This is a genomic window from Mesoplasma photuris ATCC 49581 (assembly GCF_000702725.1).
Lineage (GTDB): Bacteria > Bacillota_I > Bacilli_A > Mycoplasmatales > Mycoplasmataceae > Tullyiplasma > Tullyiplasma photuris.
On the sequence record NZ_JNJI01000003.1, the window covers coordinates 1 to 57671 of the forward strand.

50 protein-coding genes, 1 pseudogene and 1 riboswitch (1 of these 52 running past the window's edge) are annotated in these 57671 nt (G+C 27.0%); of the genes and pseudogenes, 48 read left to right on the forward strand and 3 right to left on the reverse strand.

From position 1 onward, the window contains the following. Positions 1-225 precede the first annotated feature (225 nt). The 26 genes and pseudogenes from T347_RS0101725 to T347_RS0101850 all read left to right on the forward strand — a co-directional run bounded on the left by T347_RS0101725 (position 226) and on the right by T347_RS0101850 (position 32456). Positions 226-1209, forward strand: coding sequence for a Pr6Pr family membrane protein (locus tag T347_RS0101725; protein ID WP_031542663.1), 984 nt, complete (start codon positions 226-228; stop codon positions 1207-1209). Continuing rightward, a complete protein-coding gene (locus tag T347_RS0101730; RefSeq protein WP_031542665.1) occupies positions 1202-1705 on the forward strand; it encodes a hypothetical protein in 504 nt (167 codons plus the stop codon). The genes T347_RS0101725 and T347_RS0101730 overlap by 8 nt, the downstream gene beginning before the upstream one ends. Before the next feature lie 212 nt (positions 1706-1917). Continuing rightward, positions 1918-2700 (forward strand): MurR/RpiR family transcriptional regulator, encoded by a 783-nt coding sequence (locus tag T347_RS0101735; protein WP_031542666.1) that lies wholly within the window; start codon positions 1918-1920, stop codon positions 2698-2700. Positions 2701-2937: 237 nt separating this feature from the next. Continuing rightward, a complete protein-coding gene (locus T347_RS0101740; RefSeq protein ID WP_031542668.1) occupies positions 2938-4134 on the forward strand; it encodes a MalY/PatB family protein in 1197 nt (398 codons plus the stop codon). After that, the gene (locus T347_RS0101745) at positions 4124-4504 is read left to right on the forward strand and encodes a Rid family detoxifying hydrolase (RefSeq protein WP_031542670.1); all 381 of its coding nucleotides are present in this window, start codon (positions 4124-4126) and stop codon (positions 4502-4504) included. Before T347_RS0101740 ends, T347_RS0101745 begins: the two co-directional genes overlap by 11 nt. Before the next feature lie 2 nt (positions 4505-4506). Further along, entirely contained in the window at positions 4507-5853 is a 1347-nt protein-coding gene (locus T347_RS0101750; protein ID WP_031542672.1) for a CoA-disulfide reductase, read from the forward strand. Between the two features lie 51 nt (positions 5854-5904). After that, positions 5905-7521: pseudogene (locus T347_RS0101755) on the forward strand (dicarboxylate/amino acid:cation symporter); the annotation flags it as partial. Positions 7522-8123: 602 nt separating this feature from the next. Continuing rightward, positions 8124-9671 carry a PTS transporter subunit EIIC gene (locus T347_RS0101760; RefSeq protein ID WP_051636022.1) on the forward strand — a complete coding sequence of 516 codons (1548 nt, stop codon included), beginning with the start codon at positions 8124-8126 and terminating at the stop codon, positions 9669-9671. After that, positions 9664-10104, forward strand: a complete 441-nt coding sequence (locus T347_RS0101765) for a PTS mannitol transporter subunit IIA (RefSeq protein ID WP_051636023.1) — start codon at positions 9664-9666, stop codon at positions 10102-10104. Before T347_RS0101760 ends, T347_RS0101765 begins: the two co-directional genes overlap by 8 nt. Further along, the gene (locus T347_RS0101770; RefSeq protein WP_031542679.1) at positions 10097-11227 is read left to right on the forward strand and encodes a mannitol dehydrogenase family protein; all 1131 of its coding nucleotides are present in this window, start codon (positions 10097-10099) and stop codon (positions 11225-11227) included. The genes T347_RS0101765 and T347_RS0101770 overlap by 8 nt, the downstream gene beginning before the upstream one ends. A 31-nt stretch (positions 11228-11258) precedes the next feature. Next, positions 11259-12683: a hypothetical protein gene (locus T347_RS0101775; RefSeq protein WP_031542682.1), complete on the forward strand. Its 1425-nt coding sequence runs from the start codon at positions 11259-11261 to the stop codon at positions 12681-12683. Between the two features lie 162 nt (positions 12684-12845). Further along, positions 12846-12935: riboswitch (TPP riboswitch) on the forward strand. 18 nt (positions 12936-12953) lie between these two features. Next, a complete protein-coding gene (locus T347_RS0101780; protein ID WP_031542684.1) occupies positions 12954-13832 on the forward strand; it encodes an energy-coupled thiamine transporter ThiT in 879 nt (292 codons plus the stop codon). Between the two features lie 69 nt (positions 13833-13901). Continuing rightward, complete coding sequence (locus T347_RS0101785) at positions 13902-14954, forward strand: DNA cytosine methyltransferase (RefSeq protein WP_031542686.1); 1053 nt, start codon at positions 13902-13904, stop codon at positions 14952-14954. Further along, a complete protein-coding gene (locus tag T347_RS0101790; protein WP_031542688.1) occupies positions 14947-16092 on the forward strand; it encodes an HNH endonuclease in 1146 nt (381 codons plus the stop codon). Before T347_RS0101785 ends, T347_RS0101790 begins: the two co-directional genes overlap by 8 nt. Before the next feature lie 102 nt (positions 16093-16194). Beyond that, positions 16195-18129 (forward strand): DNA topoisomerase IV subunit B, encoded by a 1935-nt coding sequence (gene parE, locus T347_RS0101795; RefSeq protein ID WP_031542690.1) that lies wholly within the window; start codon positions 16195-16197, stop codon positions 18127-18129. A 13-nt stretch (positions 18130-18142) separates the two neighbouring features. Beyond that, positions 18143-20116 (forward strand): DUF262 domain-containing protein, encoded by a 1974-nt coding sequence (locus T347_RS0101800; protein WP_031542692.1) that lies wholly within the window; start codon positions 18143-18145, stop codon positions 20114-20116. A gap of 12 nt (positions 20117-20128) precedes the next feature. After that, positions 20129-22861: a DNA topoisomerase IV subunit A gene (gene parC, locus T347_RS0101805; protein WP_051636024.1), complete on the forward strand. Its 2733-nt coding sequence runs from the start codon at positions 20129-20131 to the stop codon at positions 22859-22861. A 66-nt stretch (positions 22862-22927) separates the two neighbouring features. After that, positions 22928-24367, forward strand: a complete 1440-nt coding sequence (locus T347_RS0101810) for an Eco57I restriction-modification methylase domain-containing protein (RefSeq protein ID WP_031542696.1) — start codon at positions 22928-22930, stop codon at positions 24365-24367. 11 nt (positions 24368-24378) lie between these two features. Further along, positions 24379-25185 (forward strand): hypothetical protein, encoded by an 807-nt coding sequence (locus tag T347_RS0101815; protein ID WP_031542698.1) that lies wholly within the window; start codon positions 24379-24381, stop codon positions 25183-25185. Beyond that, positions 25157-27037: an AIPR family protein gene (locus T347_RS0101820; protein ID WP_031542701.1), complete on the forward strand. Its 1881-nt coding sequence runs from the start codon at positions 25157-25159 to the stop codon at positions 27035-27037. Before T347_RS0101815 ends, T347_RS0101820 begins: the two co-directional genes overlap by 29 nt. Before the next feature lie 50 nt (positions 27038-27087). Then, positions 27088-27336, forward strand: a complete 249-nt coding sequence (locus tag T347_RS0101825; RefSeq protein WP_031542702.1) for a KTSC domain-containing protein — start codon at positions 27088-27090, stop codon at positions 27334-27336. A gap of 104 nt (positions 27337-27440) precedes the next feature. Continuing rightward, positions 27441-28184, forward strand: coding sequence for a MurR/RpiR family transcriptional regulator (locus T347_RS0101830; protein WP_031542704.1), 744 nt, complete (start codon positions 27441-27443; stop codon positions 28182-28184). A gap of 117 nt (positions 28185-28301) precedes the next feature. Beyond that, on the forward strand, positions 28302-30401 hold the full coding sequence (locus T347_RS0101835; RefSeq protein WP_051636025.1) for a fructose-specific PTS transporter subunit EIIC: 2100 nt from the start codon (positions 28302-28304) through the stop codon (positions 30399-30401). A 16-nt stretch (positions 30402-30417) separates the two neighbouring features. After that, positions 30418-31593: an aminotransferase class I/II-fold pyridoxal phosphate-dependent enzyme gene (locus tag T347_RS0101840; protein ID WP_031542709.1), complete on the forward strand. Its 1176-nt coding sequence runs from the start codon at positions 30418-30420 to the stop codon at positions 31591-31593. A gap of 10 nt (positions 31594-31603) precedes the next feature. Continuing rightward, the gene (locus T347_RS0101845) at positions 31604-31981 is read left to right on the forward strand and encodes a RidA family protein (protein ID WP_031542711.1); all 378 of its coding nucleotides are present in this window, start codon (positions 31604-31606) and stop codon (positions 31979-31981) included. 100 nt (positions 31982-32081) lie between these two features. After that, entirely contained in the window at positions 32082-32456 is a 375-nt protein-coding gene (locus T347_RS0101850; RefSeq protein WP_031542713.1) for a Rid family detoxifying hydrolase, read from the forward strand. A 21-nt stretch (positions 32457-32477) separates the two neighbouring features. On the opposite strand, the gene T347_RS0101855 is transcribed toward T347_RS0101850, so the two are convergent. Beyond that, positions 32478-33335, reverse strand: a complete 858-nt coding sequence (locus T347_RS0101855) for a MurR/RpiR family transcriptional regulator (protein ID WP_031542715.1) — start codon at positions 33333-33335, stop codon at positions 32478-32480. Between the two features lie 110 nt (positions 33336-33445). On the opposite strand from T347_RS0101855, the gene T347_RS0101860 reads away from it, so the two are divergent. From T347_RS0101860 to T347_RS0101940, 17 genes are all read left to right on the forward strand, one after another. Then, on the forward strand, positions 33446-34612 hold the full coding sequence (locus tag T347_RS0101860; RefSeq protein ID WP_031542716.1) for an aminotransferase class I/II-fold pyridoxal phosphate-dependent enzyme: 1167 nt from the start codon (positions 33446-33448) through the stop codon (positions 34610-34612). A gap of 8 nt (positions 34613-34620) precedes the next feature. Beyond that, the gene (locus tag T347_RS0101865) at positions 34621-36219 is read left to right on the forward strand and encodes a PTS sugar transporter subunit IIC (RefSeq protein ID WP_031542719.1); all 1599 of its coding nucleotides are present in this window, start codon (positions 34621-34623) and stop codon (positions 36217-36219) included. Further along, positions 36219-36533 carry a PTS lactose/cellobiose transporter subunit IIA gene (locus tag T347_RS0101870; RefSeq protein ID WP_031542721.1) on the forward strand — a complete coding sequence of 105 codons (315 nt, stop codon included), beginning with the start codon at positions 36219-36221 and terminating at the stop codon, positions 36531-36533. The genes T347_RS0101865 and T347_RS0101870 overlap by 1 nt, the downstream gene beginning before the upstream one ends. Beyond that, positions 36533-36850 carry a PTS sugar transporter subunit IIB gene (locus T347_RS0101875; protein ID WP_031542723.1) on the forward strand — a complete coding sequence of 106 codons (318 nt, stop codon included), beginning with the start codon at positions 36533-36535 and terminating at the stop codon, positions 36848-36850. Before T347_RS0101870 ends, T347_RS0101875 begins: the two co-directional genes overlap by 1 nt. 7 nt (positions 36851-36857) lie before the next feature. After that, entirely contained in the window at positions 36858-37367 is a 510-nt protein-coding gene (locus T347_RS0101880; RefSeq protein ID WP_031542725.1) for a hypothetical protein, read from the forward strand. Between the two features lie 57 nt (positions 37368-37424). After that, a complete protein-coding gene (locus tag T347_RS03885; RefSeq protein WP_169734477.1) occupies positions 37425-37679 on the forward strand; it encodes a hypothetical protein in 255 nt (84 codons plus the stop codon). A 204-nt stretch (positions 37680-37883) separates the two neighbouring features. Beyond that, on the forward strand, positions 37884-38627 hold the full coding sequence (locus T347_RS0101890; protein WP_031542729.1) for a MurR/RpiR family transcriptional regulator: 744 nt from the start codon (positions 37884-37886) through the stop codon (positions 38625-38627). Between the two features lie 68 nt (positions 38628-38695). After that, complete coding sequence (locus T347_RS0101895) at positions 38696-40177, forward strand: sulfatase (protein WP_031542731.1); 1482 nt, start codon at positions 38696-38698, stop codon at positions 40175-40177. A gap of 5 nt (positions 40178-40182) precedes the next feature. Continuing rightward, complete coding sequence (locus T347_RS0101900) at positions 40183-41037, forward strand: formylglycine-generating enzyme family protein (protein WP_031542734.1); 855 nt, start codon at positions 40183-40185, stop codon at positions 41035-41037. Positions 41038-41054: 17 nt separating this feature from the next. Beyond that, positions 41055-43595: a PTS sugar transporter subunit IIABC gene (locus tag T347_RS0101905; RefSeq protein WP_169734478.1), complete on the forward strand. Its 2541-nt coding sequence runs from the start codon at positions 41055-41057 to the stop codon at positions 43593-43595. Positions 43596-43649: 54 nt separating this feature from the next. After that, positions 43650-44471: a TSUP family transporter gene (locus T347_RS0101910; protein WP_031542738.1), complete on the forward strand. Its 822-nt coding sequence runs from the start codon at positions 43650-43652 to the stop codon at positions 44469-44471. A 316-nt stretch (positions 44472-44787) separates the two neighbouring features. After that, a complete protein-coding gene (locus T347_RS0101915) occupies positions 44788-45219 on the forward strand; it encodes a hypothetical protein (protein ID WP_031542741.1) in 432 nt (143 codons plus the stop codon). Positions 45220-45293: 74 nt separating this feature from the next. After that, positions 45294-47570 carry an ATP-dependent DNA helicase gene (locus tag T347_RS0101920; protein WP_031542743.1) on the forward strand — a complete coding sequence of 759 codons (2277 nt, stop codon included), beginning with the start codon at positions 45294-45296 and terminating at the stop codon, positions 47568-47570. Positions 47571-47590: 20 nt separating this feature from the next. Then, positions 47591-48247: a hypothetical protein gene (locus T347_RS0101925; RefSeq protein ID WP_031542745.1), complete on the forward strand. Its 657-nt coding sequence runs from the start codon at positions 47591-47593 to the stop codon at positions 48245-48247. Between the two features lie 27 nt (positions 48248-48274). Next, complete coding sequence (locus T347_RS0101930; RefSeq protein WP_031542747.1) at positions 48275-48892, forward strand: CatB-related O-acetyltransferase; 618 nt, start codon at positions 48275-48277, stop codon at positions 48890-48892. A 48-nt stretch (positions 48893-48940) separates the two neighbouring features. Then, complete coding sequence (locus T347_RS0101935) at positions 48941-49282, forward strand: immunoglobulin domain-containing protein (RefSeq protein ID WP_031542749.1); 342 nt, start codon at positions 48941-48943, stop codon at positions 49280-49282. Between the two features lie 90 nt (positions 49283-49372). Next, positions 49373-50032, forward strand: coding sequence for a hypothetical protein (locus tag T347_RS0101940; RefSeq protein WP_031542750.1), 660 nt, complete (start codon positions 49373-49375; stop codon positions 50030-50032). Between the two features lie 45 nt (positions 50033-50077). On the opposite strand, the gene T347_RS0101945 is transcribed toward T347_RS0101940, so the two are convergent. Next, positions 50078-51532 (reverse strand): glycoside hydrolase family 1 protein, encoded by a 1455-nt coding sequence (locus T347_RS0101945; protein WP_031542752.1) that lies wholly within the window; start codon positions 51530-51532, stop codon positions 50078-50080. A gap of 211 nt (positions 51533-51743) precedes the next feature. Here T347_RS0101945 and T347_RS0101950 point away from each other — a divergent pair, with 211 nt between their 5' ends. Both T347_RS0101950 and T347_RS0101955 read left to right on the forward strand, forming a co-directional pair. Continuing rightward, entirely contained in the window at positions 51744-52505 is a 762-nt protein-coding gene (locus T347_RS0101950; protein WP_031542755.1) for a MurR/RpiR family transcriptional regulator, read from the forward strand. Between the two features lie 93 nt (positions 52506-52598). Further along, on the forward strand, positions 52599-55295 hold the full coding sequence (locus tag T347_RS0101955) for a PTS glucose transporter subunit IIABC (RefSeq protein WP_031542757.1): 2697 nt from the start codon (positions 52599-52601) through the stop codon (positions 55293-55295). A gap of 42 nt (positions 55296-55337) precedes the next feature. Here T347_RS0101955 and T347_RS0101960 read toward each other — a convergent pair whose 3' ends face one another. Then, the gene (locus T347_RS0101960; protein WP_031542759.1) at positions 55338-55886 is read right to left on the reverse strand and encodes an RBBP9/YdeN family alpha/beta hydrolase; all 549 of its coding nucleotides are present in this window, start codon (positions 55884-55886) and stop codon (positions 55338-55340) included. 114 nt (positions 55887-56000) lie between these two features. On the opposite strand from T347_RS0101960, the gene T347_RS0101965 reads away from it, so the two are divergent. The 3 genes from T347_RS0101965 to ruvA all read left to right on the forward strand — a co-directional run. After that, positions 56001-57194: a hypothetical protein gene (locus T347_RS0101965; protein ID WP_031542761.1), complete on the forward strand. Its 1194-nt coding sequence runs from the start codon at positions 56001-56003 to the stop codon at positions 57192-57194. Positions 57195-57257: 63 nt separating this feature from the next. Beyond that, positions 57258-57422, forward strand: coding sequence for a 30S ribosomal protein S21 (gene rpsU / locus T347_RS0101970; protein ID WP_031542763.1), 165 nt, complete (start codon positions 57258-57260; stop codon positions 57420-57422). Between the two features lie 230 nt (positions 57423-57652). Beyond that, positions 57653-57671, forward strand: partial view of a Holliday junction branch migration protein RuvA gene (gene ruvA, locus T347_RS0101980; RefSeq protein WP_031542765.1) — the start only. Its footprint extends 536 nt past the window's final position; the window shows 19 of its 555 coding nt (coding positions 1-19); the start codon lies at positions 57653-57655; its stop codon lies beyond the right edge, outside the window.

Sequence of the window (57671 nt, forward strand, 5' to 3'; positions counted from 1 at the left end):
TAAAGTTAAACAGGGATTAGCAAAAATTCTAGGAGAATTAATCTTAGAAGAAACTGAAGAAAAATAGAAAGGAATAATTATGGAAATAACAATCAAAACAAGCGAACCTCTTTTAGGTTTTAAAACTAAGCATCGACAAAAAATCAATTTCCATGATTTTAGATTTTGATATAAGGCAATTTTAGGTATTGGAATACTTACATTAGTAAAATTGCTTGTTATGCAGTGATTATTGCTCAAATTTATGCTCTAAATCGTGGAATAACTGATTATCTAATTGAACATAATGCTGAATTAGGAAATGAAACTGGTGCTTCTGGATCTGATCTGCAAACCATTGCTGGTGATTTACAAAGAATATTAAGTACTGGTAAACTTGGAAACGAATTTATCGTTAGTTGAATCACTGATCCAAAATGATATGACCAATATGGAACATTTATTAACATTTTTCAAAAATACTCATATAATGCAAACGGAGATGTAACTGTCACATTTGGAACAACGGTTAATGCTTTAGAAGCAATGACATTTTATTCGTCATATTTTACAACTTTATCTAACATTTTAGTTGGAGTTTGATTAGTAACGGCTGCATTTTGACCTAAAAATGAAGGAACATTCAATCGTGGATTTGCAAATATTCGTTGAGCTGGAACAAGTGCGGTATTTATCACAATCACTGCAATAGTTTGAAACTTCATTCTATTACCAGGAATGATTATTGGAGTAGGTAATTTTGTCAGACTAGATGCTTGAGGATGAGTTTCTGGATTCTTATTACACTTAGTTGGTCCTGTATTATTTTTAGTTTATGTATCTGTATTTATGCCTTTAAAAGAAAAAGGGATTACCCTTGATAGAGTAAAACATGGATATATTGGATTTATCATAGTACTAGCAACTTACTTAATGTATACAGTTGCTCGTGGGGGAATTAGACAAATAATTGGTAAAACAGATCCAAATATTAACTACCCTTACCCATTCTTAGATATTTTTTCACCAAATGTTATGAACACTGGAATTCCTGGAATTGTAGCTTTTGTGATTTGTGGAGGAATTATTGTCGGAATTGCGATTGGATTTACTTATTTATATGCAAATATAATGAATTATCGAATCGCAAAAGAAACTGGTAATCCAAGAATAATTCTTAAAGAGGAAAAGAAAAAAAATAAAAAGAAAAAGGAACATAAAGATGGATAATTTCTTATTTAGTTTAGAAATATTAGGAGCTGCTGGGTCAATAGCTACTCTTATGGCTCTGTGATTTGAGATAATTGCTAGAAGACGTGAAAGTTATAAATTTAAAATTAATCAAATTAATAATAAATTTTATAAAATTGCAAAAAAGATTTTATCTTTAAAAAAAGATCCTAAAAAAATTGAAACATTAGATCGTGATGAAATGTTTTTTATGGTTAATGAATTAACTTTTTCTTGATTAAGTGTTAAGAAAAAACTTAAAAAATTCAAAGGTTATAGTTTAGTAGAAACTTCAATGGAAGAATTAATTAATAAATGCAACAGGCTTGCTCTAAACGAGAAAGATGTTGTTATTGATAAAAGTGATGAAATTATTATTAAAATTATGTTAACTTTATTTGAATTAGCAACAGTTGATGGTAAGTTCAAAAAAGGCCATTTTGAATCAATTGAAAAACAATACAAAGCTTTAACAATGGAAGAAAAGAAAGATTAATTTATTTAAAATATAATATTCGTTTGAATATACTATATTGCTATATAAAAAAGAGAAGTATTAAAAACTTCTCTTTTTTGTTTTAAAATATCAATATAATTTTAAAAAAGATATTTAAATACTGTTATTTAATTGATCTAAATTAATTAATTATTTCTACTTTCAATAAAAACTTTTAATCAGAGAATATAATTATATTAAGTAGGTACATTATGAATAAATATAATTTAATATCAAAACTTCAAAATAATATAGAAACAAATGATTCATCAATAAATTGCAATGTATCAAAAGTTTTATTAGATAATTTATATGATATATCTAAATTAACGATAAACAACTTAGCAATACTTTCGAATTCTTCTACTTCAGCAATCGTAAAATTTTGTAAACAAATGGGTTTGGAAGGATATAAACATTTAATTCAAGTTTTAATGTTTGAAAATTCAATTATCAACTCTCACTTAGCACATAAAAAAGAATTTAAATATGAAATGTGTGATAGAGATTTTTTAAATGCTTATCATAATTTAATTATTGATAATCTTGATTATATTAAGAAGAATAGTGAAAATTCTTTATTTCAAACTAAAGAAAAAATTGTTAAAGCAAGAAAAATCTTTTTGTTCGGAAAAGGGGCAAATCTAAATGTATTATCAATTTTTAATAATTATTTATTAAAATTGGGATATTGAGTATTTTATTCAAGAGATTTAGATGTTCAGTATAGCTATCTTGAACAAGCTGGAAAAAATGACTTATCTTTTATATTTTCATATAGTGGAATGACTGAAGAAATGATTAATGTTAACAAAAAGCTAGTTAAGAATAATTGCGACGTTGTATTAGTAACGTCTAATTTGTTGTCGCCAATAATAAACGATGACACTATTGATATTATCGTTTTAAATAATGAAGAAGTTATGGACAAACAAACAAATTCGACTATGTCATTTGTGTATATTGTTATGCAACTAATTTATTTAATTTCTTAATCAGTAAACAAATTTCCAATTTTAAAAATAATTTACACATTATTTTTTTTATAAAAAAATCTATTTTTGAGATTAATAATATATTTGAAAAGAAGAAAATATATTTTAATTTAGTTTATAGAATGATCATTGTAAGCAAAATTTAATTTGGCAATTCTAATTAAATTAATAAATATATAAAAATAGATATCTAAAATAAAGTGTATTTTCGACTTTAGAAAGGATGTGAAATTATATATGTGAAAAATTAGGCAAGGATTTGAACAAAAAAGATGAGATATAGCAGAAAATGAAAATAAATATGGAATCAAAATTGATGATAGCTATATTCCATTGTGAATTGCTGATTCAGATTTGCCATTACCAAAAGAAGTAGTTGATAAAATTGTTGAAAGAGCTGCTTTCCCTTATTATGGTTATCAAAGTATGAGACCAGAATTTATCGAAGCAATAGTTAATCATACTAAAAAAACTAAAAAAATAGATATCACTATTGATAATTTATTTTTTACACCCGGAACAGTATTTACAGCTTCTACAGTCATTCAAGCAATGACTAAAGTTGGCGACAAAATTATGATGAGTTACCCGATGTATGGACCAATATACGATAATGTCGTTAATTGAAAAAGAGTTCCACTAATGGTTCCTCTTAAAAAAGAAAATAACAAATTTGATTTAGATTTAGATTTAATTGAACAAAAAATTAAAGAAGAAAAACCCAAAATGTATATCATTATAAACCCAATGAATCCGGGAGGAAGAATTATTCCAAAAGCAGACATTGAAAGACTTCTTAAAATACTTAAAGAAAATAATGTCTTTTTATTCTCTGATGAAATTCATGGAGACATAACATTATTTGACAATGAAACAATTTCATTTGCTCAATATATGGACAAATACGACAATATAGTTGTTGGAACTTCTTTGAACAAAACCTTTAATTTAGCAGGTATTGAAAATGGTTGAGGAATTGTTAAAGATATAAAAATGAAGAAAAAACTGATGGAGATTATTGAATTAAATCACTTACCTTCAGAACCAAATATCTTTGCTCAAGTATCTTCAATTGCTGTGATTAATCATGGTCAAAAATTCTATCAAGATTCGAAAAAAATTTATGAAAAGAACTTTTTATATATCCAAAAATACTTGAAAGAAAATACACCTGAGTTAGAACCCCTTGATTCTGAAGCAACATTTTTAATCTACATAGACTATAGTAAAACTGGAATTTCAGAAGAAGACTTTTTTAAACTAATGACACATGAAGCTAAAGTTTTGATTCAATGTTCAAATGAATTTGTCAATCCTGGTGGAGTATATTTCAGAATTAATTTAGCAACTAGTCCTGAAATAATTGAAGAAGCAATTCATAGAATTTCTTCAGTTATTAATAAACACTTGAAAGGAAAAAATAATGAAAAATAAAGTAATAATAGCAAAAGATGCTCCAAAAGCAGTAGGACCCTATTCAGCAGGAGTGGTTACTGTTCAAGGTATTCTATATATTTCTGGTCAATTACCAATTGACCCTAAAACAGGAGAAATGGTAGAAAAAAATGCAAAAGCTCAAACTTTACAATCTCTTAAAAATGTTGAAGCAATTTTAAGAGCTAATGACATGACCCTTCAAAATATTGTAAAGACAACTGTGTTTCTTGCTGATATAAAAGATTTTGCAGATATGAATGAAGTTTATGCAGAATTTTTAGGTGATGTTAAACCAGCCAGATCTGCATTCCAAGTGGCTGCTTTACCAAAAGAAGCAATCGTTGAAATAGAAGTAATTGCAGCGTAATTATGAAAGTAGTTATAGTTGGAGGAGCAGCTGCTGGAATGGGTATGGCTGCTAAACTTAAAAGATTAAAACCAGATACTGAAATAGTTGTCTATCAAAAAAACGATTATGTTTCATTAGGTGCTTGTGGTTTACCATATTTTGTAGCTGACAACTTTCAAGATCCCAATCAATTAATAGCAAGACAAGTGACTGAATTTGAAAAAACTGGAATTATTATTAATACTGGTACTACAGTAGATAATATTGATTTTGAAAGTAAAAAGCTTTATTTTAAAGATAAAAAAGGAAACTCAGGTGAAGATTCATATGATGAAATTATGATCGCTACTGGAGCATCACCAATCGTTATTCCTGTACCTGGAATACAAAGCAAAAATGTATTCACACTTACAAGTTTAGAAGATGGAATAAGACTAAAAGAAGCGGTTATTAATAATAATAAAATTAATAATATCGCAGTAATTGGTGCAGGTTTCATTGGTTTGGAAGTTGTAGAAACTCTGAAACATTTAAATAAAAATGTTACATTAATTGAAATGGAACAAAGAGTATTGGCAAAAACCTTTGATGAAGATTTAACAAATATATTTGAAGAAGAACTTTATTCAAATAAAGTTGAGTTTATTAAAGGTGATGCACTAATAGAAGTTATAGAAGAAAAAGGCAAAGTGGTTTCAATTAAATTAAAATCAGGAAAAGTTCTTGATTGTGATGCGGTTGTTTTGAGTGTCGGTTTTAGACCTAACACAGCTTTCTTAAAAGAAAGTGGAATAAAAATGTTAGGAAATGGGGCAATTATCGTAAACGACCAAGGAAAAACAAATATAGATCATGTTTGAAGTGTTGGAGATTGTGCGTCTTCTAAAAACTATCTTGATGGTTCAGATACATATACACCACTGGCAACTGTTGCTAATAAATTCGCAAAAGTTGTGGCTAATAATATCGCTGGAGTTGAATCTAAATTTTCTGGAACACTTGGAACTGCAATAATTCGTGTTTTTAACAAAGAAGGAGCACGAGTTGGTTTTACAGAAGAATATGCTAAAGCTAAAGGAATAGATTATTCAGTTTCTATAGTACACGATAAAGACCATACTAACTATGTTCCAAATCAAGCACCATTATCAATTAAATTGATAATGGATAATAAAACAAAAACAATAATCGGTGGACAAATCATTGGATCAGATAAAGCAGTATTAAGAATTCATTCTATAATTGCTATGATTTGATCAAAAATAAAAGTTAATGAAGCATTAGAGCAAATTGATATGCCGTATGCTCCACCATTTGCAAGAACAACAGACATTGTTAACATAGCGTTATCGAAGTTTGTTAAATAATATAAAAAAGAAAGGAATTGAAATATGATAAGTACATTACGAAATACTAGGATGCTTGATTTCTTTAAAGAACTTCAACCACTTGGAGATAATGTAGTTCTTGGTGAAGATAAAGGAATATTTGCCTCATTCTTAGCCATCAGTACATGACAATCAGCTGTTACAGTTATAGCATTCTTAGGAATATTAGTCGGATTTTGATTATTCATGAAAAAGAAAAAAATCAAATTCATTTATAGAGTATTAATGGGTATGAGTATCGGATTATTATTTGGTTTAATTTTACAAATAATTGCCGGATTCCCTGAATTTGGTTTATTCCAAATTAAAGATGGAGCTGATTTCATAAATGAAGCTGTAGAGGGAGGAACTTGAGAAGGACATCAAGTTGTTGTGGGAGACTATTGAGCTTACGAGTTAAATATTTGATCACAATTATTTAAAAATATTTTCATTAATGGTATTTTAATGCTAACAGCACCAGTTGTGTTCTTAGCAATCTTCAGAGTAACTTCTAGACCTGGAGCTAGAGGAGTTGGAAGAATTACTGTTAAAGGAATTGCATTATTATTAATCAATGTTACATTTGCCTTTGTTATTACATTCGGATTAGGAATGTTATTAAAAGTTGGAGATGGAGCAGGATTAGTATTAGAATCTGGTGATAAAGAATTTATGGATAATAAACCATTTGCCGAAATTATTTGAAATTATTTCCCATCTAATTTTGCTGGTGCATGAGTAGCTGGAGGAGTTATTCCTTTGATGATCCTTGGAGTTTTATTTGGATCATCAGTTAAATTATTATCAAAACGTAAACCAGATCAAATGAAAGCAATTAGAAATGCTATGGATACAGGATACAGTGTTGTAACTTCTGTGATGATGACATTTATGAAAATCATGCCATTAGCAGTAGCATCAATGATGCTTAATACACTTATTTCTAAACCAATTGGATCAATTGCTACAATGGGTAAAGCATTAGGTGTTGGTTACTTAGGACTTCTAATTTCATTAGGATTCTTAACATTATTATTATTTGTAAGTAGAGTAAAAGTTGGACAATGATGAAAATTAGGATTAAAACCTTTAATCCAAGGTTTTGCAACACAATCATCAAATGCAACTTTACCTGTCACAATGTCTACCCTTAAAGATGAAATGAAAGTTAATGATAATGTTGTAGGAACAATTGCACCATTATCAACATCAATGGGTCTTATGGGATGTGCTGGAGTTCAAGCAGGACTTATTACAAGTTTCTTATGAACTGGAACTGGTGCTGGAACTGATGTTCATGATATGGCATTATTTACATACTTTATTACAGCGTTGATTGTTACAATCATCGCATCATTAGGAATTGCTGGTGTTCCTGGAACAGCTGCTGTTGTTACAGCTGGTGTACTTGGAGGATTAGGACTTGGAGCATGATTTGCACCAGTTTATGCAATTGTTGGAGCTTTAGATGGTCTATTTGATATGGGTAGAACTGGAACTAACGTTATAGCTGGAGCGGCAGTAGCAACGATTGTAGGTAAGTCCGAAGGTCTGATTGAAGAGGGAAGTACTTTATTAACCGAAAAACAATTGGATGAACAAAAAGCATTATTATTGAAAATTAATTCAAATGAAGATGCAAAAGAAGCTAAAGCTAAAGCTGAAAGCATAAGATTTAAAGAAAGAGCTAAATTGTCAAGTGAAGCAAACCAAGCCATTAAAGCAATTAAAAAAGAAATTGCGATAGCTGAAGATGCAAAAACTTTAAGAGCAGCAATGGATAAACTAGACTTAATTAAAGAAGAGTATAGAATTGCAAAAGAAAAAGCAAACCAAGCTTATGCTGAAGTTGATGCTCAAGCTGCAGCAGAAAAAGCTGCTAGAAAAGCTGAAGCAAAAAGAATTAAAGCAATTACAACTGAAGAAAGAAGACAAACAGCCCCAGCTAGAAAAGCTGAAGCAAGTTTGATCAAAAAAAGAGAAGCTGAAGCAAGAAAAGCTGCAGCAGCAAGAAGAGCTAACGCAAGAAAAGAAGTTAGATCATCAAGATAAATAAATAAAAAAATTCCACATCAATTGTTAAGTTGTGTGGAATTTTTTTTATTCATAATTTCTAAAATATAACTTTAATATTTTATTTTAACTTCAACATATAAATCATAATAAAAGTTTAATAATCAATTTTTGTCCAAAACATTCACCAAAACCAAATTTTATAAAAGACCATATTTTTTCATTTTACATAAAAATCATAATAGGAGGATATTATGATAAAAATTAAAAAACAAGACACTTCAAAAAAGACTTTTAATATGAAAATTGATAAAAAAGTTTTAATGAAGAATGTTCAAAAATTTGGTGGATGACTTAGTGCAATGATAATGCCTATTATCGGAATTATCATTGGTTGAGGTATATTAACAGCATTTTTCTTAGATACAGGATGAACGCCAGTAGCTGTGATTAATGACTATTTAATTGGTAATATTATTAATTATTTATTACCGATTATGATTGGTTTTTATGCAGGTAAGTTAGTTCACGGAGACAGAGGTGGAGTAATTGCATCCTTTGTTGTATTTGGTGTAATTGTAGGAAATCAATTTAATCCTGGTTGATGAGAAGGAGCATCTGCTACACCTCAATTTTTAGGAGCTATGATGGTTGGTCCGCTAGCTGCATACATTTTGAAGTTATTTGATAAATTACTAGAAAACAGAATTAGAAGCGGATTTGAAATGTTAGTAAACAACTTTTCATTAGCTATTATTGGTTTATCTTTATGTTTAGCGGCTTTCTTCGGATTTCCATGAGTAATTAATGCTATATCATGAGTACTTATGAAAATAGTATATGGTTTGGTTTCGGCTAACTTGATATTTTTATCTGCATTAGTTGTAGAACCTGCAAAAATATTATTCTTAAATAATGCTATTAACCATGGAGTATTCACTCCACTAGGTATTCAAATGGCAGCTGATACAGGTAGATCTATTCTATTCTTATTAGAATCAAATCCCGGTTCAGGTTTGGGTATATTAGTAGCAACCGCTTTATTTGATAAAAAAAGTAGAGGACAAGCAACCGGGGCTACAGTAATTCAATTCTTTGGAGGAATTCATGAAGTTTACTTCCCATTTGTATTGATGAGACCAATATTGATTATCGCCTTGTTATCAGGAGGTCTAGCTGGAGATGCGATGTTCCAAATCTTTGATGCAGGTTTAAAAGCACCCGCTAGTCCTGGATCAATTTTAGCAATCTTTGCAATGGCTGATAGTGAATGGATGAATTATTTAGGAATTTCATTAGGGGTCTTAGTATCGTTTGCAGTTTCGCTTGGAGTTGGAACATTATTATTTATTATTATGAATAAAAGACACAAAGGACAATCTGTTTCTTTAGAAGAAGCACAACAAAAAACAATTGATTTAAAAGGTAAAGAATCAAAATATATTAGAAAAATAGATAAAACAGAAAAATTAGAAAAAATTGAAGGAACTCATAAACCTGAAAATCTAAAAAACATTAAATTAGTAATCTTTGCTTGTGAAGCTGGAATGGGCTCAAGTGCAATGGGTGCTGGAATATTGAGAAAAAAATTCAAACAAGCAGAACTAGACATTGAGGTTAAGAACTTTCCGATTAAGGAATTGCCTGAAAATGCTGAATTTGTTATAACTCAGGAATCTTTAACGGAATTAGCAAAATCAAAAGCACCACACTCAATTCATAAAAGTATTTCTAACTTTTTAGATGGTAAATTTTATGATGAAATTGTTGAAGAATTTAAAAAGGAAATTAATCATGAATAATAATTTTGATTTGAAAAATATTAAAATATTTAAAAATGCTAAAAATATCAGTGAAGCCATAGATAACTCTGGAAAACATCTTTTAGAGTTGGGTTTTATTGATAAAAAATACATTGAGCAAATGCATAAAAGACATGAAAAAACTAGTATATGTATTGGTAATTATTTAGCTATACCTCATGGTTTGGATGATTCTAAAAAATTAGTTAAAGAAACAGGAATTGTTGTTCATTATTATGAGCAAGGATTTAAAGTACCAGATCAAGAAAAAGAAATTAGGTTTGTTATTGGAATTGCTTCAAAAGATGAACAACATTTAGAAATACTATCTAATATTGCAGTTGAATTTTCTGATATAGAATATGTTGAACAAATTTTAAATCATAAAAATATTGATAAAGAATACATTAAAGAGGTATTTTCAAATGAGTAAAGTTATTCACTTTGGAGCCGGTAATATAGGTAGAGGTTTTATAGCCCCAATATTATTAAAAAATAAAAATATTGATGAAATAAAATTTTTAGATGTTAATGAAGAGATTATTAAAAACCTTAATGAAAACAAATCATATATTGTGAATGAATTAGATATTGAAACAAATCAAATTATAGTTGATAGATATAGTAGTTCAACAATAAAAGGAATCAGAGAAGATAGCAATTTTAAGAACTTTTTAAAAGATACATTTTTAATTACAACTTCAACTGGTCAAAACAATTTAAAGTTTATTATTGATGATCTAAAATTCATTATTGATTCAATTGATAAAAATCAAAAGATTATAATTATTTGCTGTGAAAACGGAAATAGAGTTTCTAGTTATTTTAAAAATGAATATGAAGAAAAACATTCAATTCCTCATAATGTATACTTTGTTGACTGTATGGTCGATAGAATTGTACCAATTCAGTTAAATAATTCTTTAGATATTGATGTTGAAAAATATTATTCATGAATTGTTGATTCAACACAATGACCAGCAGAAATTAATAAAATTGATAATCTAACTTATTCAGAAAATATGGAAATAGATATATATAAAAAAATGACTATGCTAAATGGTGTACATGCCTCTTTAGGTTGATTTAGATATAAACAAGATAAATTTGCAGTTCCAATTCTACAAGATACTCTTGATGATCAAGATACTTTTGATTATTTGAAAGGTCTTATGGAAAACTACGTTAAAATTATTTCTTTGAAATTTAAATATGACGAACAAATTTTGAAAAATTATGGGGAAAGCATCATTAAACGTTTTGAAAATAAATTAATTCGTGATGAGTTATATAGAGTTGCCAGAAACCCAATAACAAAACTACAAAAAAATGAAAGAATTGTTGATCCGCTATTATTTGCTTACGAAAATGATTTAGAAGTAAATTATCTAAAACAAGCGTTTGTAAATGGAATGAATTATTTCTTTGAAGAAGATAAAGAAGCTTTAGAATTAAAAGAAATATCAACAAATAATCAAGGAATATCAAAAATAGAAAAGGTTATTAAAAATCTTTCTAAAAAACAAAATAAGATATTAAGCCAAATATTAAATTAAACTTTAAAATTAAATTAAAAGGAAAAACAAAATGAATAAAAACGAAAGAGATTATCAAATTGTTTATTACATTTTTAATAAAACCTCTTCTTTTGGAGAACTTACAAATTTTTTTAATATTAGTGAAAAAACTTTGTTAAGAACATTAGATGATTGAAAAAAGGTTTTTAATGATGAATTAGAAATAAAAGACAGAAAAGTAACTTTTAAAGGTGACAAAGCTTCTTTTTCAAAAAAAGTTTATTCAAAGTCGAAAGACTTTTTGTCAAAATGAGAAGCACAAATGTATATCCTTAATTATGTATTTGATAATTTAAAGTCTACTTTAAAAGATTTATCAGAAGATTTGGAAAAAACAAATATAGAAACCAAAAGTCTTATTGATGAATTAAATGAAATTTGTTTTAGATTTGATTTTTCAATTAATTTAACTCAAAAATCAGGTTTAAAATTTTCTAAATATGATTTTGAAAGTTTTATAAGTGTTATGGAAATACTTATTAATAATCAAATTTATAGTAGACAAAAGAATACCTTAATTAAAGTTAATGATCTAAGTTTTATTTTTAATCCTTATACATACAAATTTTTAAATAAAAAATTAAAATTAGAAAATTTTGCTGAATTTTATAAAACTATTGTTGAAAATATAAAAAACAATAAAGTAAATTTGTCTGATGCTGATGCTATTTTTATGGCTATAAAAATATGTTTATGAAAAAATTTAGAAAAAAATAAAAACACAGTATTAGACAATAATAACATTGTTAAAGACTTTTATGAAAATTATGAAATCCCCTTAGTAACAAAAAATTCTTTAAAACGTTATTTTGATAAATCAGAATTAAAAGAATCTGTTGAAATATTTTTAGATCAATTAAGCAAATCTATTGAATTTTTATTTAAAGGCGAAATTAAACTTAACGATGAAACAATAGATAACATAAGAAAGCACGTAATTAGAACCATTGAAATAAAAAATGCTAAACAAACAGGAATTTCATATGATTTTGAATTATATGGTCTTTCGAAATATATAGTTAAATTCAACGAACTTTTTAATATTTGCAAAAAAGAAATTGAAAAATTGAATTTAAATGAAAAATTAACAATGATGTTAACTTATGAAATATTTATACATCTAATAATTTGGTTAGATGGAATAGCTTATATATATAACACAAACATTTTTGCCGTTTGTGTCGGTGGTATGGGACAAAGTGCGATGGTTTCTCAGCATCTTAAAAAAATATATAAAAATGCAAACATAGTTGCAAAAGCAAATGTTCTATTAAGAGAAGAAGATATTAAAAAAGCTCATCTAATAATTTCTTCTATAGAAATTATCAATAATCATGACAATATAATTTTTTTACCAGCGATGTCAGTTATAAATAACAAAGAAATTGTTCATAAAAAATTGGTGGAGATGATTTACAGGAAATTAATAGAATAATTTTCTTAATTCATTCCAAAATGTAATGTTTTAAAATTATTAATTTTTATTTTAAATAAGCATCATAATAATTATGTGTATAAGAAATATACAAAAAGGAAGTTTACCAACTTCCTTTTTTGTTTTTTTAAATTTAACCAATTTATAAGTGTTATACTAATTATGAAAAGACAGAGGTAGCGTAAGCTTGAGAAATACTCTTAGAACCTGATTTAGTTAATACTAACGTAGGGAGATCTGATTTATATCTGTTTTTTCGTGGAGGATTTCATGAAAAAAATACAATCTAAATATATATGGTTAATAATAAATGCTATAGTTGGTGTTATTTTAAGTGGATTATTAACATGAGGGTTTACTTCAGTAATTATCGAAAGATTAAAAAATGAAACTGATTACGCTAACTTAATCGTTTTAATCATTTCACTAGTTATTTTTTTATTAATTTACATATTATTAAACGTATATATTAACTTATCAATTCCAAGTTATAGTGGAGAATCAAAAAAACAATTGATAATTTTATCAATTGTGACATTAAACATTCCAAGTATCATTTACTTTTGAATCAATGGTCCAAAGTTAGCCTTTAGATTTAATTTAAAACGATGAGAAGTATATGATATTGTGATCATGGGAATGATTTTAGGACTTTATTTATTACTAGACTTTTCAACTAGTTTTATTCAATTACCAGGTTATGTTACTTTATCACTAAAGTTTATTCCAATTTTCTTTTTTGCTTATATTAGTGATTTTATGAAAGTATTTACTGTAACTATATTAGCTGGAATTTTGTCTTACTTTATGCCAAATAACTTTGATGCTGGTAATTTAGCAGCTTATACATTTGATTACTTAATTCCAGTTGTTGCAATTTCGGTTTGTGTATTTATCAAACCAAATATAAGTGAAAACAAAGTTATTACTGTAATCAATTGATTAGTATTTGTAACATTACCAACAATCATAATTTACTTTTCAAGAGTGTTTGCTGGAGTGTTGTTTTATGGTGAGTTTGCTTGAGGCGGATATGACATTTGAATCTATTCATTAGTGCTTAATTTATTTAACACCACATTTGATTACGCTTTATTCTTATTAACTGTGCCAATCATATGTAAAACATTGAAGTTTTTAAAAAGATAATTTTTTTCATTTTTATAATATGATGTTAAAATTAAATTAATATATAATTTTAAAAATGAGGTGGATATTATGATAAAAGGAACCAGTCTATTTGCAAATGTCGGAATTGATGAGCATTTTTTTAAAAAAGCAGGTATAAAAATGAAAGTATCGAATGAACTTTTGAAAAATAGAGCTGATTTTTATAAACATCTTTATCCTGATTCTGAAATGATAAATGGAGATATCACTAATGAAGAAGTATTTAAAAAAGTTGTAAAGGCACATAAAAAAAATAAATGTGAGTTTCTTATAGCAACTCCACCATGTCAAGGTATGTCTATTGCAGGTAGAATGAATAGTTTTGATCCTAGAAATGAATTGATTAAATATGTAGTTAAATTTGTTAAAGAAACTTTACCAAATAATATATTAATAGAGAATGTACCTGGTTTATTGAAATTCAATATCATGCATAACAATAAAGTAATAAATATTAAAGACTATATTGTTGAAGAATTTTCAAACATGGGTTATTTTGTTAATTTTAAAGTTGCTGATGCCTCTGATTATGGAACCCCTCAAAATCGAAAACGAGTAATATTTTTAATTTCAAAATTTGCTAAATGAGAATTTCCTGATAAACAAATCAAAAAAACAGTAAGAGATACCATTGGCGAATTACCTACTCTTGAATCTGGTGATGTAAGTGATCTTAAATTTCATTATGCTAAAAAGCATAATGAAAGACATGTTTTATGAATGAAAAATACCAAAACAGGAAAATCTGCAATTAATAATATCGAATTTTATCCAGTTAAGGATAATGGACAAAGAATTAAGGGATATACAACAACATATAAGAGAATGGAGTGAGATAAACCTGCCCCAACAATAACTATGGCATCAGGTTCAATTTCTAGTCAAAATAATGTTCATCCGGGTAGACAATTAAAAAACGGAGAATATTCAGATGCAAGGGTTTTGACTATATTGGAATTATTTAGATTGACAGGATTACCAGATGATTGAAATGTTCCTATTTGAGCTTCTGATAATTTGATAAGACAAGTTATCGGAGAATCGTTTCCGCCTCTTTTTGCTTATGCAATGTTAGAAAGGATTCCAAAAAAAAATGGTTAATACAGTTTGAAGAGCACCTGGTAATTCGAATATTTTCGACTTAAATTTTGATAAAATAAATCCAAAAGAAAATAACATCACCACTAGAACATATTTTGTTTTGAAATTTTTTGAAGTTAATAAAAATGTAAGTGTTAAAAAAATAACTGAACTAAATTCAAAATTGAAGGATTTTTTGTGTAAGAACTATCCTGGTTTTAAAAAAAATAATACGACTATTGCACACTTCTATAAGCCGCTTATATTTTATGGTTTTTTAGATATTTTATTTCAAGAAGATAATGATATATATTGTCTTTCTGCGATGGGTAAAGGTCTCATACAGCAAATTGAAGATAACAATTTTGAAAAAGCTGAAGAAATTTTTTTGGCATCAACATTAGATGTTTCCTTTCCTAATTTAGCTACCCCTAGAGCTACAAATTTGAATTTATTTCCTTTTAGAATTTTATATTTATTATTAAATAAATATGGATATATACCAAAAAAATTTGTTAAAAAAAAGTTGGTTTTGATTTCTGATCAAAGTGATCTTGAAAATGTACTAAAATCTTATGATAAATTTACTAAAACATCAGAAGATGAAGTAATAATGAAAAAATTTGATTCATGAGTTATAAAGTCTTTAATTAGCTCAAATATTTTAAAGAGCGATCAAAAAAAATATTATTTAACTAGTAAAGCAAAAGAAAATTTAAAGAAATACTCAGTTATAAACCCGAATTCTTGTTTTATTAATGGTGGTCAAGTTTATGATATCGAAAAGAAAATTAAACCTTCAAGAGATCCTAGATTAGCTATTGAGTCATATGAAAAATCTAACTATTTATGTCAACTTGATAGCAGACACGATTCATTCATTAAAAATGATGGAACGAAATATTTAGAATCTCATCATGTTATATGAATGAAATTTGAAGGTATTTTTAATTTTAAAGTCGATGTAATTGAAAACCTATTAGCACTATGTGCAGAATGTCATAGGAAAGTTCACCATGCTAATAAAGAGGAAAGGGTTATTAAAATAGAAGAAATGTATGAGCTTAAAAAGAATTATTTAATCACAAATAATATTTCGTTGGAAGAATTGATTAATATATATATTAATGATAATAAATATGAGTATGATAATGACTAAATAAATGTGGAAATGTGGAAAACTTTCCACTTTTTTAATCTTTAATCTATAATTTAATAAGTAAGGAATTATCTTTATCTTTTTTACTATGGAGGAAATTTAATGGCAAATAAAAATACTTATGATGAATCAGCGATTCAAGTCTTGGAAGGTTTAGAAGCGGTTCGTAAACGTCCTGGGATGTACATCGGTTCAACTGATGTTCGTGGTTTACATCATTTAGTTTGAGAAATTGTCGATAACTCAATCGATGAAGCCTTAGCTGGATATGCAACTGAAATTAATGTGACATTAGAAAAAAACGGATCAGTAACAGTTGCTGATAACGGACGTGGTGTACCAACAGGAATGCATGCAACAGGAAGACCGACTCCTGAGGTAATTTTTAGTGTACTTCATGCTGGTGGTAAATTCGGTGGTAGTGGTTATAAAACTTCAGGTGGACTACACGGGGTTGGATCAAGTGTTGTTAATGCTTTATCAAAAAAATTCCAAGTAACAATTAATCGTGATAAACAAACACATCAAATTTCTTTCAAAAATGGTGGTAACTTAGATCAACCATTAACTCAAACTGGAAACACTAATCGTACAGGAACAATAGTTAATTTTTTACCTGATGATGGTATTTTTACAACAACTAAATTTAACTTCTCAACAATTAGTGAACGTTTAAAAGAATCAGCTTTATTAAACAGTGGTTTAAAAATCACTTTAAAAGATGAAACAACTGATAAACATGTTGAATATCAATTTGAAAACGGATTAGAAGAATTTGTTAAAGAATTATGTGAAGACATGACTAAAATTACAGACATCATTACTATCAAAGGTGAAAATAAAAGAATTGAAGGTGAAATCGCCTTACAGTATACTGAAGATTATAATGAAACTGTTTTAGGATTTGCTAACAATGTTAAAACTGGTGATGGTGGTACACATATCACTGGTTTTAAAACAGGATTAGTTAAAGCAATTAATGATTACGCTAAAGCTAACAAAATTTTAAAAGATAAAGATCCAAGATTAGATTCAAATGATTTAAGAGAAGGACTTGTAGCTATTGTAACAGTTAAAATTCCTGAAGATTTAATTGAGTATGAAGGACAAACTAAAGGCAAATTAGGAACACCGGATGCTAAATCTGCAGTTGAACAAATTACTTATAACTTTATGAATTTCTGATTAACAGAAAATAAAGCACCAGCGACAAAAATTATTGAAAAAGCATTGTTAGCTCGAAGAGCACGTGAAGAAGCGAGAAAAGCTCGTCAAGTAATTCGTGATTCAAAAGGTAAAAAACAAAATCGTACAATGTTAGGTAAATTAACACCAGCTCAAGGACGTAAAAAAGAAATTAACGAACTATACCTAGTTGAAGGTGATTCAGCGGGAGGGAGTGCTAAATCTGGTCGTGATCGTACATTCCAAGCCATTCTTCCTTTAAGGGGTAAAGTGATCAACTCAGAAAAAGCTAAACTAGCTGATTTGATGAAAAATGAAGAAATTTTAACAATGATCACAGCGATTGGAGCAGGAATTGGTTCTGAATTTGATATTTCAGAAATTAATTATGGAAAAGTAATTATTATGACCGATGCTGATACTGATGGAGCACACATTCAAACATTATTATTAACATTCTTCTTTAGATACATGAAGGATTTAATTACTAATAAACATATTTTTATTGCTCTTCCACCATTATATAAATTAATTTTTTCTGATCGTTCATTTATTTACTTATGAGATGAAGATGAACTAGCGCAATATTCAAAAAATAGTACTAAACGTTTTGAAATTCAACGTTATAAAGGACTTGGAGAAATGAATGCTGATCAATTATGAGAAACAACAATGGATCCAAGCAAACGTAAGTTAATTTTAGTAACAATTGAAGATGCATTACTTGCAGAAAAATCATTCAGAACTTTAATGGGTGATGATGCTGAAAAACGTAAAGAATGAATTCAAGAAAATGTTAAATTTACTTTAGAAGATTCTGAAGTAGACTTATTGGTAAAAGAAGAAAACTAGAAAGGCCAAAAATATGAAAAATGTAAAAACAACAGCTAGAACAACAACGATAGATAATATTTTGAATGAATTAGCTGATCAAACTATTAAGCTACCTAGTTTTCAAAGAAATAAAGTTTGAACAAAAACTGCTAAAGATAAATTTAAAGAAACACTTAAAGAAGGTTATCCATTCGGATCAATACTTTTACATAAAAGAGAAGGTGAAGATGTAAAGTTGCTTATTGATGGATATCAAAGAGTTTCTACGATAGATGAATTTGCAAATAAACCATTTGCGAATGTTTCTTGAAAAGAATTAGATGTAAATGATTCTAATATAGAATATCTTTTTGATAACAAAACTCACTTTAAAATATTCAAAGAAAAACTGGAAGAAAATCTTCAAAAAAACATGTTAAAGGAAAAGTTTGATTCTCAAATCCAAACTTTTTTAAGTTCTATTTATTCTGATTCATTAGAAAAATATAAAAATAATACTAATGATAATAAAACTAAAAATGAGCTTCCTGATTTTTACAAGGCTAGTCATGTACTTAATCAAGAATTTTATGAAAAATTAAACTCATGAATTTCTTTTGGTAAAGAAATATTAAAGATTGAAATACCAATAATAGAATGTCTGACATGAAAAAATCACGATGTAATTGCTGAAATATTTACAAGAATTAATACTACCGGACAAAAATTAAGTAAATTTGAAATCGCCGCTTCTCATTGACAGGATATGAAAATTGATATTGAAGGATATCAAAATAATGAAGTATCTAATAAAATTATTAATAACGTATTTTCTAAATATGATTGATATCAAGAAAATAAACACAAAAGTGGAATAGTTATGTCAAGAACAAAGGAAAAAATATTGAAAGAAAAAGAAATAGATCTTTTTGAATTGATATTTGGTTTTTCTAAAATTTTAGAAAAAGAAACAAAAAATATATTTGAAGATCATGTATATGTAGAAATAGATTTATTCGAAGAAGGTTTTAATATAGTTAACGCTTGTTTAATGAATCCTAGCAACGCTTTTTCTAATATGAATCAAGTATTTTTGAAAAGACTTTCATTGAAAGAAAGTTTTAATATATCTGAAGTTTCTGAATTTTTTGAAAAGATTTTACTTGTAGCTAAATTGGTCGATAATTATTTTGAAGAAATAAAGATAGTTATGGGTTCTATTAATAACAATAAAATTAACTGAACAACAAATAATAATGATAATGGATTAGTCAAGCCGACTAAAAATCAAACAATATCAATTATTGCTGATGTATTTTATAACTACTTTATTGATACTGAAAATAATTTCAAAAAGGGTATTTTATTAAGTACAGATATGTTCTTAAGAGATTACTCAAATATAGGTAATCATTTTGTTTATGATACATTAACAGAATTATTTTCAAGTTCTGTAAATAAAACCACAGATGATTTAGTTAATTTTAAAATTCAAAAGTATAAAGATGTAATTTTGAAAGAAGAAATGAAATCAGCTCTTGAAAAAGTTATCAGAGATTACAATGTAATTGAAAATAAAAAGAAAAAGAACAAAAGAACAACTCTTAATAAATCACTTAAAATAATTACAAGTATTTCATTTGAAAACTTAAAATCTACAGGTATAAATATATCTAGTATGAATATAGATCACATAATTCCATATTCTTATAATGAAAAATTTTATGAAAAAACAGGAAGATTATTAAATATAAATTCGATAGGTAATTATACACTGTTGGATGAAAAAACAAATAAATCAAAATCTGATTCAGACTTGTATTTAGAATTCTTAGACTACAAAGAAGATTGAGATAAAATTTCAAAATTAGAACAAGTGACTTTCTTGGATAAAAGTGAATTTTATTTATTTGCTTATGAAAATAAAAATATTGAAGACACTGAAAAAGATTACGATTTATTAATAAATAAAAGAGAAGAAATTATAAAAAATAAAGTTATTGAATATTTATATCCAAAAAACTAGAAAGGGCACATTATGGCTAAAAAAATCATCGATAACAGTAACGTTGATCAAGAACAAGGAATTGTTGTTTATCCATTAGAAGATTTAATGGGTGATCGATTCGGACGTTATGCGAAATATATTATCCAAGAACGTGCTCTTCCTGATGTTCGTGATGGATTAAAACCAGTTCAAAGACGTATTTTATATGCGATGAACGAACTAAAATTGTTTAATGATAAACCATATAAAAAATCAGCCAGAATTGTTGGAGAAGTTATTGGTAAGTATCACCCACATGGTGATACTTCAATATATGAAGCTATGGTTCGTATGAGTCAAACTTGAAAACTAGGAATGCCTCTAATTGATATGCAAGGTAATAACGGTTCAATTGACGGTGATGGGGCTGCGGCAATGCGTTATACTGAAACTCGTTTAGCAAAAATTTCAGATATTTTATTAGATGACTTAGATAAAAACACAGTTATGTTTGCACCAAACTTTGATGATTCAGAAAAAGAACCAACAGTTCTACCAGCTTATTTTCCAAATATTTTAACAAACGGAAGTACAGGAATTGCTGCGGGTTACGCAACAAACATGCCACCACACAACTTAGGTGAATTGATTGATGCAACAATTAGATTAATCAAAACACCTAATACAAGAATTGATTCAATCTTAGAAATTGTTAAAGGACCAGATTTTCCAACCGGAGGTTTAGTTCAAGGACGTGAAGGAATTAAAGAAGCTTTTACAACTGGTAAAGGTAAAGTAATTATTAATTCTAAATGACATGAAGAAAAGGGAAATATCATTATTGATGAAATTCCTTATGAAGTTGTTAAACAAGATCTTGTTCGTAAAATTGGGGATACCATTGATGCTAACCCTGGATTAGGAATCAGAGAAATCAGAGATGAAACAGACCGAACAGGATTAAGAATCGCAATTGATCTATCAGATAAAGCAAATGTTGAAACTGTAAGAAAGTTTTTATTTAAAAATACACCACTATCAGTTTCATACAACTACAACAATGTTGTAATTGTTGATAAACAACCTCAACAATTAGGGATAATTGAAATTTTAAAAGCCTATATTGTTCATTACAAAGAAGTATTCACTCGTAGAACACAATTTGATCTAAATAAGGCAAATACACGTTTAGAAATCGTTTTAGGATTAATCAAAGCAATGTCTATTCTTGACGAAGTTATTAAAACAATTCGTAGTTCAACAAACAGAGGTGATGCAATTGCTAACTTAGTCGAAAAGCTACAATTTAGTCAACCACAAGCCACAGCAATTGCTGATATGCGTTTGTATCGATTAACTTCAACTGATATTGTAAAATTACAAGAAGAAAAAGATACTTTAGAATCATTAATTAAACATTTAGATGCTATTTTAAAAGATGAAACTGTTTTAGATAATGAAATAATTTCTCGATTAAAAGAAGTTAAAAAACAATTTGCAATTCCAAGAAGAAGTGAAGTAAGTGATTTAATTGAATCACTTGATGTTGAATTCAAAGATACACTTGTTGAAAAAGAATTTAGTTTATGAATTTCTAAAGATGGATATTTAAAAGGAATTGAAAATGCTGTTTTAGCTAAAAATGAGATGAGTACATTTGGTCGTAAACCAAATGATATGTGAATTTCACAAGCAATTGTTTCTAACTTAGAACACTTATTATTAGTTTCAAATAAAGGAACATACTATTCAATTCCTTTATATAAATTAACAATGAGTAAATGAAAAGATATGGGAGTACACATTAATACGTATGCCACAATGGATGGAAGTGAAGAAATTGTTGGTGCATTTATTTTAAAAGATATTGAACAAGCCACTCAACACATTATGTTAACAACAAAATTAGGAATGACTAAACGTACTCCGATTGTTGATTTGGCAACAAAAATTAATTCTAAAGGATTTAGAATTATGAAACTTGTTGATGATGATGTAATAGTATCTGCAAGTTTAGTATCATCTAAAACTAAAACAGTGATTATGATTACTGAAAAAGGATTTGGAGTAAGATACCATATTGAAGATATTCCTGTTCAAGGAACTAACTCAAAAGGGGTAAAAGCTTCAAACCTAAAAGATGATGTAATTATTTCAGGAAGAACACTTTCAGAATTTGATCAAGTAATGTTTATTACTGATAAAGATTCAATGAAGAAAGTCAATCCACTTGATATTCCACTATATGTTCGTCCTAAACGTGGAGTGCGTTTATTCCCAGAACGTAAACGTGGACAAGAATTCATTAAATTCGGATTTAGTGTTAATAATAACGATATTATTAAAACGATTGATGAAAATGATGAGTATGGTGAAATTACAGTCGCTAAATCAAAAGTATTATCACTTGATTCAACAACAGCTGATACTGGAATTGAAAATATTGTTAATGCAAATATTGAAACTCCAATTAGAATTGTTAATGGGGATTTACCTCCAGAGTCTAACTCTAACGATGGAGAAGAATATATCTCAAAAGTAGAACGTGATGCTACTCGTGAAGCTAATAAAGGTAAAGTATCAGCAAAAGTAACAGTAACTAAATCTTTAAAAGATGAAGCTGCTAATAAAGTTGCAGATATGACAACCGATTTATCTGATCTTTTAGGAGATTTATCTTCGGTTCTAGGTGGAGTAATTGCTAAACCGGATAAGAAAGAAAAAGAGAAGAAAAAAGAAGAAGCTTCAAAATTACAATTAGATTTTGATGATTTATTTGATTAAGAGGCTTTAACCTCTTTTTTATTTGATAAAATATATATAGAAGTTATATTTAAAGTTGGAGATACTATGAAAGAATTTAAAAAAGAATTAGGTCAAACTTTTACTCCTGAAAATATTGTGAATCAAATACTAGATGAGGGAAAATTTATTTCATCTGAAAAACTTTTTTTAAAAAAAGTCATGGAACCAAGTTTTGGAGATGGAGCATTTTTGATAAAAATAGTCGAAAGAGTCATCGAGTCATCTAAAAAAAATAAAATGAATTCAGAAGAAATTGAAAACGCGATGAATAATAATATTTTCGGATATGAAATAGATGAATATTTTTACAATAAAACTAAGGAAAATTTAAATGTAATATTAGAAAAAAATTTATTATCTCCTATTGAATGAAAAAATTTAAAAAATTCTTCTACGTACGAAATAGATATTAGCGATAACTCTTTTGATTATGTTTTTGGAAATCCTCCTTATATAAGAATTCAAAACATATCTGAAAAAGATAGAAAAATTATAAAAAATAAATTTTGTTTTGTTAAAAAAGGAAATATAGATTCTTATTTAGTATTTTTTGAAATAGGAATAAAAATACTAAATGAAAAAGGAATTCTTGGATACATTACACCTAATTCTTATTTAAGAAATAGATCAGCTTTTGAATTTAAAAGATATCTATTGGAAAATAATCTTTTGACTAAAATAATAGATTTTGATCATACGCAAATTTTTGAAGGAGTAACATCTTACACAGCAATAACTATGATATCTAAAAATAAAGGAAAAGATCAAAAATTTATATATAAAAATATGTCACCTTATAGAAAGGCTGAGTTCAATTTAAATTCTAAAAATTTAAATTGAGATGAAAAATGAATTTTTGGACTTAATAATAAAGGTAAAACTAGAATGGATGAAATTGTAGATATTAAATATGGTATAGCCACTCTAAGAGATAAAATTTTTATAGCCAATGGATTAAAATCTGATGGCGAGTATACTAAATTTAATAATTTTGAAATAGAAAGTTCAATTATTAAAAAAATAGTTAAAGGAACTAAAAATTCCGAAAATAAAATAGTTATATTTCCCTACGAAATAATAAATAAAGTGTATGTCAAAATACCAGAAAGTAAATTTAAAAAACATTATCCTAAAGCATATAAATATCTTTTATCTAATAAAAAAGAATTGCTGATTAGAGATATAGATTCAAATTCTGATTGATATCTTTTCGGAAGATCTCAAGGTATAAAAAATATGAATAATAAAAAAATAGTTATAAATAATATGATAAAAGATAAATTAGATTTTTCAATTTTAAATGATGATGAAATTGTTTATTCAGGTATTTTTTTAACAGTAAAAGATAATACTAAAAATATAAATGAAATTCTTGAAATTCTTAAATCAGATAAAATTGTTGATTATTTAAAAAAAATTGGAAAACCTCAAAGAGGAGAATATGTTTCTTTTAGTTCTAATGACTTGAAAGAATTTTTATTTTAAAAGGAGAGAAAATGGATTACAATAAATCTTTTTTAAAAACTATATCGGATAATTATAAAGACATAGCAAACGCTTTTATATCAAACCAATCGAAAGATCCATTAAGAAACGGTACAAAAGTTGATAATATTCATGCCTCAATAGCTAATAATATTTCCCAATGAATAGACACAGAAAAATTTAGAGTTGTTACTAAAAAAAATGATGTAAATTCAAAAGAATATAATTTTGATGGATTCTATAAACCTAAAAAATGCGACATAGCTATATTGGGAAGAAATAAATTTGAAAATCATGTTTTTGGAATAATAGAATTCAAAAATCATTTAAGTAGTATTGCTAAAAATTTTGGTAATAATTTAAATAACATGATTGGCGATAGTCTAAATATAAAATTAAATAAAACCCCTTTTTTCTATATAGAATGTTATCCCAAAGTTTCTCCGATACTTACAAAAGAAGGAAAAGTTACAAAAAATTATGAAATAACTAAAAATGATAATTTATTTCAAAAATCATTAGATTTATATAAAAATGTAAAAATAAAATCAGAAAAATTAAATTTTGATTCGTTGCCTGATGGCTTTTTAATTTTTGTATACGAAACTCCTTGAAAATTTTCAGAGGGATCAAATTATACAAACTCATTAGAAAAAATATTGAAATATAAAAGCGACCAATTTTATATACCTGAAAATTTGATAAGTAAAATGAATGAGCAAAAAGAAGTTTTTGTAAATGATTATGAAAATTTTTTAAAAAAAATAAATGAAACTGTGGAGGCAGAATATGCAAAAATTTCAAATAATGATAAATAATGAAAAAAAAATTAGGACAGACATAAGAAAAACATTAGCCATATTAATTAATTTAATTTTGAGTGATTCTGAATACAAAGAATTAAGTTATGAATTTGAAAACAATAATTTTTATATAAACAAAAAAGGCTATCCTGCAACTTATTTTTATAATGATAATAAGAATGAAGTAAATGCTATTTTCATCACAGAATTATCGGAATTTGATTTTATTGGAGAATCTGTAAATTTTGTTAATGCAATTAGAGACGGGAGTATAATGCATGATGAAACTTACAAAAAAGACTATGAATTTTTTTCAGACATAATAGAAAACGAAGAAGAAAAAAGTTATAAAATAAATATTTTTCTAAATTTAGAAACACCTTTAAATTCTAACGAATTTCAAAAAATAAATGAAAATTTAAATAAACTTAGAAAAAATAATGAAAATGTAGACTTTATCATAGAAACAACAGAATCTATTAATTTTAAAATCGAAGAAAAAAGCAATATTGAATTTAATGAAAATGAAGTTCTTTCAATATCTGATATGAAATATAATTTTGATTTTAAAACACCTATTTCGAGTACAGAAAATATTATAAAATTTAATACAAAAACAGAAAAAATATATGTTATTCCTATTTCAGCTGCATCTTTAGTATCTAGTTTTAAAAAGTATGGTAATTTAATGTTGGAGAGAAATGTTCGATTTTCTGTTGAATCAAATTCATCATCTATCAAAAATGTTGATGAAGGAATAAAGAAGACTATTGAAGAAAATCCAAATGATTTTTTCATGTTGAATAATGGTATAACAATCACTGCTCTCGGAGACGTTAAGGTTGATGAAGAAAATCATAAAATATCTTTAGAAAAATTCAATATAGTTAATGGAGCTCAAACCTTAACACAACTGTACAAATATTGTAGTAAAAAAAATAATATCTTTAATTCCAATTTAGTTTCTGAAATATTTATTTTAGCCAAAATAATTTCCCCAATTGATGAATTTTGCGAAGATTTTAACAAAAAAATAGATCAAATAACAAGGGCTGCAAATAGTCAAAAACCAATTGAACAACGAGATTTTTATTCTAATTCACAAGAAATGCTCGAACTAAGGGAAGAATTTAAAAATAATGGTCTTATTTTAGAAATTAAGAGAGGTCAGGATAATGAAAGAATTAAAAAAGAAATAGAATCAATTAGAGGAAAAGATTATATTATTCCTAAAAATATTGATAACGGTGTTCTTGGACAAAATGTATGTTCTACAATGATAATGCAACCTTATAAATCTTTTCAAATAAAAAAGAAAATTTTCGATGTAGAATCTAACTATAAACTTATATTCAAAAATAATAAGATTAAAACAAATGATTTTTTGGAAATTTATAAATTTTATAATCATCATGAACAGTTTGTAAAAAAAATAATGAATACTATAAATTTTAAAAATAATAAAGAATATGAAAATTTTGTTTCGGAATCTAAAACAAAATTGATTGTATATTCTATTTCTATATTTTATATAATTTCTGCAAATATCAAAAACATGAAACATGTTTGTGAAAACGGATCTAAATTCATATCGGAAAAAAATGTAATGAATTTTGAAAATCTAGTTTATGTTAATTTAGAAAACCCTTCATTAGCTTCAAAAGAATTGATTAGTGAAATTTTTTTAGAAGCATTTAATTTGTTCACTAAAAAAACCGATAATAAAGGTAAACCCTATACAAAAAGTGCATTTTTCTTTAAAGAAGAAACTTTTTATTCTATAATAGAATCTATTTTAATGCCTAAATTTAAAGGCGAACAAGAATTAAAAAATAAAATTTCTGATTTACAACAAATTTTTAAATAGAATACTCAATTTAAAAATTATAATAAAAATATTATTATAAAGGAGCTAATATGAAAATTCTAAAAAACGGTCAGGATTTCAATTCTTCGATCATTTCTCAAATTAAATTTAATGAAGATTCTAATCATTTATTAGTTATTTATAAATCTTCAGAAAATAAGGAATACGAATATTGTTTAAGAGATAAAAAAATTTGAGAAGAGCTTGTTAAAGCTGAATCTAAGGGAAAATTTATTGCAAGAAGATTGAAAAATAAAAAAGAATATAACATATATAAAAATAATTGTGAACACTTATAAAATAAGAAAAATAATATATATTTTCAAATTACAAAAATGCATAATTGAGATTATTTCTATATTTTATTTTTCATTAGATATAATAAAAAATAAGAGGAAAAATCATGGATATAATTCTTAAAAGAATAAATAAAATCATTGCTGATGGTACAAACGGAGATACTAATGTATCAATTGCAAAATTTATTTTAGATAATTTAAATTATGTTTCTGCACATAAAACATCTGAAATTGCAGATAAATGTAATGTGGCACCCTCATCAATTATTAGATTTTGCAAAATTATTGGTTTGGAAGGAATTAACGAACTTAAATTTATAATTAAAAAATCAAGAGATAGCATAAAATTAAGTATGGAATATGATGAATATTTTGAAAAATATTTAATTGCAAAAAATAATTCAGCAGCACTACTAAATGAAAATTTTTTAGATATTAGAGAAAACATAATTAGAATGTTTGCTAAAAAAAGAAATATTCATATTTTTTGTTTTAATATAGCTTTTTTTGCTACAAAAGGATTTGTTCAAAGGATGAGAAAAAAGCAATATAGTATTTTTTTAGAAGATGATATTTCATCAATTCAATCTTATATTGATGTTGTTAAAGAAGAGGATTTAGTAATTTTTGTGTCACTTTCTGGAGAAAATCATCTTCTTGAAGGTTTTTCAAAAAGCCTAGAAAATAAATGTGAAACATTTGCAATATTGGGAAAAGATACCGAATTTAAAAATGTTGTAGATGAATATTTTATTTTAGAAAATACTGAAGAAGAATTTTGAGACCTATTTTCTATAAGATCACAAACTCTTCAACAATTTTGAGATTATGTATTTCTTGAATCATAAAATCCATTCCAGTTTTGGGAATGGATTTTTAAATGTACAATCTTTATTGTTCATAATTTATAAAACATATTAAATAAAATTAGAAATAAATTATTTATTTCGAACATAGGAGGTTATATGTCTAATTTCAAATATGGATCTAAAATTTTTAATGAAAATTTGATAATAATCGATTCTGAATCTAAAACAAAAGAAGAAGCACTTCATGAGCTTTCTGTTTTAGGTAAAGAAAACGGTGTAGTTTTAAAAATTTCTGATTTAGAAAATGGATTTAAAGCTAGAGAACTTGAAGGTTCTACTGGTTTAGAAGACGGTTTTGCTATTCCTCATGCAAGAATTTCTCAAATTAAAGAAGCGAGAATTGCTTTTATTCGTTTTAAAGAAGAAATCGAATGAGAAACACTTGATAATAGCAAAGTCAAAGTAGCAATTGCATTAATGGTTCCTGATGATGATAATTCAAAAGAACATATTACATTAATGTCAAAAGTTGCTCAAAAACTTATCGAACAAGAAATAAAAGATAACTTAAAAAAAGAAGTAAATGTAGAAAAAATAATTGATCTACTTTTCAATGAAGAACCTATAAAGAGAGATGAAAAACAAACTGAAAAACAAGGATATCTAATTGCTATCACAGGTTGTCCAGCCGGAGTTGCTCATACTTATATGTCTGCTAAAAAAATTGCAGATTATGCTACAGAAAAAGGATGACAAGTAAAAGTTGAAAAACAAGGTGCTAACGGGATCGAAGATAGATTAACTTCTGATGATGTTAAAAATGCGAACGCATTATTAATTTCTGCTGATATTAATCCTAGGGATATAGAGAGATTTGAAAATATTCCTACAATTAGAACATCGGTCGCAGAACCTCTACATGATATGGATAATATTTGAAATAAAATAATTAATATTAAACAAAATGTAGATGATCAAAAAATTCCTACAAATCAAAATGCTTCAAAAGAAGAGTCTTTAAATTTTAAAGCAAAATTTAGAAAAGAAGCAAAATCCTTAAAAGATGCTATTCTTACAGGTATTAGTTTTGTTGTTCCAGTAATTGTTGCAGGAACAACCATTGTAGCATTGATTACCATTATTACTCAAATTGCTGGAGCAGATAATATTGCTCAAAATGCAAATTGATTAAATGAATTATCTAGTGTTGCTGGTCAGTCATTGAGTGTTTTATTAGCACCAATATTAGCAGCTTATATTGCTTATGCGATGGCTGATAAACCTGGTTTATTCCCGGGATTCTTAGGTGGACTTGCATGTAATAATATTGTCAGACAAAAATCGATTATTATTGATGGTGAAGAAACTATAGTTGATGTGGTTAACGGATTAGGTTTCTTAGGAGGTCTAATAGTTGGTATACTTGTTGGTTATATGATGATTGCATTTAAAAAATGAATGGTAAGTAAAAAATTCCAATCAGTTTTAACTTGATTCGTGTATCCTGTATTGTCTTCATTAATTATTATTTCATTAGTATTATTTGGTATTGGAACTCCGATTGCAATTGTGGTTGAAGCAATTTTTGACGGCTTAACTAAATTGCAAGAATCTGGATTTGCAGCAATTGCTGGAATCATAGTTGGAATGCTTTGTGTATTTGATTTAGGTGGTCCAATGAATAAAGTGGCTTGAGCATTTGGATTTGCTTCCTTTACACAAGCTCAAGCAACTGGAAATATGGCTTTATTAGTACCATATACAGCCTTTTGAGCTGCAGGAATCGGTACTGGATGAACAACTACATTAGTTACTACTTTAGGTAGAAAATGATGTACAAAAGAAGAAAAAGATGCCGGTAAAATTTCTTGAGTTATGTCATCTTTAGGAATAACTGAAGGAAGTATTCCATTAATGCTTTCTGATCCATTTAAAGTAATTCCAGGATTCTTAGTTGGAGGAGCAGTTTCAGGTGGATTAACATATGCACTAGGTTTAGGTTCAACAATTACAGGTGGAGGATTTATAACTGTTGCTGGTGTTACTTCAATTACTGGATCAATGGCTGTGTGAGCTGCAATATTAGCATTCATAGGTATTGCTATATTGGGTTCATTAATTTCAACAGCAATTATTATCGGATTGAAAGCACTAGGAGCAAATCCTGAACTAGAAGAAAAAATTAAAATCAAAACTGTTAAAGTTTTAACATTTGGTAAAGTTAATTTACCTAAAAAACAAAATAAAATTAAATAAAAATAGGAGGTGTTTTATGGATAAAAAATTCGAAACAGCAGTTAATAGAGAAAATAGTTTAGAAAGAAAGTCTGATAAAAAGTATCTTTCAAATAACTATCCAGTTAGTTTAGATAAAAAAATTATTAATAGTTCAATTGCTGATCTTAATTTTGAAACACCTTACGAAATTTGTGAAGCTATCAAAAAAAGAGCTAATATTAGAAGTTTTAGTTATACATATATTAGTGACGATAGTCTTTCAGCAATTCAAAGTTGATACAAAAATGAACACAAATCAGATATAAATTTAACTGAAATAAAATTGGTTCATGGAACTGTTAATGCAATGTATCAAATAGTGCAAAGTTTTACTAATGTTGGAGATTCAATACTTATTCAAACTCCGATCTACGAACCTTTTGCTAGATGTATTTTACATAATGATAGAAAAATCGTTGAAAATAAATTAATTTTTGAAAATAACACATACAAAATTGATTTCAAAAAACTAGAAGCATCAATCAAAGAAAACAATATTAAATTATTTTTATTCTGTAATCCTCATAATCCTGGTGGTAAAAATTGAAACAATGAAGATTTAAAAGAAATTATCGATATTTGTTTAAGAAATAATGTAATATTATTTTCTGATGAAGTTCATAGTGATTTAGATTATTCGAATAATTTTACAACCTTATTAAAATATAAAGAAATACATAAATTATTAATAATTGCCAATTCGCCTAACAAACCGTTCAATCTTGGGGGATTAAAAGGATCTTACTTAGTAATAAAAAATCCTAATTTAAAAAAAATAATTGATCAAAATTATGAAAAGAATTCATTAACTTCTCCAAATGTTTTTTTACAACCAGCCATTATTGAAGCATACACAAATCCTAATGTTAAGAAATGATTAGATGATCTTAAAGATATTATGAAAAGTAATTTTGAGTTTTTTAAATCAGAAACATCTGAAATGAAATTTGAAATTTTTGAGAGCGAATCTTCATATTTACCATGAATAAAATTTAATTACGAAATTACAGATGAAGAATTTAAACAAGCTTGTTTTAAAGAAAATTTAATTTTTAATTTCTATGATAATTTTTATGGCGCTGAAAGAAAATGGTTTAGATTGAATACTGGTTGTCCAAGAGAAGAAATTGAGTTAACAATAAAAATATTAAAAAATATTTTTGAAAAATAGAAAGAAAAATATGAAAGTAATTAATACAAAAAATGCACCTCAAGCAATTGGTCCATACGTACAAGCTATAAAAATTGAAAATGGTACTTTATATACTTCTGGTCAATTAGGATTGAACCCAGAAACTATGAAATTACCTGAAACAATCGAAGAACAAACAAGAAATATTTTCAGTAATATAGATGCTATTTTAGCTGAAGCTGGATATACTAAAAATGATGTTATAAAAACATTAGTTCTTTTAGACGATCTAAATAATTTTTCTAAATGTAATGAAATTTATGCAGAATATTTTGATAAAAATAAACCAGCAAGAAGCGCATTTCAGGTAGCTGCATTACCTATGAATGCTAAAATAGAAATTGAATTCATAGCCTTTAAAAAATAAATCATTTTCTATTATGCAAAAAAATTGTTTTATTATTTTTTATAGCGCAACAATTAAATATAAATTTATAAATTATTAAAATATTTATATAGGAGAAAATATGAAAATAATCAATACAAATAAAGCGCCTGGAGCTGTAGGTCCCTATGTACAAGGTATTCAAATAGAAAATGGAACATTATATTTATCTGGTCAGTTAGGTTTAGATTATAAAACTATGAAAATGCCAGAGACTATTGAAGAACAAACTGTAAATAGTTTAAAAAATATTGAACAAATTTTGAATGAGGCTGGATATAAAAAAGAAAATATTATTAAAACATTAGTATTATTAGATGATATAAATGATTTTGCAAAAGTTAATGTTATTTATTCTGATTTCTTCGGAAATCACAAACCAGCTAGAAGTGCATTTCAAGTTGGAGCATTACCATTAAAAGGAAAAATTGAAATAGAAGTAATTGCATATAAATAAAAAAAACCATTTCTGGTTTTTTTATTTGTTAAATTTATAATTATATTGTTTTCAAGATTTTGATGTTTCAGCAAAAGAGATAACGGCTTCTTTTTTATTTAAACCTAATCTATTAGAAATAGAATCAATTAATAAATTTGTAATAACTAATAGAGATATTTTTGAGTTAAGTGAGTAAAAATCGTCATCCTTGTGCATTGTTTTTAACAATATTTTATGTTTTGCATTTTTATAATATTCGCTCTTAGAAGATGAAGTAATTAGTATAATGTCTATATTTCTTGCTTTTAATTCATCTTGAATAAAACATATTTCTTTTGTTGTTAACGTTTTACTAATTATTATTCATATGCTATCTTGTACATCTTCTTTTTTATATTGACTGAATACTTTTAATGCATCATAAAAATTTTCTAAATTATATGAATTAATTTTCATATCTCTGAAATATTTGTTTAGTTGATTACACATATATTCAGAAAAACCAATTCCATATAGATATATGGTTTTTCCAGAAGTTATTTCATCTATTATCAAATCAATTTCTGCTGGATTTATATTATTCAAAGTCTCATCTATTGCAAATTTATTTTGAAATTTAAAGTTATTTATCAATTCTTCAATTTTATCATAATGATCTAAATGTTTTATATCTTTAATTTCTTCAACTTTATAAAGGATGTTATCTCTAAAATCTTTATAACTTTTATATCCCATTCTAATTACTGCACGGGATACGGAAGATGCATTTACAAAAAGCAAATCAGCAATTTGATTAATCGTTTTATCTTTGAAAATTTCGGGATTTTCATTTACTAGTTCTATAATTCTATATTCAGTAGTATCTTTTTTAAATTTTTCATTAAGTAATATTTTCATGTTTTGTTCTCCAAGTTCATTATGCAATTAAATTGTTAAAAAAACAACAAAGGCGCAAATGAGTTATAAAAAAAAGCTTTTTCATATAATAAAAATGAAAGGAGGTAATTATGGAAAAATTAGATAGAAAAAATAGTTATGATAGAAAATGAAATATGGAACATTTGCGAGAGAAATATCATGTAGAAGATAATGTCATACCTAATCATGTTGCTGATTTCGATTATCCAACACCAGAATTTATTTTCGACCAGATAAAAGAAAGATGTAATTTTAAATCTTTAAGTTATTTTTCAGTAGATGAAGAATTTTATGATGCATTTAAATTTTGATATAAAGAAATGAAAAATATAGAAATTGAAAAAGGATGAATAAATTATTCATACGGTGTTTTCTTTTCTATGGCAGCTATTTTAAATACGAAAACAAACATAGGTGATTCAATTTTGATAAACACTCCATGTTATAGTCCTTTTGTTAGAGTTTGTTTATTAAATGATAGAAAACCAATTATGAATAAATTAATTTTAAAAAATAATAAATATGAATTGGATTTGTATCAAATTGAAAAAGATATCATCGAAAACAATATTAAGTTATTTTTATTTTGTAACCCATTAAATCCAACGGGAAGACTTTGAACACTAGAAGAATTAAATGCAATTGCTTCAATATGTAAAAAACATAATGTTATTTTAGTTTCTGATGAAGTGCATGGAGATTTAGTATCTTATAAAGAAGGATTTAATACAGTTTTGAAAACTAATGAAGAATATAAAAATAATGTAATAGTTTTTTCATCAGCTACAAAAGCCTTTAACATTGGTGGAATGTCTAGTTCTTATATGATATCTAAAAATATTGATTTGCTTAAAGAACTTTGAAGCTATCAAGAAAAAATATGATTAGGAAATTCAAATGTATTTGGTGTGGAAGTTATGAAAGCTGCATATACTCAAAAAGGAATCGAATGATCTAAAGAGATGTCGGTACATCATAATAATATGTTTGAATTGACTAAAAAATTCGTTGAAGAAAATGATTTGCCCTTGAAAGTATTGGATTTACATGCTGGCTTCTGTGTTTCGGTTGTAGTTGAAAAACACTTATCTGAATTAGAAAAATATAAAAAGGAATTTATTAAAAATGGTTTACTAGTTAGGTTTAGCAATGAATTCTATGACTACGATAATTTCTGATTTAGAATCATATTATCAACTGACGAAAAAACTATAAAAGAAATATTAGAACGAATTAAAAAAGTTTTTAAAAAATAGGAGGAAAAATGTCTGATTTAAAAAATACAACTCCTAACGACAATAAGAAAAAGGTTAAGAAATTTGTCGGAAAAAGAGGAAAAAATTCGGAAAAAAAACTGAGTCAAAAAATCGAAGATACAATGCTACCGATTTTTGCAAAAGTTGGTTCATTTCCGATATTGGTTACAATTAGAGATGCGTTTGCTTTAATGATTCCAGTTATCATAGCAGGATCATTAGGTATTCTTGGTAGTGCGTTTTTATTTGGTGGTGGAGCTACAGGGTCATCACTTTCAACCTCAGTTATTGGTTGAATTGCTAAATGATCTGGATTTGTAGAAACTTCTACAGGAGATGGTGGAACTACTTTATGAGCATTACAAGGTGCGTTCGCTGATGTTGCTGATATTGGTAACAAATTATTTTCAATCATCAATACTGCGACAATGGGAGCATTAAGTTTATATGCATCATTCTTCATTGCTTGAAGATGGGCTGCTCTTAAGGATTCTCAAAATCCAATTTTAGCTGGACTAACAGGTTTGGCTTCATTCCTTATAATCACAGAAGTAAATCCTTTCTTCTTTGATGCAACAGGATTATTAGCAACATTATTAATTTCTTTTATTACTTCTCAATTATTTATTATTTTTGAAAGAAGTAAAAAGATTCAAATTAAATTACCTTCATCAGTTCCACCAACTGTTTCAAAGGGTTTTGCCGCACTATTCCCAATTGTGTTTGTATTATTAATTGTTGCATCACTAAATACTATTGCTTGATCAATTGGTTTATATGCTAATTTAGATATTGAATCTAAAGGTGAAGTAGTATTCGCTGCAGGAGAATATGGTTTTGCAGGTTTATTTTTTAGATTTATATCTGCTCCATTCTTAGCTTTTGCTTCATCATCAAGTGGTGGTTTAGGAATTGGAATGTTCTATATTTCAATGTATGGGTTATTCTGATTCTTCGGAATTCACGGTGGAAATGTTCTGAATGGGGTTTTTTACCCAGTTTGATTCGGACTTATTTCAACAAATGCACAAGCTATTGCGGATGGAATGTCTGCAACAGATCCATCATTGGCGGTATTTAATATGGCATTTTGAGAAACATATGTCATGACAACAGGTTGAGGAATAACGGGAGCTATGGTTCTTGGAACAATAATTTTTTCAAAACAACAGAAATATAAAGAATTAAATAAAATTTGTGGTCCAGCAGCTATATTTAATATTAATGAACCAGTTACTTTTGGATATCCATTGATGTTAAATCCTATTCTGGGACTGGCCGCTATTCCAGTAATGCCTATTTTCACAATAGTGGCATGATTATTTGTAGGTCCTCTAGGACTAGTATCTAAATCTTATATTTATGCTCCATGAACAATGCCTGTTGGTATTGGAGCATTATTCTCATCTGGAATGGATTGAAAAGCAGCGGTTCTAGCTATAGGAATATTTGTTGGAGCATTCATATACTATATTCCATTCATTTTAATTAATGAAAAATATGAAAATAAATTAGCGGCAGCAGCATTAAGTAAGCAAGAACCTAAAGAAAGTATTTCTAAGGAAGCTGAAGATATTTTTGCAGCAGCAGCAAAGAAAGGTAAATAATGTTAAATTACGAAAAAATTGCATTTGGAATAATTTCAAGTGCTGGTTCAGCTAAATCATATGCATTTGAAGCTATTTCAGAAGCTGAAGATGGAAATTATGACCAAGCAAATAAATTAATTGAACTTGGACGAGAAGATATCATAAAAGCAGAACAAGTTCATATGGAAACAATTTCATTTGAAGCTCAAGGTAATAAATTAGAATTTTCGATATTATTAATGCATGCTGAAGATCAAATGATGAGTGCACAAATGTTATTGGAAATGGCTGAAAAATTTATTAATGTTTATGAAAAAATGGAGGCTAAATAATGGCAACATATAATATAACTTTAGCTTGTGCATTTGGTGCAAGCACATCAAATATAGTAAAAAAAATGAGAGAGGTTGCTGATGAAAACAATATCGATGCAGATATTCAAGCTATACCTACTACTGAAGCAATTAAAAGAGTTTCAGAATTTAGTATAATTTTATTAGGACCACAAGTTAGATATGAATTGAAGCGTTTCAAGAAAGAAGCTGATAAATTCGATATCCCAGTAATTGATATCCCGAGTGATTTGTACGGTGATAACGACGGTAAAAGTATTTTGGCTTTAGCTCTTAAAACCTTAATGAACAAATAGGAGAATTATGAAATTAAAAAATATAGTTATCAATGATAAAGATTTTATAAATGATCAAAGATATTTAAGTTTATTTGATGATAAGAAAAGATTGTTAAATTATAATAAGAAACTTAAAATAAAAAATAATTTAAGTAATGATAAATCTTTAGAAGAACTATGAAATCTTATAGAACTTTTTATAACTAAAGAGTTGAGAACTGTTAAAACAAATGAAAAAAAGTTAATAGTAGGAAATGACGTTTATTTAAAAAAGGCTAAACATATTGTTTATAATGTAATTGAAAATAATAACAACAATATAATATTAAAAACAGAATGAAATGATATAACTTATTTCATTCAATATATTATTAGAAAAACTTCTTCATCAAAAACTATACTATCAATTTCTGAAATAGCAGTATATCCATATATAGTTTCTGGTATAAATGGAGACAAAATTAAAGCAAAAAATAGACAGTCTTTTAAAAGTCTTTGAAAAACCCTTGATAAATATATAAAAAATAATTTTTAAATTAAAAAGAGCTTTAGCTCTTTTTAATTTGTTAAGACTGCAATAATTACCATTATTATGCCTAAAGTAAACCCTGTAACAAAACTAAAAAGCAAAAGCTTCTTTTTATTTGAAATAGAAATCTTGTTACTTTTTAATAAAAAATTATGCCCTATTCAAATAAAAAAAGGTGCTAAAAAACAAATTGCAGCAATTACAATCAATATCATTGTTGATGTTTCCAAAACATTATCTCCTATTAATATGATTATATATTTTTTTAATTTTATTGCTTTGTGAATCAATAAAAAATATATAGAGTTTTATAATTAATTCACAAATGTATTTATTATTTTTTAGCTATTTGTATTCTAATTTCTTTAAGAATCTGTACGATTTTTATTCATTCATCTTTTGATAAATTTTAGATATAAAAAAACTACACCTTCCTTTTGGAAGTATAGATTTTATTTTTCCTAGTTTAGATTTCTGTCTTGCTTATTTTTTAATGTAAAGTTATTTATGGAGGTGAATAATTTGAATTTCGTTAGTTACACAAATATAATTAGAAATCTATCATTAGCATACATCGACTCAACAGATAAGCTAATTGCTCAAGAGATGATGAAATGTATTAATAATAGAAAGTTTTTAAAACAAACAATTTTTTCAGATATATGTAATGTTTCACCCAGTGTAATTACAGCATTTTGTAAAAGAATTAAAGTTCCAGGATACAAAGAACTTGTATACAAGTTGCAGCTTGAAACAGAAATGATGGATAACTTTAGAAGTAACATTCTCGAAATTGAGGGAAATACATCAAGAACTCTTGAAAGTATTTCAACTTTATTTTTTGAAATAAGACCACTACTGAATAATATTATCAACGTATTAAATGCAAGAAAAGAAGTTGTAATCGTCAGCACATTTCAAACAATTGAGTCCTGTTTATTTTTAGAAAAACTTTTGAGACAAAAGGGAATAAAAGTAAATGTTATTGATTGATCACTAAATCTTAACGAAGTGACAAAAATAGTCGATACACCAGCCATTTATTTTGCTTTTGGTCCAGATAATTTCAGACTTCATAATTTATACAATGCATCAAAAGAAAACAAATTCAACTTTTTATTCTCATCAAGTTTCCAAGTTAGCAAACTTGATATTAATGAAGACAACTCTTTTATTGTAAATCCTGAAACAAAACTTAATAGTTGAATGTACAGAAAAGTAATTATGGAACTAATATCCATTCTAATTTTTGAAAAAATTCTCTAAATTACTTTTGATTTAGAGAATTTTTTTTCTACATATGTAATCAATAATATATATGGGAGGAAAATAAAATGAAAGCAGTAATGATAATGTTTGACACTTTAACACGAAAATTTTTACCAAACTATGGAAATGATTGAGTTAAAGCTCCAAATTTTGAAAGGTTAGGTAAAAAAACAATAACCTTCGAAAATTTTTATGCTGGTAGTATGCCTTGTATGCCGGCTAGAAGAGAAATACACACAGGTAAATATAACTTTTTACATAGAGGGTGAGGACCACTCGAGCCATTTGATAAATCAATTTTTGATTTAATGACTGAAAAAGGAATATACACTCATTTAATAACAGATCACTCTCATTATTTTGAAGATGGTGGAGCAACTTATCATAATCGTTATAGTACTTGAGAAGGTTACAGAGGACAAGAAGGCGATAGATGGGTCCCAAGAGATAGCGGCAAATCCGATATAAGCAATAACTCTTTAAATAAAAAAGGTATCTCATGAGAACAACACTTTGCAAATAGAGAAAGAATGCAAGAAGAAAAAGATTATCCTAGTGTACTCACTATGGAGTCTGGATTAGACTTTATCAAGAGACACAAGGATTTAGATGACTGATTTGTACAAATAGAAACTTTCGATCCGCATGAGCCATTCCTTGTTCCAGATGAATATAGAGTATTGTATGAAAAAGTTATTAGTGATGACTTACCATTTTTCCCATTATATCAACATTTACCAGAAGGATATGATGCAAAACAAGTTGAACAAATGAGGAAAGAGTATGCAGCATTAATTACAATGGTTGATAAATATTTAGGTAAAATATTGGATTACTTCGATGAAAATGATTTATGAAAAGATACAATGTTAATTGTAAATACTGATCATGGTTTTTTACTAGGAGAACATGATTTTATTGGTAAAAATATAATGCCATTTTTTGATGAAATAATACACACGCCATTTTTCTTACACGTCCCAGAATATGCAGGTTTGGATGGTACAAGAATTGATGCCGTATCTCAAACAATTGATATTGCACCAACGATTTTGGAATACTTCAAATTAGAGAGAAAAGAAGGTTATGTAAGTAATGGAAAATCATTACTAAATCTCATTAAGGATGAAGAGTTAAAAAACCACGACATAATTGTTTTTGGTGAAAAAGGTGGATTTGTTTCTATGTATGATGGTAAGTATATTTTTATAAAATCATCTGTAAAAAGTGACAACTTACCTGTAACATTACAAACGCTTTCATTTACAAATATGAGGGGATTTATTTCTGAAGATGATATTAAAACCATGAAGCTAATTCCTGGTTCAAACTTTTCAAATCAAATACCAATGGTAGAAATTAATTTATCAAAAAACCACAAAGATACATTTAAATTTGGTGATTTTTTATTCGATTTAGAAAATGATCCGGAACAAAAAAACAATATTAAAGATAAAAAGCTAATTGAATTAATGAATAAAAAATTAAAACAAAAATTAATTGAACTTGAAGTTCCGAACGATGAATTTAAGAGGCTAGGTTTATAATGGAAATGATTTTAATAAAAGGTGGAAATTTCAGAATGGGCAAAAAAAGTGATGTAGGTAAAGCTACAGATCTTGAATGACCAGAGCAAAATTTATCTGTAAAAGATTTTTACATGGATACAACACCAGTAACAAATGAAGAATTTAGTAAGTTTATCAAAGAAACAAATTATGTGACTGATGCTGAAAAGATTGGCACATCATATGTATTTAAATTATTGATTGATGAAAATAAACGTAATGAACTTGATAAATTAAATGTAATTAACTGATGATATGACATTAAAGGTGCAACATGAAAAACTCCAGAAGGTCCAAATACAAACATAGATTCTAGAATGGATCATCCCGTTGTTCATGTGTCAAGAAATGATGCATTAGAATATTGCAAATGAGCGGGGAAAAGATTACCGACTGAATTTGAATTTGAATATGCAGCACGTGCAGGTTTGATCGACAAAAACTTTCCTTGAGGTAATGAAGTTAAAAATGAAAAAGGTGAATGACTATTAAACATTTGACAAGGAAAGTTTCCTATAACTAACGATGTTGAAGATGGTTATCTAGGAACCGCTCCAGTAAAAGCGTTCCCACCAAATAATTTTGGTTTATATCAAATGGTAGGAAATGTATGAGAATGACAATTAAATAGAAGATGAATTCCTTTGGATAAATTTAAAAATTTTGAAATAGAAAAAGAATGGGATAAGAATAATAAAATTAGTAATGATGAATATGCATTACGTGGAGGCTCTTTCTTATGTACTGATGATTTCTGTGCAAGATATAGAGTTTTCTCAAGAAATGGAAATTCAGCAAAATCCACATCTAGCAACTTAAGTTTTAGATGTGTGAAATAAATAAAGGAAAAAACTATATGATATTTAAGATATATGCTCCCGCAAATGGTGAAGCAAAATCAGTTGATCAATGTAGCGATCCTGTCTTTGCCGAGAAAAATCTTGGTGATGGTATTGTTTTTGTACCAACAAATAATTCATTTAACTCACCATTAGATGGTGGAAAAGTTGAAATGATTTTTGATACAAAACACGCTATATATTTTGATAATAATAACATTAAAGTTTTAATGCACATTGGATTAGACACTGTGAATTTAGAAGGAAAACCTTTTAATTTAAAAGTGTCAGTTAATGACAGTGTTAAACTTTCAACTCCTATTGTCGATGTTGATTTAGAAGAAATTAAAGCTAATAACTTAAAGGTTGAAACACCGATAGTTATAGATCAAACAAATATAAAATCAATGAAATTAGTAAATTCAAAATTTGGATTAGTAAAACAAGGCGATTTAATTGCTGAATTTGAAATTGAACTAAATGTTGAAGAAATTAAAACTTCATCAATTGAAACTTCTCAAATGGGAGATAAGTATGAGATAAGTGCAAAAAAATATCTAGAAGCAGTTGGAGCAAATAACTATTCTGATGTATTTAATTGTATGACAAGATTAAGATTCAATATTCATAATAAGGATCTTGTTGATGTTGATGCAATTAAAAAAATGGAATTAACAAAAGGCGTAAACTGAGCTGGAAATCAATTACAAATTATAATTGGTGGTGAAGTATCAAAAGTTAGAGCAAAAGTGTCTAGCATTACTATGGCTCAAAACTTTGAGATTCATGGAAAAGTCAAAAAAAGTGTAAAGGATAAAATATTTGGATTCCTTAGTGGTGTTCTTGCTCCGAACGTAATACTATTAATTACGGTGGGGATGTTACAAGCATTAAATGCACTACTAGTCAATACAAATGTAATACCAGCAGTAAATGATGGTAATCTAGCAACTTCAAACGTATTTGCTGTGATATTCTTTATTATGTCAAAAGTTGGATTGAGTTTACTAGGGGTATCATTTTGTTACTCAACAACAAAATATCTGGGTGGTAATCCAATTTTAGGACTATTAATTGGATTAACTCTTGCATCAAGATTCTTGATGCCGGTTGAACCGGTTGAGCCAAATGAATATGAATTTGGTAAATATATTATCAATAAAGAATACAACATAAAGGGATGATTGCTATTTGAAATAGGCGATTTCCCTATAGTTGTTAAATCGTATGAAAACTCAGTTTTAACATTTATTGTGGCAGGTATTGGATGTGTTTATTTAGATAAATGAATTCAAAAATGAATGCCATCAATTGTTGATATTATATTTAGACCAATGATAATTTATTTAGTAATAATTTTATCTTCATTCTTTATTTTAGGTCCAATCTTATCATTTATAGAATTTGGTATTGTTCAATTTATGAGTGTAATTGAGCAGATCCCAGGGGGAATAGGTGTAGGAATATTTGGATTCTTATGACCATTACTAGTTTTAACAGGAATGCACGTATCGGTTCTTGCAATGATTACAATGCAAATTACCGAAGGTGGAAGTAGTGTTATGTTAATGGCTTGTTCAGCTAACTGAGCAAATTTAGGATGTTGTATTGGAGTAATAATTGCAACAAGAAACTCTAATACAAGACGAATTGGACTGGCGGCTTTCCCTGCAGCTATATTTGGGGTATCAGAACCAATTTTATATGGTATCTCAGTTCCAAAAGTTAGACCATTCTTTTTGGCAATGTGTGCTAATGGATTGAATGGATTGCTAGTAGGAATCTTTGGTATAGATGCAGATATATTCTTACAAGGTGGAATTTTACAATTAATGGCTCTTCATGATAATCTTGAAATCTTATGAGCATTAATGATCTGAGCTATTGTATTCAGTGCAGCGTTAGGATTATGTTTAATTTTCTACCGTGATTATGAAAATCAAGTTTATGAAACAAAAAAATCAATTAAACAAATGAAAAAATATTCAAAATTCTTTGAAGGTAATACTGAAACATTTGATACTGAATCTGTAAAACTTTTGGCTACAGTAAAAGAAAATAAAAAAGCTTATGCTGATTATGATAAATATCTTTCATCTATACAAAAATTTGAATCAAAAATATCTGTACTAGGTGAAAAAGAAAACAAAAAGAAAAAAGATTTATATACTAAATTACAAAATATGAAAAGAAAACCTGAAAAATTTGATGAATCTCTAATTAAAGCTGCTACAGATAATTACAATAACTTTTCATTACAAAATGAAATACAGAATGTTATTATTGAAATGACAAATTATAAAAAAAATAATATTAATATTGTAGATACTTACAACGATGCATTAAAAGCAAATGAAAATGCAATTTTAAATGTGTTGAATGCATACTATCCATCTACTATATATAAACAGTTTGATCAATACAAAAATAACTTTTCAAATGCTGTTCATAATGTAGAAATAGAATATGGAATCTCAGATAAAAAGACAAATTTATTTGATAAAAAGGAATTCAAAAAGCATATCGATAAAAAAAGTAAAGAATTTATAAATAAATAAAAGGTCTAATAAACCTTTTATTTATTTAAAATACAAAAGCAAAAGGAGTTACATATGTCTATAGTATTGCTAATTTTTATATTATTTCTACTAGGATTTTTTGTATCATCTCTTGGATCGATATCAGGTGTTGGTGGTGGAGTAATATTTGTCCCAGCCTTAATGATATTGTTAAGTTTAGAACCATTCGAAAATATAAAATTTGTTTCAAACTTACTTGTATTTATAACCGCAGCAATCAATGTTGGAATTAATTTTTATAAAAAAAGAATTAATTTATTAACATTGGGAGTAATTGCGTGCATTGCATTGCCATCTATATTATTTGGTAATTATCTTGCAACATTATTCGATACAAGAATAATTAAAATTATAATTGTTGTGGTTTTAACTATTGTAACCATATTGTTAATACTATTTGAATATTATTTTAAAAATAAAATTAAAATAAAAATACATGAAGAAAAAAAATGATATTTAATTAAGAGCGCAAGTGGTAATTACATAAATTGAATGTGAATTGCGTTGATTACTTTTATGGGGTGTTTAATGACATCGCTAACTGGAATGGGTGGCGGACCTGTAATAATGCCAATGTTATTATTAATATTAATGTTGGAAATGAAGGAAGCGTCCTCTTTATCGCATTCAATAATTGCTATAGCATCGCTAATAAATGTTGTATATTCATATCAGTTCTTTGCTGATGGTGATTTAATGTTGCAAATTGCAATACCGATGATTGTAGGATCTGTCCTTGGTACATTTGTGGCAATAAAGATTAAAAAGTATATTAAAAAAGAAATTATTATTAAATGAATATTAATTGTTTTGATTTGAATTTCAATAATAAAAATGATTTTAGATTTAATTTAAAAATTCTCAACTTTTGAGAGTTTTTTTATTTAAAACAAAAGAAAATAAGTTTTGTGTTTGAGTATTTTTTAAACATATAGCAATCCTAACACACTCATTCATTAGACCTAGAATCCATTATAATTGAAAGAGGATTATTTCTTAACGGTGATAATATTTTTGAAATTATCAAAGAGGAATCTAGAAATTTATATCTAATATTAAGAACAAGGTTATAATCTTTAAAATTACCTTATTAGGAAATGAAGCCGGAATGATTGGCGCTGATCATTGAGCTTTAGAAAATACTAATTTATAATATAGAAAAGAGGTAAATATGAAGTTTCTATTATCACCCTATATTGAAGAATATTTTGAAATAGGAATTAAAAATAAAGTTAATTTAAAAGATATTAATTTATTTGAAGTAGACAAATTTGTTAATGCATGAAGTTATCATGGTAGAAGTATAGATAGAATAAATGAAGCTAATCCAGGAGATTGTGTAGCATTCGTTTCTAAGGGAATTCTTTATTATGTTGGTGAAATATTAGAAGTATTAAATGATTTACCCGAAGTTGGTAAAAAGTTATGAGATAACGAATCATATTCAACAACAATAATAATTAGTGAAAACATGATTAACGAACAAATTCATGCTAAATCTTTTGAAGAAATTTACAAACCCGGAACCAAACCAGTTGTCATGGGACCTCGTTGAGTCAGAGATGAAAAAGCACAAATATTTATGAATAGATTTTTAAAATAACAACTAATTGTTGTTATTTTTTTATACTTGTTTTATCTAAAAATATATAAGTTAAAATATAGTAAAGGATAACTATGAGTGAGAAAAAAGTAATTGGTAAAATGGGTTATAAATTTAAAGTTATTGACAAATGAGCAATGGCTAATTTTTTTGATCCTGAAAATGAACGAAAAAGTGTAGTTATTCAAGGAAATATTACAGATATGATTGAGGGAATGTATTATGAATTATCAGGATACTACATTAAAAATGATCGTGGTTCAAAATTCATTGTTGAAGACTATCATGAAGCTAATTTATTCACTATTCCAAACATCGATATGAAAGAAGCAATCACTACATACTTTAGTTCAGAAAAATTTGTTGGAGTTGGACCAATTGCTGCATCTCATATTTATGAACATTTTAAAGAAGTTGATAATATTTTAGAAACTATTTATCAAGATTTAAATCAATTAGATGATATTGAAAAACTGAAACCTAAACAAATTGAAGTAATTAAAAAAGTTTTAACTGAACAAATTGAACAAAAAGAAGTTACTTCTAATTTTATTAAAAAGGGATTGAGTATTAATATCCTAAACAAAATTAGAAAATACTTATTAGATGAAAAACAAGTGTTGGATCACTTAGGAATTGGGATTTACACTTTATATCGTCGTTATGGATTAAAACCATTTGATGAAGTTGATAAAATTGCCTTAGCATACGGGGTTGAAATCACCGATCCAATCAGAATCGCATTCTTACTATGAAGAAAGATTAATCTCTATACAGAACAGAAACAACATACTTTTGTTAAATTTGAAGGGTTTTATGACGATATTAAGCGTAGTTTTGCTAATACCGAAATCGCTTGAGACTCAATTATCAATATTGCTCAAGAAATTAAGTTAATTAAAATCGTTGATGATCGTTTATATACATATAACGCTTGAAAAGAAGAACAATTTATTGCTGAACAACTATTAAGATTACAAGATAAATCAGTTAAAGCAATTAATAAAGATATATCTCTTCAATTTATCGATGAGTTAAACCACAAACTAGAAAAACAAAATCAAAGTTTAGGAATTGATCAAAGAAAAGCATTAGAAATGTTTGTTAACAACAATGTTTTAATTCTAACTGGAGGACCAGGAACTGGTAAAACAAAAACTATTAGTTGAATTATTGAAACTTTCTATAAATTGTATTCAATTAATGATTATGTAACTTTTGCAAAAACTGAAGTAGCAGTTGCTGCTCCAACTGGTAGAGCAGCTTCACGTATTAAAGAAAACTTAAAACAAATTGATACATCAACAATTCACCGTTTGTTAAAGTACAAAGGTGAGGAAGGATTTGGTATTGATTGAGATACTCCATTAGAACAAAGGTTAATTATTATTGACGAATGTTCAATGATTGATCAAAAATTATTCTATAACATGTTAAGAGGATTACGAAATTGCGATAAGTTAGTTTTAGTTGGAGATGAAAATCAATTACCAAGTATCGGATATGGAAACATCTTTTCAGATTTGATCAAATCAAATACTTTACCAATTGCTAAACTAAATGAACAATTCAGAGCTAAAGATAATGAAGATATTATTGATTTATCAACAAAGATTATTAATCAAGAAATTGACGATATTCAATGAAATGATTACCATAATATTAAGACAATTTTTGAAATTAATTCTGAAGTATTAGTTTCAAAAATTAAAGAATCATTAACAAAAAATATTGCACAAGAAAATATTGATTTATTAGATTATCAATTTATTTCTCCAATTAAAAAAGGAAAAATTGGTACAAACCAAATCAATGCTTTAATTCAAAAAGAATTTAATCTTCAAACAGGAATTTTTGAAACAGGAAGAACAAGTTTTGGTGGAGAATCAACTCATTACAAAATTGGTGATAAAGTAATGTATATTGTTAACAACTCTGATAAAGACATTTACAATGGTGATATTGGAGTTATTAAAAATATTGATGTTAATATAAATGGAAGTATTAAAGAAATTCATATCGATTTTTATATTAAAATTGATGGAAATAAAATTTCAAAAGAAATCACTTTAGGACGAGATGAATTAGAAAATCTAATTCTAGCATATTCATCAACTGTACATAAAACTCAAGGAAGTGAATATGACTATGTATTTTTAACAATTGAAGATATGGGGTATTTACGTCATGGATTTTTAAATCGTAATTTAGTTTATACAGCAGTTACTCGTTCTAAAAAACAATTGTATATTATCGGAAGTGAAGATCAATTTAAAAAAGCAATTAAAGTTGATCCACCAGTAAGAAACACAACTTTAGTACAAGTATTAAAAGAATTTAGCAAAAGTTAATTGAAATTAGGAGACTTTATATGAGAGCAGATATTCAAAATTTTGGAAATCATTGCATAATTTGCAATTTAGAAATAACAAAAGAACATAAATCAATTTTTAGAGCAGTCGGTTCATACCGTAGTGGGTTAGAAGGAATTCAACACCTTGGTTGTTCAAATGCAAAAAGAAAAGCTAATTATGGTAAAAAATCTATAGCGTTAATTATTAGTGGTGTTTCTACATTAATTATTTCTTTAATTTTTATGTTGTTATGAATTACTACTACATCAGAACAAGGTAATTTTTTAGAAACGAAAAATTCTTACTTTATTTTAATGGTGACAACTGGTGTTATATGAATTACTAATGCTATTTTTATAATTATTTATCAAACAAAAGAATGAAACAAACGAAAAAAAGGCTTTTATAAAAATGATCAAATATATACAACTAAAGAAATTCAAGCTTTAAAAAAAGAAAGAGAGTTAGTTGTTAAGATCAAACCAAATCATCAAAATAAAAAGCAAAGTTTGTCTTCACTAAAAGCATTAAAACTTTTAAAGCTATCTGTAAATTATACAAAAGAAGAATTAAACAATGCTTTGAAAGAAAACATCTCTCAAGAAAAAGATACTTTAAAATATCCAATAATTTTAGAAGCATATAATATTTTATTAGCAGAACTTGAAGATTAATTTATAATAAGCATTGAAGGAGAAAAAATGAAGTCAAATAAACTACCAGAAGGCATGGGATATATTAACGAATATATAACTAAAGAAAATATCGAAATTGGAGATTATACTTATTATCACTCTACAAAAGGTGATATTGGTTTATCAGAATTTGAAAATAATAATGTGCTATATCATTTTCCTGAATTTTATAACGATAAATTGATCATCGGGAAGTTTTGTTCCATTGCTGATGGTGTACAATTCTTTATGAATGGTGCTAATCATGATTTGAAAAGTTTTTCTCAATATCCATTTTTCATTACTGGAATTAATACACCAATTCCAGTAACAACATCACGTGGAGATACTATTATTGGAAATGATGTATGAATTGGAAAAGACGCTACAATTATGCCGGGAATTACAATTGGAGACGGAGCAATCATCGCTGCTAAAAGTGTTGTTACAAAAAATGTACCACCATATACTGTCTTTGCAGGTAATCCTGCTGTTTTGAAAAAAGAAAGATTTTCAGAAGAAGTTAGAGAATTATTATTAGAGTTAAAATGATGGGATTTAGATATAGATAAAATTGAAGAAATTATTCCTCATTTAAATAGTGGGAATATTCAAGAATTAAAAAAGCTTATTAAAAAAGTGTAAAAATTTATTTAAATTTACTACCCCTTTAAAAGGGAGAATGATTAAATAATGAAAAATATCATAAGTTATTCACTAGAATCAGATAAAATAATTTTAGATATTCAAGAGTTAATTAAAGTTATCGATTTTTTAAGTAATTTTCAGAAGAATATTTATAAGAAGCAACTTTTAAAACATCATAAAGTAGTAATTGATCTATTTAACGTTGAAAGGGATAACTCTATGACACAAAAAGAATTTCAAACAATAGTTATCAATGAATTAAAAGGTATAAATATTCGTTTAGAAAAAATTGAAAACGATGTTGCTGATTTAAAACAACGTGTTACTGTCATTGAAGAGCGTTTAGATAAAATAGAGGATCGTCTTGATAGAAATAATATATTTTAAAAAGTGTAAAAAGTTAATACAGGTTAGAGAAATCTAATCTTTTTTATTTGTTTTTTAAAAAACATATATAATTTTATAAAGAGGTTATTTATGAATACAAAAACTTATACATTTACAAAATACATTGCAACAGTTGCTTCAATATTTATTTTTATAGCTCCGTTAGTTGCATTTTTACCATATATTAAAGAAGAAACAATGACATTAGAAACTTCACAAATTACATCAACAATAATGGCAGCAGTTGCTGCATTAATAATGGGAGCTTATATTTTCCTACGTTTACGTTTGAAAGTTAAAAACGGATTTAAAAACAGCAAAAAAGAACAAATTTATTTCATTGTTTCATTAACTCTTTATACTGTAGCTACATTCACTGCACTATTGTGAACAATTAATGCAAATTATGTTATGAACCAAGATGTACTTAAGATTACATTTTATGTATTCTTTCCGATGATTGTAGTACTTGTTGTAAGTGGAGCAATTTTTGAATCATTAAGTCGTGTTGGAGAACAAATTGATTTATATAAAAAAGATTATGAAAAACAACAAGCAATTAAACAAGCTAAAATTGCTGAAATTGTAAAAAACAATAACAAAGTTAGCGAAGAAACTATCGACCAAATTGTAGAAACAGAAACTTTTAAAGGTGATGCTAAAAAATTACTTCAAAAAGATGATGCTAAAAAAATTGAAAAAGAAAACGGCAAATACAATCCATTCATGGATGAAGAATTAGACAAATAATAATTTAAATTAAAAAATACCTTATTAAATTAAGGTATTTTTTAATTATTTTAATTCTTTTGTTTTCATGAAGTCTTGGAATCATTTGTATGATTTTTTAGGGTATCTGTTTCCAGTTCCTTTTCCATAATCATCATAATCAACATAAACTAATCCATAACGTTTAGAGAATTCAGAAGTTCCTGCAGAAACTAAATCAATAGGTCCTCACATTGTATATCCAAATACATCAACTCCATCATCAATTGCCCCTTGAATTGCTTTAAAGTGATCGTTTAAATAACTAATTCTGTAATCATCTTGAATTACATCATTTTCATCTTTCATTTTTTCAACAAATCCTAATCCATTTTCTGAAATAAGCATAGGTAATTGATATTTATCTCACATATTGTTTAATGTGTAGCGTAAACCTACTGGATCAATTTGTCATCCTCATTCATTAGCTTCTAAGAATGGATTTTTAGTTCCTCCAAATAAGTTTCCTCCAGTTTTATCTGCTGCTCCATCAGTTACTTTAACAACATTTGACATGTAGTATGAGAAAGTAATAAATTCAATTGAATTATTTTTGATAAATTCAGCATCACCTTTTTCAACAATTGGAGCAGATGCACCAAATTTTTTAAACATATCTTTTGTATAAGTTTTGTATTCACCTGTTGTTAAAACATCGAAGAAGAAATCTTGCAACATTTGTTTTTCTTTGTATCATGCAAGAATGTTATCTGGATGACAATCATATGGATATAAAGTGATCATTGCGATCATACATCCAACAGTTCCTTTAATTTTCATTTTCTTACTTAATTCAACACACTTAGCAACACTTACAAATTGATGGTGTAGAGCTTGAAATTTAGCTGAAAATGGATTTTTGTATTCATTTTCATAGATTCCTGATTGCATGTGTCCAACTAACAATCCAACATTCATTTCATTGAATGGTAATCAATAATCTACATCTTGACCAAATTCTGTAAATAAAGTTTCAACATATCTCATATATAAATCGATGAATTTTCGATTTGTTCAATCTCCAAATTTATCTCCAATTGCGATTGGGAAATCAAAGTGAACCATCGTTACCATAATTTTCATATTATGTTTGTGACATTCATTAAAAATATTTCTGTAAAAATCAATTCCTTTTTGATTTGGTTTAGCATCATCTCCGTTGGGGAATATTCTAGCTCAAGAAATTGACATTCTATAAATATTCATCCCAGCTTCAGCTAATAATTTAATATCTTCTTTATATCTATTGTAGTGATCATTACCATATCTTTTTGGATAATAATGCTCAGTATCACTTAATGCTTTTTTAACATCTTCTCTGGTAACTGCATTAAACGCTGAAACCTTAGTTCTGTCTTTCATTTCTGTAAAAGGTTGAATGTCTGTAGAAACTGGCGTTTTGCCATCTACATTTCATGCACCTTCTATTTGGTTAGCGGCTGTTGCTCCCCCTCATAAAAAATCTTTTTTTGTAAATTTCATTTTTATTCCTTTCTGAAAACCCAACCTTGTTGGTTTCACAATTAGTATATATAAATCATCGGTCAATAAAATCGTTTAAAAAACGTTTAAAAATTACTTTACAAGTTGGAAAGTAATTTACTATAAAAAAATAAACATATTCAAATAAGTAAATTACTTTATTTTTGTTTATATAATATGGTTCAATAAACTTAAAGGATGGTAAAGTTAAATGAAAAGTTATTTTGAAATTATTGAAAATATATCAAAAGGGGATAAAAATACAAACAATGCTTTAATAGCGAGATCTATTATTGATTTTATAATTGAAAATAAATGATTATCTCAACAAGAATTATCAGATAAATGTTTTTTATCAAATTCATCAATTACAAAATTTTGTAAAAAAATCGGTTTAGATGGTTATCGAGAATTAATTTACACATTAAAATATGAAATTAAATCACATTATGAAAAAGAAAGTGCAATATTAACTTCAATACCAAATCAAACAGATAATTATAATTATATTGATAGATATATCGGTAGTATCAATAAATTAATATCTAACAATTCAGATTTTATTAAAGAACAAATTAAAGTTATTAAAAAACATAAAGAATTAACTCTTGTATTATCATATTCTTTAAAACCTCTAGAACCTTTTATAATCAATATGTTTCAAATTCATGGTGTTAATGTGAAGATTATTGATCTAAATCCTAGTTTTAGTTCGAATCAAAGCATTCTTTTAAAAAGTGAGAATATTTTTTTCATATGTGCAAATCGTGATAATGAAACATTGATCAGACTTTATGATGCAGTTCATGGAAAAAACTCGATAACATTAATATCAACTCAACAACAAATTAATAAATTTAAAAAAGCAGATAAGGTTTTACTATTACCATCTGGTGATTTTGAAGCTAGTTATATTTTTAGATTATTATTTCTTGAAATGCTATTTTTAAATATCAGTATTGGAATTGAGTAAAATACTTTCCAAAAAGTAAAGTGCAATTTAAGTGCACTTTTTAATGTCTTTAATTGACAATAGTGTTTAAAAATTAAAGTGGAGGTGATAAAAATGAAGATTAATGTTTATGCTCCCGTCGATGGTGAAATCGGTAAGATTGAAGACCTAAAAGACGGAGTATTCTCAGAAAAAATGCTTGGTGATGGATTTTATATTAGAGCAAAGAAAACTCAAAAACATTTCTTTGCTCCAGTAGAATCTGGAAAAGTTTCTCTAATTACAGAAACGAAACACGCTTTTTTCTTTGAAATTAATCCTCAAATCAGTGTCTTGATGCATATTGGGCTTGACACTGTTAAATTAGAAGGAAAACCTTTTACTCAAAAGGTAAATGTATTAGATTCTATATCTACATCAACAAATATTGTTGATGTAGATATAGATTATATTAACCAATCTGGTTTAGATCATGTTTGTCCAATAACACTTAATGTTGATGATTCTTCGCTTGGCACATTTGAATTTAAAATGGTCGCTAAATTAAAGAATGTTAAGCAAGGGGAGTTAGTTGGTTGGTTTGAAACTGTTGAGAACTCTAAAGTTTCAAAAGAAGTTGATACAAAAACTGATGCTAAATCTTTTTTCCTAAAAGATGGGAAATATGATAAATTAGCTAAGTCAATTAATAAATTAGTTGGAACTAAAGGTAACTATAGTGATGTCTACAATTGTATGACTCGACTAAGATTTAAAATTCAGAATAAGAATATTGTTAAAATTGATGAAATTAAAGCAATAGCTGAAGTTCGTGGAATAGTTTGAAATGGTAATGAATTACAAATCATTATTGGACAAGATGTTTACAAACTTAAAGAAGCTGTGGAAAAAAATAATCAAATAGCTTTAGGAGACTTTGAACTTCAAGCTAAACAAAAATTGTCGCCAGGAAAAGCGTTTATGGCTATGTTTGCTGGTATTATGACTAAAATGATTCCCCTATTCATAGGTACAGGAATTATTCAAGCAATTATCGGACTACTACAACTTGGTCCAATGCCTATGATATCATTTGCAGATTTCTTTCCATCAGAAAATGGTGCTCCTGCAATTTTAGAATTAGGAATTGGTTGAGGAATACTATTTGTAATCGGTAAAGCTATGATGGCTTCAATGGGGGTTGCAATTGCTGTTTCGGCTTCTAAATACTTTAAATTAGATATGGTATTTGGAGCAGGGATAGGGATAATTATTTGTGCACCGATGATGTTTTCTAATGGTGGACCTTCATCAATCGGAGAAGAATGAGTTCTTTTTGATTTTGGTGATATAGTTACACCTACTGAAGATAATATTGCTTTAGCGGCTGTTGCTAATAAAATTAGTAAATGGACGGTTACATCTGCAGGTATTAAGATTTTTGCAGTTATTGCAATAATTTATCTTGCTGCAGTTGTTGATAGATGAGTAAGATCATGAGTGCATCCTCTACTTGAATTAACAATCAGACCTTTAATTGTAGTACTTGTTTCATGTGGTATTGGAATGTTCTTATTTATCCCATTATGAAATATTTTTGAAGGAATGTTTGGTACAGCAATGTACTACATTAGTCAATTACCATTTGGTATTGGTGTTGGTTTATTTGCTTCAATATACCAATTATCAGTTGTATTTGGTATTCATATTGCCATTGCAATGATTGCTCAAATTCAATCACTTACAGCTTATGGATACGGAGACTTTATGTTTGCAATCTCAATTGCTGTTTGAGCGCAAGTTGGAGCATTAATTGGTGTTATCTTAATGACAAAAAATGCTAAACTGAAACGTCAAGCAATTGGATTAATTCCCGTCGGTGTGTTAGGAGTTACAGAACCGATCCTATATGGAATTAACTTACCTAAAAAACGTCCATTAATTGCTGGTTCAATTGCTGCTGCAGTTGCTGCTGCTTTTGCTGGAATAATGGGTGTAACAACAAGGGTTTCAACTGGATTAGGTATCTTTGAAGTTATTGGTTATTTCCAACTATCTCCTTTAGATCCAACTGGTGAATTGGGAATATTAACAGGTCAATTATCAACCACAATGAATGGAATTTGATATATTGTAGCTTGTTTAATATCAGTTGGTGGAGCGTTATTATTATGTATGTTAATGTATAAAGAACGTAAAACAGAAAAACAAGGAATTAGTATAATAACATCAAAAATTATTAAACTACTTTCACTAAATAATCCTGAATTAAAACAAAGTTTAATTGAAAAAGCTAAAGAATTAGATGCTCCTTTAACAAAAGAAGAAATTGAATTTATTAAAGCTCAAGAAAAAATAATTCAAGAGTTAAATAAATTACAATCTGCAAAAGAAGCATTGAATACTAAAGAGTTTTCAATAAAAGAAAAATTAATGTCAAAAGGTGCTGAATTAATAAAATCAGAAAAAGAATCTAATATTATTAAAGCTGAAAATATCATGAACAAATTAAATGCAATCAACAATGATGCTAAAAGAGCAGAATTTGATAGATTGATCAAAGATAAAAAGGCTTCATTAGATACTGAAAAAATGAATAAATTAATCGCATCTAAAATGAAAATGATTAACAAATGAATTGCTGATGTTGAAAAAATATCATCTTCAGAAATTCTTAAATCAGAAAAATTATTAAACAACTTCAGAAATGCCTTAGATGTTATGAGAATATCTTATGGAATTAATGAAGAATTACCAGAAATGAATTTATCGGAAAATATTAATCAATTAAAAAATGAAAATAAAACTGCAAAACAATTAGCTAGAGCTTAATTTTCAATAAGAAAAACACAGATTAATAAAATCTGTGTTTTTCTATTTAAATTTATCAAGAGATTCAAGTAAAATAGGTAATTCAAAACAACCTTCTTTTTCCATGAAATGGCCACCATCTTCTAAACAAATAAATTCAGCTTCTCATTGATCGGCTAGTGATTTAGATGCTTGTCAATTAACAATACTGTCAGTCTTAGTTGTCAAGACCAATTTATTATCAATCGATTTTAATAATTCTCAATTTAAAGGTCATTCAGTAAATGGTTTAACAAATTGATATTTAGTTACCGGTTCATAAAACCCAGACACAAGTGCAACACCGTATGGTTTGATTCCAACATCACTTAAATAATTTAAAATGGTAATCGTTCCTAAACTGTGACCAACAAATATTGTATCTTCAATATCAATTCAATTAATATTTTTTTTCATAAAATCAATTCATTCATTAACTTTAGGTCTTGAAGCATTTGGCATACTAAAAACTGTTACATCATCACCACGTGCTTCAATGGTTTTTTTAAATCAAGGATATCAAGCATTAGTTTCATTACTCATAAAACCATGAATTAAAACATATTTAGGCATAACTACCTCCATACAATAATTATAGCATTCGTGATTTTATTTATTTAATAAAACACTATGTTGATTTATTTTTAGTATTTTTATTAGTATAATCAAAATATATGGAGGAATTTTATGACATTAAATCTTGAATTAATTATGAATCATAAATCTATTGATAAAATCGATAATTATGTTGATATGAATTTAAATATAACAACAATTTTAGATTTAATGTCAGACGAATTTATTTCACTTGATGAAAAAGATTATCAACAAGTAAAACAATACATCCAATATGTAATTTGATTAAAAGATAAAAACAAAAATCGTACTGATGCTTTTGAAAAATTTGTTAAACGTGTCAAAGTATTAATGAACGATAAGCCATCAAAAATTAAACCTAAGAAATTCGAACATGAATTATCTTTTGAAGAATCGCAAGCCTTAATTAAAAAAAGAAGAGAAGAACAACGTATTATTGATAAATTTTCATATTCTTCAGGGTTGCATGAAGAAGAAGATTTTTTAACACAAAAAACCGTCGAAGAAAGTCCTGAGACAACTGCTTTATATAATGAATTAGAAAAAGTATTAACTGATGCAGGATCAGTTGAAGCTGGATCAGTTGAAACAGATTTACCACATACTTATTATGATGATTTTGTTAAATTTGATGAAGAAGTTGAAAACTATTTCACAGTTGGTTTTGATGCACGTAAATCAATTCAAGACGCAGCAGTTAGAGAATACGAAGATAATATTTACCAAACAATGGAAATTGAAGAAGAATTTGAAACAGAAGAATATTCAGTTGATCCAACAATGACTGAGTTATTTACTGAAAATTTAGAAACGGAAGACAATAATACTCAAGTGATTGAAGAAAACTTTGATCATGATTTCGAAGAAGTTGAAGAAATGACTCGTGATATGGGGTTAGACAATTTTTCTATTGCTGATGTATCATTTGATGAAGTCGATGAAACATTAACCAATACCGAAGAAGTATTAACAAGTATTGAAAATACAATCGAAGATACATTGACATCTAATCCATCAATAATTAATCAAGTTGATCCAACACAATTAACTTTCGATATTAATACCGAAGATTTAGAAATCAGTTCATTAGATGGAACCATTTTAACTGATAAGTATGGTGTGGAATTAGATGATTTAACTAGTGAATTAGACCCAGATGTAACTTACTTAAATGAAATTGATACTGAAGAAGAAGTTAGAACAGTTGATGCCTTTGCATTTTTAGATAAAATGGAAGATAAATACCTTGATGTTTTAGATGAAACAACAAAAGAAGAAAAATAAGTAAATTTATTTCATATATTTTTAAAAAATGTTAAACTAATAAAGAATTGGAGTTGAATATATATGGCAAGTGTTATCGTACACGAAGGAGAACCAATTGAAAAAGCATTAAAACGCTTTCAAAAGGTAGCTGCTGGAAACAAAGCAGAAGCAAGAAAACGTGAATACCACATGAGTAAAGCTGAAAAAGTAATTTACAAACAAAAACAAAACCGTAAATTTAAATAAGATTACTTATATTCATTTAAGAACCAATTAATGGTTCTTTTTTATTCAAAACGACGATTATGTAAAGGAGATTTATGTTAGTAATTAAGAAAAATAATAAGAAGCAAAAACCTGATAATTTACATAATTATTGAAGAAGAGATGAAAAGGATAAACGAATTCCTAGAAAAAAATAAATCAGTTTTATTGCTGATTTATTTTTTTTATTTCTAATACATAATGAGGTGCTTATGATAAATTACATTAAAA